Origin of the sequence: Oryzibacillus soli, assembly GCF_051594765.1 — a bacterium.
Taxonomy (GTDB): Bacteria; Bacillota; Bacilli; order Paenibacillales; family NBRC-103111; genus Paenibacillus_AR.
Genome location: NZ_JBPPGJ010000003.1, coordinates 1 through 55,727, shown reverse-complemented (window position 1 = coordinate 55,727; position 55,727 = coordinate 1). Strand labels below are relative to the sequence as shown.

Annotated in this window: 58 protein-coding genes, 1 rRNA gene, 1 other RNA gene and 1 riboswitch (1 of these 61 running past the window's edge); of the genes, 36 read left to right on the top strand and 24 right to left on the bottom strand. The window is 59.2% G+C overall.

Annotated features, from left to right (window positions below):
• Positions 1-405, bottom strand: partial view of a GNAT family N-acetyltransferase gene (locus ACSEXW_RS04450; protein ID WP_438444899.1) — the 5' portion only. Its footprint begins 105 nt before the window's first position; the window shows 405 of its 510 coding nt (coding positions 1-405); it begins with the start codon at positions 403-405; the stop codon falls past the left edge of the window.
• Between the two features lie 175 nt (positions 406-580).
• Between ACSEXW_RS04450 and ACSEXW_RS04445 the strand changes: the two genes are divergently transcribed.
• Together ACSEXW_RS04445 and ACSEXW_RS04440 are read left to right on the top strand one after the other, a co-directional pair.
• Complete coding sequence (locus ACSEXW_RS04445; RefSeq protein WP_438444898.1) at positions 581-1,033, top strand: GNAT family N-acetyltransferase; 453 nt, start codon at positions 581-583, stop codon at positions 1,031-1,033.
• 41 nt (positions 1,034-1,074) lie between these two features.
• A complete protein-coding gene (locus ACSEXW_RS04440; protein ID WP_438444897.1) occupies positions 1,075-1,938 on the top strand; it encodes a sulfurtransferase in 864 nt (287 codons plus the stop codon).
• A 124-nt stretch (positions 1,939-2,062) separates the two neighbouring features.
• Here the strand turns inward: ACSEXW_RS04440 and ACSEXW_RS04435 are convergent, their stop codons facing one another.
• Positions 2,063-2,644 carry a TetR/AcrR family transcriptional regulator gene (locus tag ACSEXW_RS04435; protein ID WP_438444896.1) on the bottom strand — a complete coding sequence of 194 codons (582 nt, stop codon included), beginning with the start codon at positions 2,642-2,644 and terminating at the stop codon, positions 2,063-2,065.
• Positions 2,645-2,862: 218 nt separating this feature from the next.
• Between ACSEXW_RS04435 and ACSEXW_RS04430 the strand changes: the two genes are divergently transcribed.
• The 6 genes from ACSEXW_RS04430 to ACSEXW_RS04405 all read left to right on the top strand — a co-directional run bounded on the left by ACSEXW_RS04430 (position 2,863) and on the right by ACSEXW_RS04405 (position 6,590).
• Positions 2,863-3,645, top strand: a complete 783-nt coding sequence (locus ACSEXW_RS04430; protein WP_438444895.1) for an SDR family NAD(P)-dependent oxidoreductase — start codon at positions 2,863-2,865, stop codon at positions 3,643-3,645.
• A 118-nt stretch (positions 3,646-3,763) separates the two neighbouring features.
• A complete protein-coding gene (locus ACSEXW_RS04425; RefSeq protein WP_438444894.1) occupies positions 3,764-4,891 on the top strand; it encodes an amidohydrolase family protein in 1,128 nt (375 codons plus the stop codon).
• Positions 4,892-4,894: 3 nt separating this feature from the next.
• On the top strand, positions 4,895-5,206 hold the full coding sequence (locus tag ACSEXW_RS04420) for a LacI family DNA-binding transcriptional regulator (protein ID WP_438445200.1): 312 nt from the start codon (positions 4,895-4,897) through the stop codon (positions 5,204-5,206).
• Positions 5,191-5,721, top strand: coding sequence for a GyrI-like domain-containing protein (locus tag ACSEXW_RS04415; protein ID WP_438444893.1), 531 nt, complete (start codon positions 5,191-5,193; stop codon positions 5,719-5,721). The genes ACSEXW_RS04420 and ACSEXW_RS04415 overlap by 16 nt, the downstream gene beginning before the upstream one ends.
• A 210-nt stretch (positions 5,722-5,931) precedes the next feature.
• Positions 5,932-6,225 carry a hypothetical protein gene (locus tag ACSEXW_RS04410; RefSeq protein WP_438444892.1) on the top strand — a complete coding sequence of 98 codons (294 nt, stop codon included), beginning with the start codon at positions 5,932-5,934 and terminating at the stop codon, positions 6,223-6,225.
• A 35-nt stretch (positions 6,226-6,260) separates the two neighbouring features.
• Positions 6,261-6,590 (top strand): hypothetical protein, encoded by a 330-nt coding sequence (locus ACSEXW_RS04405; protein ID WP_438444891.1) that lies wholly within the window; start codon positions 6,261-6,263, stop codon positions 6,588-6,590.
• 84 nt (positions 6,591-6,674) lie between these two features.
• Here ACSEXW_RS04405 and ACSEXW_RS04400 read toward each other — a convergent pair whose 3' ends face one another.
• Positions 6,675-7,319, bottom strand: a complete 645-nt coding sequence (locus tag ACSEXW_RS04400; RefSeq protein ID WP_438444890.1) for an HAD family hydrolase — start codon at positions 7,317-7,319, stop codon at positions 6,675-6,677.
• Between the two features lie 140 nt (positions 7,320-7,459).
• On the opposite strand from ACSEXW_RS04400, the gene ACSEXW_RS04395 reads away from it, so the two are divergent.
• The gene (locus ACSEXW_RS04395) at positions 7,460-8,305 is read left to right on the top strand and encodes a hypothetical protein (RefSeq protein WP_438444889.1); all 846 of its coding nucleotides are present in this window, start codon (positions 7,460-7,462) and stop codon (positions 8,303-8,305) included.
• Between the two features lie 84 nt (positions 8,306-8,389).
• Here ACSEXW_RS04395 and ACSEXW_RS04390 read toward each other — a convergent pair whose 3' ends face one another.
• The 4 genes from ACSEXW_RS04390 to ACSEXW_RS04375 all read right to left on the bottom strand — a co-directional run bounded on the left by ACSEXW_RS04390 (position 8,390) and on the right by ACSEXW_RS04375 (position 11,013).
• Positions 8,390-8,677: a DUF4183 domain-containing protein gene (locus tag ACSEXW_RS04390; RefSeq protein WP_438444888.1), complete on the bottom strand. Its 288-nt coding sequence runs from the start codon at positions 8,675-8,677 to the stop codon at positions 8,390-8,392.
• Between the two features lie 77 nt (positions 8,678-8,754).
• Complete coding sequence (locus tag ACSEXW_RS04385) at positions 8,755-9,057, bottom strand: DUF4183 domain-containing protein (RefSeq protein WP_438444887.1); 303 nt, start codon at positions 9,055-9,057, stop codon at positions 8,755-8,757.
• Positions 9,058-9,737: 680 nt separating this feature from the next.
• Positions 9,738-10,145, bottom strand: coding sequence for a VOC family protein (locus ACSEXW_RS04380; protein WP_438444886.1), 408 nt, complete (start codon positions 10,143-10,145; stop codon positions 9,738-9,740).
• Positions 10,146-10,257: 112 nt separating this feature from the next.
• Positions 10,258-11,013, bottom strand: coding sequence for an exodeoxyribonuclease III (locus ACSEXW_RS04375; RefSeq protein WP_438444885.1), 756 nt, complete (start codon positions 11,011-11,013; stop codon positions 10,258-10,260).
• A gap of 377 nt (positions 11,014-11,390) precedes the next feature.
• Between ACSEXW_RS04375 and serC the strand changes: the two genes are divergently transcribed.
• From serC to ACSEXW_RS04360, 3 genes are all read left to right on the top strand, one after another.
• Positions 11,391-12,479, top strand: coding sequence for a 3-phosphoserine/phosphohydroxythreonine transaminase (serC, locus tag ACSEXW_RS04370; protein WP_438444884.1), 1,089 nt, complete (start codon positions 11,391-11,393; stop codon positions 12,477-12,479).
• An 89-nt stretch (positions 12,480-12,568) separates the two neighbouring features.
• Complete coding sequence (locus ACSEXW_RS04365; RefSeq protein ID WP_438444883.1) at positions 12,569-13,336, top strand: MerR family transcriptional regulator; 768 nt, start codon at positions 12,569-12,571, stop codon at positions 13,334-13,336.
• A 114-nt stretch (positions 13,337-13,450) separates the two neighbouring features.
• Entirely contained in the window at positions 13,451-13,993 is a 543-nt protein-coding gene (locus ACSEXW_RS04360) for a DUF1697 domain-containing protein (protein WP_438444882.1), read from the top strand.
• Here ACSEXW_RS04360 and ACSEXW_RS04355 read toward each other — a convergent pair.
• The 5 genes from ACSEXW_RS04355 to ACSEXW_RS04335 all read right to left on the bottom strand — a co-directional run bounded on the left by ACSEXW_RS04355 (position 13,956) and on the right by ACSEXW_RS04335 (position 18,131).
• Positions 13,956-14,867, bottom strand: coding sequence for an AraC family transcriptional regulator (locus ACSEXW_RS04355; protein WP_438444881.1), 912 nt, complete (start codon positions 14,865-14,867; stop codon positions 13,956-13,958). The two genes, ACSEXW_RS04360 and ACSEXW_RS04355, sit on opposite strands and share 38 nt — an antisense overlap.
• Positions 14,868-14,968: 101 nt before the next feature.
• Positions 14,969-15,355 carry a hypothetical protein gene (locus ACSEXW_RS04350; protein ID WP_438444880.1) on the bottom strand — a complete coding sequence of 129 codons (387 nt, stop codon included), beginning with the start codon at positions 15,353-15,355 and terminating at the stop codon, positions 14,969-14,971.
• A gap of 288 nt (positions 15,356-15,643) precedes the next feature.
• Positions 15,644-16,069, bottom strand: a complete 426-nt coding sequence (locus tag ACSEXW_RS04345) for an EamA family transporter (protein ID WP_438444879.1) — start codon at positions 16,067-16,069, stop codon at positions 15,644-15,646.
• A 126-nt stretch (positions 16,070-16,195) separates the two neighbouring features.
• Complete coding sequence (locus ACSEXW_RS04340) at positions 16,196-17,074, bottom strand: stalk domain-containing protein (RefSeq protein ID WP_438444878.1); 879 nt, start codon at positions 17,072-17,074, stop codon at positions 16,196-16,198.
• 157 nt (positions 17,075-17,231) lie between these two features.
• Positions 17,232-18,131, bottom strand: coding sequence for a protease complex subunit PrcB family protein (locus tag ACSEXW_RS04335; protein ID WP_438444877.1), 900 nt, complete (start codon positions 18,129-18,131; stop codon positions 17,232-17,234).
• Positions 18,132-18,302: 171 nt separating this feature from the next.
• Between ACSEXW_RS04335 and ACSEXW_RS04330 the strand changes: the two genes are divergently transcribed.
• Together ACSEXW_RS04330 and ACSEXW_RS04325 are read left to right on the top strand one after the other, a co-directional pair.
• A complete protein-coding gene (locus ACSEXW_RS04330) occupies positions 18,303-19,157 on the top strand; it encodes a patatin-like phospholipase family protein (protein ID WP_438444876.1) in 855 nt (284 codons plus the stop codon).
• 107 nt (positions 19,158-19,264) lie between these two features.
• On the top strand, positions 19,265-19,741 hold the full coding sequence (locus tag ACSEXW_RS04325) for a hypothetical protein (protein WP_438444875.1): 477 nt from the start codon (positions 19,265-19,267) through the stop codon (positions 19,739-19,741).
• A gap of 98 nt (positions 19,742-19,839) precedes the next feature.
• On the opposite strand, the gene ACSEXW_RS04320 is transcribed toward ACSEXW_RS04325, so the two are convergent.
• The 8 genes from ACSEXW_RS04320 to ACSEXW_RS04285 form a co-directional block, all read right to left on the bottom strand.
• Complete coding sequence (locus ACSEXW_RS04320; RefSeq protein ID WP_438444874.1) at positions 19,840-21,270, bottom strand: sensor histidine kinase; 1,431 nt, start codon at positions 21,268-21,270, stop codon at positions 19,840-19,842.
• A 2-nt stretch (positions 21,271-21,272) separates the two neighbouring features.
• Entirely contained in the window at positions 21,273-21,989 is a 717-nt protein-coding gene (locus ACSEXW_RS04315; RefSeq protein ID WP_438444873.1) for a response regulator transcription factor, read from the bottom strand.
• 108 nt (positions 21,990-22,097) lie between these two features.
• A complete protein-coding gene (gene fabV / locus ACSEXW_RS04310; protein WP_438444872.1) occupies positions 22,098-23,276 on the bottom strand; it encodes an enoyl-ACP reductase FabV in 1,179 nt (392 codons plus the stop codon).
• 61 nt (positions 23,277-23,337) lie between these two features.
• A complete protein-coding gene (locus ACSEXW_RS04305) occupies positions 23,338-24,708 on the bottom strand; it encodes a cryptochrome/photolyase family protein (protein ID WP_438444871.1) in 1,371 nt (456 codons plus the stop codon).
• Positions 24,709-24,918: 210 nt separating this feature from the next.
• Complete coding sequence (locus tag ACSEXW_RS04300) at positions 24,919-25,389, bottom strand: C40 family peptidase (protein WP_438445199.1); 471 nt, start codon at positions 25,387-25,389, stop codon at positions 24,919-24,921.
• An 11-nt stretch (positions 25,390-25,400) separates the two neighbouring features.
• A riboswitch (cyclic di-AMP (ydaO/yuaA leader) is annotated at positions 25,401-25,537 on the bottom strand.
• A 199-nt stretch (positions 25,538-25,736) separates the two neighbouring features.
• The gene (locus tag ACSEXW_RS04295) at positions 25,737-26,558 is read right to left on the bottom strand and encodes a hypothetical protein (protein ID WP_438444870.1); all 822 of its coding nucleotides are present in this window, start codon (positions 26,556-26,558) and stop codon (positions 25,737-25,739) included.
• A gap of 64 nt (positions 26,559-26,622) precedes the next feature.
• A complete protein-coding gene (locus ACSEXW_RS04290; RefSeq protein WP_438444869.1) occupies positions 26,623-28,614 on the bottom strand; it encodes a M1 family metallopeptidase in 1,992 nt (663 codons plus the stop codon).
• Between the two features lie 170 nt (positions 28,615-28,784).
• A complete protein-coding gene (locus ACSEXW_RS04285; protein ID WP_438444868.1) occupies positions 28,785-30,527 on the bottom strand; it encodes a hypothetical protein in 1,743 nt (580 codons plus the stop codon).
• Between the two features lie 183 nt (positions 30,528-30,710).
• Here ACSEXW_RS04285 and ACSEXW_RS04280 point away from each other — a divergent pair, with 183 nt between their 5' ends.
• Positions 30,711-31,208: a YwhD family protein gene (locus ACSEXW_RS04280; RefSeq protein WP_438444867.1), complete on the top strand. Its 498-nt coding sequence runs from the start codon at positions 30,711-30,713 to the stop codon at positions 31,206-31,208.
• Between the two features lie 32 nt (positions 31,209-31,240).
• Here the strand turns inward: ACSEXW_RS04280 and ACSEXW_RS04275 are convergent, their stop codons facing one another.
• On the bottom strand, positions 31,241-31,732 hold the full coding sequence (locus tag ACSEXW_RS04275; protein WP_438444866.1) for a hypothetical protein: 492 nt from the start codon (positions 31,730-31,732) through the stop codon (positions 31,241-31,243).
• Between the two features lie 157 nt (positions 31,733-31,889).
• On the opposite strand from ACSEXW_RS04275, the gene ACSEXW_RS04270 reads away from it, so the two are divergent.
• Positions 31,890-32,819, top strand: a complete 930-nt coding sequence (locus tag ACSEXW_RS04270; RefSeq protein ID WP_438444865.1) for a MerR family transcriptional regulator — start codon at positions 31,890-31,892, stop codon at positions 32,817-32,819.
• Between the two features lie 46 nt (positions 32,820-32,865).
• Positions 32,866-34,443 carry a phytoene desaturase family protein gene (locus ACSEXW_RS04265; RefSeq protein WP_438444864.1) on the top strand — a complete coding sequence of 526 codons (1,578 nt, stop codon included), beginning with the start codon at positions 32,866-32,868 and terminating at the stop codon, positions 34,441-34,443.
• Positions 34,444-34,659: 216 nt separating this feature from the next.
• On the opposite strand, the gene ACSEXW_RS04260 is transcribed toward ACSEXW_RS04265, so the two are convergent.
• Positions 34,660-36,741, bottom strand: coding sequence for a transglycosylase domain-containing protein (locus tag ACSEXW_RS04260; RefSeq protein ID WP_438444863.1), 2,082 nt, complete (start codon positions 36,739-36,741; stop codon positions 34,660-34,662).
• Positions 36,742-36,931: 190 nt separating this feature from the next.
• Between ACSEXW_RS04260 and speE the strand changes: the two genes are divergently transcribed.
• The gene (speE, locus tag ACSEXW_RS04255; RefSeq protein ID WP_438444862.1) at positions 36,932-37,765 is read left to right on the top strand and encodes a polyamine aminopropyltransferase; all 834 of its coding nucleotides are present in this window, start codon (positions 36,932-36,934) and stop codon (positions 37,763-37,765) included.
• A 48-nt stretch (positions 37,766-37,813) separates the two neighbouring features.
• On the opposite strand, the gene ACSEXW_RS04250 is transcribed toward speE, so the two are convergent.
• Positions 37,814-38,647 carry an AraC family transcriptional regulator gene (locus ACSEXW_RS04250; protein WP_438444861.1) on the bottom strand — a complete coding sequence of 278 codons (834 nt, stop codon included), beginning with the start codon at positions 38,645-38,647 and terminating at the stop codon, positions 37,814-37,816.
• Between the two features lie 159 nt (positions 38,648-38,806).
• On the opposite strand from ACSEXW_RS04250, the gene ACSEXW_RS04245 reads away from it, so the two are divergent.
• Positions 38,807-39,223, top strand: a complete 417-nt coding sequence (locus ACSEXW_RS04245; protein WP_438444860.1) for a YwiB family protein — start codon at positions 38,807-38,809, stop codon at positions 39,221-39,223.
• Here ACSEXW_RS04245 and ACSEXW_RS04240 read toward each other — a convergent pair.
• A complete protein-coding gene (locus tag ACSEXW_RS04240) occupies positions 39,220-40,401 on the bottom strand; it encodes a S8 family peptidase (protein WP_438444859.1) in 1,182 nt (393 codons plus the stop codon). The genes ACSEXW_RS04245 and ACSEXW_RS04240 overlap by 4 nt on opposite strands.
• Positions 40,402-40,886: 485 nt before the next feature.
• Between ACSEXW_RS04240 and rpoE the strand changes: the two genes are divergently transcribed.
• The 17 genes from rpoE to ACSEXW_RS04155 form a co-directional block, all read left to right on the top strand.
• Positions 40,887-41,474: a DNA-directed RNA polymerase subunit delta gene (rpoE, locus tag ACSEXW_RS04235; protein ID WP_438444858.1), complete on the top strand. Its 588-nt coding sequence runs from the start codon at positions 40,887-40,889 to the stop codon at positions 41,472-41,474.
• A gap of 174 nt (positions 41,475-41,648) precedes the next feature.
• Entirely contained in the window at positions 41,649-43,250 is a 1,602-nt protein-coding gene (gene pyrG / locus ACSEXW_RS04230; protein ID WP_438444857.1) for a CTP synthase, read from the top strand.
• Positions 43,251-43,396: 146 nt separating this feature from the next.
• Positions 43,397-43,789 (top strand): response regulator, encoded by a 393-nt coding sequence (locus ACSEXW_RS04225; protein WP_438444856.1) that lies wholly within the window; start codon positions 43,397-43,399, stop codon positions 43,787-43,789.
• Between the two features lie 252 nt (positions 43,790-44,041).
• Entirely contained in the window at positions 44,042-44,896 is an 855-nt protein-coding gene (gene fba / locus ACSEXW_RS04220) for a class II fructose-1,6-bisphosphate aldolase (RefSeq protein ID WP_438444855.1), read from the top strand.
• A gap of 203 nt (positions 44,897-45,099) precedes the next feature.
• Positions 45,100-46,350 carry a UDP-N-acetylglucosamine 1-carboxyvinyltransferase gene (gene murA, locus ACSEXW_RS04215; protein ID WP_438444854.1) on the top strand — a complete coding sequence of 417 codons (1,251 nt, stop codon included), beginning with the start codon at positions 45,100-45,102 and terminating at the stop codon, positions 46,348-46,350.
• 90 nt (positions 46,351-46,440) lie between these two features.
• A complete protein-coding gene (rho, locus tag ACSEXW_RS04210; protein ID WP_438444853.1) occupies positions 46,441-47,718 on the top strand; it encodes a transcription termination factor Rho in 1,278 nt (425 codons plus the stop codon).
• 30 nt (positions 47,719-47,748) lie between these two features.
• Positions 47,749-49,017, top strand: a complete 1,269-nt coding sequence (locus ACSEXW_RS04205) for a radical SAM family protein (protein WP_438444852.1) — start codon at positions 47,749-47,751, stop codon at positions 49,015-49,017.
• Positions 49,018-49,104: 87 nt separating this feature from the next.
• Complete coding sequence (gene rpmE / locus ACSEXW_RS04200; protein ID WP_438444851.1) at positions 49,105-49,302, top strand: 50S ribosomal protein L31; 198 nt, start codon at positions 49,105-49,107, stop codon at positions 49,300-49,302.
• An 82-nt stretch (positions 49,303-49,384) separates the two neighbouring features.
• The gene (locus tag ACSEXW_RS04195; RefSeq protein WP_438444850.1) at positions 49,385-49,807 is read left to right on the top strand and encodes a hypothetical protein; all 423 of its coding nucleotides are present in this window, start codon (positions 49,385-49,387) and stop codon (positions 49,805-49,807) included.
• Positions 49,808-49,911: 104 nt separating this feature from the next.
• Positions 49,912-50,177, top strand: an RNA gene (gene ffs, locus ACSEXW_RS04190) — signal recognition particle sRNA large type.
• Positions 50,178-50,361: 184 nt separating this feature from the next.
• Entirely contained in the window at positions 50,362-51,798 is a 1,437-nt protein-coding gene (locus ACSEXW_RS04185; RefSeq protein ID WP_438444849.1) for an ATP-binding protein, read from the top strand.
• A 143-nt stretch (positions 51,799-51,941) separates the two neighbouring features.
• Positions 51,942-53,681: a DNA polymerase III subunit gamma/tau gene (gene dnaX, locus ACSEXW_RS04180; protein WP_438444848.1), complete on the top strand. Its 1,740-nt coding sequence runs from the start codon at positions 51,942-51,944 to the stop codon at positions 53,679-53,681.
• A gap of 28 nt (positions 53,682-53,709) precedes the next feature.
• A complete protein-coding gene (locus ACSEXW_RS04175; protein WP_438444847.1) occupies positions 53,710-54,021 on the top strand; it encodes a YbaB/EbfC family nucleoid-associated protein in 312 nt (103 codons plus the stop codon).
• A 45-nt stretch (positions 54,022-54,066) separates the two neighbouring features.
• A complete protein-coding gene (gene recR / locus ACSEXW_RS04170; RefSeq protein WP_438444846.1) occupies positions 54,067-54,666 on the top strand; it encodes a recombination mediator RecR in 600 nt (199 codons plus the stop codon).
• A 148-nt stretch (positions 54,667-54,814) separates the two neighbouring features.
• Positions 54,815-55,147: a DUF2508 family protein gene (locus ACSEXW_RS04165; RefSeq protein ID WP_438444845.1), complete on the top strand. Its 333-nt coding sequence runs from the start codon at positions 54,815-54,817 to the stop codon at positions 55,145-55,147.
• A gap of 69 nt (positions 55,148-55,216) precedes the next feature.
• On the top strand, positions 55,217-55,471 hold the full coding sequence (locus tag ACSEXW_RS04160; RefSeq protein ID WP_438445198.1) for a pro-sigmaK processing inhibitor BofA family protein: 255 nt from the start codon (positions 55,217-55,219) through the stop codon (positions 55,469-55,471).
• A gap of 196 nt (positions 55,472-55,667) precedes the next feature.
• A 16S ribosomal RNA gene (locus ACSEXW_RS04155) occupies positions 55,668-55,727 on the top strand; the annotation flags it as partial.

Sequence of the window (55,727 nt, the reverse complement as noted above, 5' to 3'; positions counted from 1 at the left end):
GTAAGCCCTGCGGGCGCGCTCGTTCCACTCGAGGACCTCCAGGTCGATCTCGTCCTCGGGACGGCGCCTCCGGGCCTCCTCCACGATGGTTCGGATGAACGCCGCGCCCAAGCCTTGTCCGCACAGCTCGGGCCTCATGCCGAGGCCCAGACGGGTAACGCCGACCAGTGGGAACAGCTGGGCGTAGCCAATGAGGAAGTCGTCCTCATTCATGATGCAGATGTATTGGGTTTCCCGGATTTGGCTGTCGGCGAACTCCTCGGCGTCCTCTTCCATTTGGGCCCAGGAATTCCATTGGTAGATGTCATAGGGCGGCTCATAGACCCAGGTGCAGATGTCCTGGCAGTGGCGGATATTCATAGGAACGACGTGCAATTTGACGGTGGGGGAATCCGGTCTATCCATGGCGACACTCCCGTTCTTCAATTCGGTATCCTTCCATTGTACCCCTTCGGGGGAACGATGTCGATGCCGGTGCAGCCGCCTTTTGATGCAAAAAAACAGGGTTCCGGTCCATGTCCCCATCCCCCCAGGCCCTTATACAATTCTCGGTATAGCCAACCGGAAGGGGAACAAGAAGATGAAGTGGAGTATCAGAGCGGCGGAGGGGAAGGACCGGGAGGGGCTGGTCCGGTTGATGGAGGCGTATATCGTCGATTTTTACGGCCGTCCCCATCCGGGGGAGGAGCGTCTGGCGGACCTGTTGGACCGATTGTCGGAGGGAGCCGTAGGCACGCAATTCGTAGCGGAGCAGGAGGGGCGCCTGGTGGGATTCGCCACGCTGTATTTTGGTTGGAGCACGCTCCGGGCCCGTCCCGTCCTGGTCTTGAACGATCTGTATGTGGAGGAGGCATGCCGGGGCACGGGTGCCGCACGGGCGCTGTTCGAGGTGTGCCGGGGGTACGGTGCGGAGCATGGCTATGCGGCCATGAGCTGGGAGACGGCGGAGGACAACGAGCGGGCCCAGGCATTCTACGCGAAGATGGGCGGCGTCCGGGGAACGTGGGTGAGTTATTCGGCGGACATGGTATAATAAGGGCATCATGCAGCCCTCTGGGCAAGGGAGATGAATACATGACCGGCGGGAAGTCTTTCATCATCGGCATGGAGCAGGTACGGGACAAGCTGATTCAAGGGGAAAAGCTCGCACTGGCCGATTGCCGCTTTCAGCTGGGCCAGCCAAAGTCGGGGCGGACGGAGTACGAGCAGGGGCACCTGCCCGGTGCGGTCTACTGGGATCTGGAGGAGGACCTGTCTGGACCGGCGGCCGTCCACGGCGGACGGCATCCGATGCCGGATCTGGGCAAGCTGCTCTTGAAGCTGGGAGAGCGGGGCATCGACCATGAGACCACGGTGATCGCGTATGACGATCAAGGCGGGGCCATGGCTTCCCGGTTCTGGTGGCTGCTCCGTTTCTTGGGCGCCTCCAACGTCTATGTGATGGACGGCGGGTATGGAGCCTGGGTGAAGGCGGGCTATCCCGTAACGGACGAACCGCCGGCGGATCCGGTGCCGACGGTGTTCGGCAGCCGGGTGAAGAACAGCCAGCTGATGGTCATGGAGGACGTGCGCGAGCGGTTGAACCGGCCGGACGTGGTGCTGATCGATTCCCGGGAGGAGCGCCGGTACCTGGGGCTGGAGGAGCCCATCGACAAGATGGCCGGACATATACCGGGGGCGGTTAACCGGTTCTGGAAGGACGTTATGGGGCCGGACGGCCGGTGGAAGTCTGCGGAGGCGCTGGCGGAGCGCTTTGCCGGAATCCCGGCGGAGAGCGAGATTATCGTGTACTGCGGGTCCGGCGTGACGGCCTGTCCCAATGTGCTGGCGCTGGCGGAAGCCGGACGCCCCGACGCCAAGCTGTATCTGGGCAGCTGGAGCGATTGGATCTCCCACGGGGACAACCCGATTGCGGTGGGCGACGAGGAAAAAGAATAAACCCGCGCGGGACGCCGGTTGGAGGGCTGTGACAGGTTGCCGGGAGGCGGGCTGTTGCGGCCTTCATTTTGTTTCGCTTAACACAACAACCCGCTGAAAGCTGTCGCGGCGGGGGCGATGAATCTTACAGATCAAGCGTACGCAAGTTCGACATCAGGAAGGGCAGCACTTGCTCGATGAATGGTTCCGCTGGAACCTCCTGCCTTTGACTCCACTTCACAACCACTCCATAAATCGACCAACTGATCATGGTTGCGACCCATTCAAGCCTCTGCCGTTCTTCCGGCTGGAGCTCCTTGACATGCGCCATACATGAGAGGATGACATTGTACAACTGCAACTTGGCATTGTCCTCTATCGCCTGCGACAGGGTCCGCCGCGCATTCAACTGCTTCGTCATTTCAATCTGCCATTCACAGACGGCGAGCATGAGATTGCGCAACAGCTCCGGACCCTGCATTCTCGTACCGGTTGGAATCCTCGCAGATAGAATCTCCGTAAATGCCCCGCTCATCGTCAACTCTAGCAATTCATATTTATCCTGAAAATGGTTATAAAAGGTTGCCCGGTTCAGCTCGGCCCGATCCATAATATCTTGAATCGTGAGGTCTTCAAAGTCCATTTCTGCCAGTAAAGCCGTAAAGGCTTGCTGGATATATTTCCTCGTTCGTTTCACACGAGGGTCATTCGGGTTCACGAAACCCATCCGAACCATCTCCTAGTCCCGCGAGCCCGCGGCCGATAAGTACAATATCGACCGTCTGTCGTCTAAACAACAGATCGGCGCTTCTGATTATTGATCGGCATTGAGGTTGTTATTACTATGTTAATTGACAACTGTTGTCTAATCAACATGAATAGCTTCATTTACGCGGGGGAGTGGGAACAATGAAGGACCTGTTTATAGCAGGAGGTACTTCCGGAATGGGACGAGGGCTGGCCATTCATTATTTACGCCAGGGCAGCAGGGTGACGGTAGCCGGCAGCAACCGCCTCCGGGGCATGGAATTTCTTGACGAGGCAGCACGTCTCGGAGCCGCAGACCGGGCAGCTTTTATTCAAGCAGATCTACTATCCTTGTCTGAGAATCGCCGTGTTATGGAAGAAGTCCAACAGCGGCACGCATCGCTTGACGGACTGGTACTCACAGCGATGCAGCAATTTCCTAAGCGTAAATTGACTCAGGATGGTTACGAAAGCACATTAGCGCTCTATTATGTCAGCCGGTTTATTCTTAGCTATGGTTTGACGGAATTGTTGGAGAAGGGGACCAATCCGGTCATCGTAAGCATCGGTGGCACCGGAATGACGAAGGGTGCCGTTCATTACGATGACCTTACCCTCCAACAGGGGTATAGTCTGATGAAGGCGACCCTACAGGGAGGACGTGCGAATGACCTGCTGGGGGTTGCATATGCCGAGAACCACAAGACCGGGAAGACGCGGTTCATACTTATCCATCCGGGATATACCCATAGCGGCACGAACCATGTGGCCCAGCCCTTCAAAGGCATCCTGCGCGTCTTGGGCAAGCTCTTCGCGCAGCCAGTGGAGAAGAGTATTCAACCGATCATTCAACTGATGGACAGCCCGCCGCTGCAGCCTCTAATCGCTTGGGACCGTACGAAGGCGGTGGATCTCAATCTTCCCACGCTCAGTCAGAAGGAAGCGCAAAAATTGTATCAGCTGACCAAGCATATTCTTTAACATTGCAGAGGATGATCTTGGGAATATTCCCAAAAAGGATGTACAAAAATCTGGAATAGGTATAAGATTTTGGGTGAACAGGAACGTCCCCGAAACGGTAATGAAGGGAAGGTGGGGCATGGCTTCTCGATGGATGTGGGCAAGCCAAACGATTATCCTTCTAGGAGCGGTATTCGTACTGGCAGGATGCGAGGAACAGACGAATTCCGCCCAGGAGACGGAATCGGCGGCAGTGGTGTCGACACCGTCAGTCCTGGCTTCAGCGGGTCCGGTGAAGACCGCCGAGCCCCAGACTCCGTCGATGGAGCAATTGGTGGAACGGTACAAGGGATTGGAGCTCATCGACGCTCATAACCATGATGCCAGCGATTCTCGGTATCAATCCCAGCTGGGGTTGTGGAAGCAGACCGGTCTTGGCAGGACCGTATTGTTCGGGGATGTATCGGAGCCCAGTGCGGTCGGTACGGATGCCGTAGCATGGGAGGCCTACCTCAAGTACCCGGACCGGGTCATTCCTTATTTCTCCGGCTTCGACCTGCATGATCCGGGATGCCTTCAGGTGATCCGCGGCAATCTGGAGAAGGGCTATTTCGGCTTGGGAGAGATTGCGGTAGCTTCTACGAATTCGCCGGTCGTCTCGAAGGTGGCCTGGAAGGCCAATGACCCGATGGACGGCTACCTGCCCCAAATATATGACCTTATTGCCGAATACAACGCTCCGATCTTAATCCATCTGGATCCGGTCGGCGGGGAGCCGTTGGCCAAGCTGGAGCAAGCACTGGAGGAGCATCCGGACACCATCTTCATCTTCGGACACATCAATGCGTACAATTCCCCGCAGGAGACTGAGCGGCTGATGGCGAAGCATCCGAATTTGTATGGGGATTTTTTTGCCGGGTTCACCTTGTATAATCCCGACGGGGGCGGCAAGGCGGAGCCGTTCCTCCCGGTGCTGAAGAAATATGCGGACCGGTTTATGCTAAGTACGGATTCAGGCTATGGCATAACGGAAGTACGGGCGATCGAGGCCATGTACCGGGTGCTGGACCAGTTGGGCGACCCCGTGGTGCAGAAGAACATTGCTCATGACAACCTGATGAAGCTGCTGCAGGCCCAGCCGGCGACCCAGACACAGCTGAAGGAGCTTAGGAAGCAGGGCGCAGGCGGTGCGGGTACGGAAGCGGCGCCGCAGAAGCTATCCAAGCTGGAAGCGGGCCGGTTGTTGGCGCAGGCCCCCAAGGGATGAACCATACAAGATATAGCGGAACGAACCGGGCTCTCCACCAGCACGGTATCCAGGGCGCTGAACGATAGCTACGGGGTATCCCCTCGGACGATTGATATGGCGAAGCAGGCTGCTGCCGAGCTGGGATACGTGCCCAATACGGGGGCTAAGCAGCTGGTCACGCGTAAGAGCAACCTGATCGGGGTGTTCATGCCGGAGTTCGAATTCGAATCACCACAGCTTATGGTCCGGGAATCCGTTACCCGGGTGATCCATAATTACAAGAGCATCAATAATCTAAGAGACAGGGGATGGCGGCTATGCCTGAGGTCTTGAAGGCGTATACACAAGCGGTACCGGAGCTTCGGTTCGTCGGGAAGAAATACGGGGAAGAGGACCGTGTGAACGGCGGCTTCGGTCAGCAGTGGGGCGAATGGCTTCAGAACGGATGGTTTCAGGTGATCGAGCGGCAGGCGGGCGGACCGGAGCGTCTTCGCAGCTTATATGAGGATGGGGACGCCTACATCGGATTAATGCGGTGGAAGGACGGGGAACCCTTCCAATACTGGATCGGAATGTTCGTCTCCCCGGATTGTGAAGCTCCCGCCGGCTACGAATCGGTCGATTTTCCGGCATCGATACTGGGTGTGTGTTGGCTGCACGGGATGGAGCCCGATATATACGGCAAGGAGGAGCTCTGCGCATGGGAGCTGACGGAGCTGGGCTATACGATCGCGAAGGACGGCGATCAAGCGTACTGGTTCTTCGAGCGGTATGCATGCCCTCGGTTCACGGATAAGGATGAAGAGGGCAAGGTCATATTGGATATCTGCCATTATGTGAAGTCCTGATTGGCCTGACGGCGTTAAGGCGCTTTAGACGCAAGTGAAGGAATTGGACCAGAGCGGAAGCAGGCTCTAGTCCAGTTCCATTTTTTTTGTGTCCGAAGGAGGCGTGTATGGTGGGCGGCTGCCCAACTTCTCCAAATGTTCACCTCTTGTAGTCCAATCTTCCCACTTTAATTTTCCATTTCCATGATACATTTAGGCGGTTCGAGCGCTATGCCGGCGGTCATCCCGGTCATTCAATTCGAGAGCGCGGGCGTTCTCGATTATGTCTTGATCTGGCTGGGCGTGTCGGTGGCCATGCATGCTTTTCCGAGCACGGGGGATGCAGGCAACATCTGGTCTCTCCTGAAGCGCCGGGAAACCCCGGTCCTGGTCAAGCTGGCCGGAGCTCCGATCGTCGGTCTGATCTATCTCGGTGCGGTGGGATCCTTCTTCTGGCTGGATGCCGTGTACGGCGTTGCCGTCGCCGGGTTGATGCCCTATCTGCTGGTGCATGTGATCGTGTGATAGAGTGTTAAAATTCCATAGGGAGGGTTTATCGGATGAAAATTGAAGGCGTTGAAGGGATGACCGTCGAACAGGTCCAGGAGGAAATTCAGCAAGGCGGAAGGTTCGTTCTCTATCAATACTGCATCTCCGTCCTGGTGCTTACCTTCCGGCGAAGCTCTTCCATTCACTTCGTCAAATACGGGGAGAGCGCGGTAGGGAAGGGAATGAAGTATACCGCTGTCAGCGTGCTGCTCGGCTGGTGGGGGATTCCTTGGGGACCGATCTATACCATCGGCTCGCTGGTCCGGAATTTGGGGGGCGGCAAGGATGTTACGCAGGAGGTCATGAGCTCTATCTGCGGGGAGCAGCAGGGTGCTGCTTAGAGCAAGCCGAAGAACCGGGTGGTCCGTAACCGCCCGGTTCTTCTTATTGGCGAGATTCCGGCTGCAGCGGATCTTCGAGAAGCGTCAGAGCAGCTCCTGCAGAATCTCCCAGAAATCCTGGACGTGGCTGAAGACGGTCCACGTCTGAAGGTCGGGGCTCTGGGACACCGACATCCAGCTTACTCCGAACGTGCGGATGCCGGCAGCTTGGCCCGCTGCGATATCGGCGTGGCTGTCGCCCAGGAAGAGGGCTTCGTCCTCTGTTGCCCCTAGGGCGCTCAAGGCCTTACGGATCCCCTCCGGATGGGGCTTGGGCCGTTCGGTATCCTCGCCGGTGACCGCCACATCCCAGAGGCCGGTCAGCTGAAGCGCTTCGGAGGAGATGTCCAAGGCCCGCCTGCTCTTGCCCGTCACGATGCCGACCCGGATGTCCCGTTCCTTCAGGAACCGGAGCAGGAAGAGAATATCCCGGTCCGGGGTCATGCCCTCCGCATGCTTCCGGCTGTAGATCTCGTAAAAGTCCTCGATCGCCTGCGGTAGAGCCGCTTTGTTGGCCAGATGCGTCTCCAGGATCTGGTCCTCCGTCGGCCCGAACATGGCCACCAGCTCCTCTACGGTGACGGTCCGTTGATCATATCGGGCGAACACTTCCTGGAACGCATGGAACGCTGCGGGCAGCGTGTCGGCCAAGGTTCCGTCGAAATCGAATAAAACCGCTTTCAGAAGCATGTCTCCACATCCCTTCATTGTCCGTTCTTCTTCCAGCATAACATGGACAAGGGCGCCCCTCTATATGGAAGATGGCATAATTCATGGATATTTTGGGGAAAATAACGGCGCCAAGCGGCTGGAGACGGCGGGGGATGAGGATGAGCGGGAGTGCGTACTGGTATCTGAGCCTTATATTTGTCAGCATGGCGCTGCTGGCTGTCGTGCTTATCCGAACCAAAGCTATACGAGCGCTGCTCCTGTTTCTCATGATGACGCAGATCGCCTTCTTGATCGAGACGGTCATCTATATATTCGGGAGCAGCTATTTTTATCGCCCGGGGTTTATCCAGCACAGCGAATACTATGACAGCAACTTAGGGGCGTTGACCTCCAATATGGCGGTCATACCCGCCGTGGCGGTGTTCATCGCCTCCTTCCGGCTGGGCTGGCCCATGCGGCTTGTCTTCATAGGGGTTATAGCCGTAGTAGAATGGGTGTTCGTAAAGCTGGGGCTGTATTCGCTGACATGGTGGAGGATCGAGTACACCGCATTGGGACTGCTGGTGTACCTGCCTGCTGCCGAATGGGTCAACCGCAGGATCAGCCGTCCAGCTGTGGGCGGAATCCATACGCTTCTTCTCTTCCTGGCAACGGCCCCCATCTTGGGGACACTGCATATCCTGCCGATCATACTGTTCGGCAACCGTGCTTATCATCCCGGATGGTTCAGCAACCCGGATCATGATACGACGGCGTTCGCTTCGCTCTATTATTTAGGAAACAGCTTGCTTCTAATCTTGGCCGTGAAGCTGGGGATACGTATGTCTATGGGACTGCGGTTTATCCTGTTGATCGCCGTATTCCTGCTCATTACCGTCTTCCTGCAGGCATGGGGACTTCTTGAAATCCGGGACTGGTGGGATCCGTGGTTCTATTGCTTATTTCCAGCGGCCGTATTTTTCCTTGCGTCTGCGATGGATCGGAGATTAGCTCAGGGAACGTAGGGGCTTCTATGATGAAAGATAAAACGGCACCCGTTTTCGCGTATGCGATGGGGGTGCCGTTTTTCTGGTGCTGCCGGCTAACGATTAGGTAACGAGGAATTCCAGGATGATGGGAGCGCCAGGATCCAAGACATCTCCGCCCGGGATGGTAATGGTCGTTGTGGTGACGGTGGAAGTGTCGGCTGTTTGAAGAATCCCGTTAATGAACAGATTGTAGAACGCGAAGGCTGCCGGGAATGCGGTTGCGGCCGCTCCAGTATCCGCCGTAAAGGCAGTGGCTGCGATGGCAAAGGTAGCACCGGTACCGGTGCCGGCGCCGGCAGTCGAGATGAATCTCCGGTTGTTCAGATAAGGTCCAACAACAATGGGCATGTTCTGCACCTCCCTTCCACCCTAGTAGATGCAGAGGAGGTTCGGAGTGTAAGGGGACGTACCCAACATTTACAAAATTAGGTTATTACTTGAGCGGAAATTTGCACGCCTTCCAGGCTGACCGGTGTACCCGCATAGAGTGTGCCGCCATCCGAATGAAGAAGCAGTTCGTTCGGAGTCACGGTGAATGTGCCTCCCAGTTGAATCTGGCCGTTCAGGAACAGGTTGTAATACCCGCTGTCTCCCGGTTCGACGAATAAGGTAACCGGTTGATCCAGGTCGCCGATGAATGAGGCTGCCGGAATGGCGACGGGCCCCGACAAATCCAAGTCGGTGCCGGGAATGAAGAGATAGCGGAAGACATTCGCTGTTATGGCCACGGCGGGGACGGTGACCTCTCCGGGCGGACCCTGGGGTCCGGGAGGGCCTGCGGGCCCTTGCAGGCCGGGGGCGCCGGGAGGGCCTGCTGCGCCTGCCGGACCAGGAGGACCGGAGGGCCCGGGGGGACCGGCGATGCCTGCAGGACCGGGCAGCCCGGCAGGCCCAGGAGAACCGGGCGGTCCATAGGGCCCCATCGGTCCCGGCGGACCTGCCGGCCCGGGTACGCCGAACCGGCAAGGGCCGGATGGTCTCCCTGGACCGGTGCCGCGGCCCTTGCATCCCGGCGGACGCCCGGGACCGGGCGGCTTGTGGGGCTTCGGGAGCCCGAGCCTCCTTCCGCAACGCTGCAAGCAGGGCGCCAGGAAGAGTGGTGGGAGGCAAGGGTGCGGCGGCCTGTGTTTTTTACGGGACGAGGCCGGCGTCTTGAGCGCAGGCCGTTTCATTTTCGCACAGCGCAGGGGCTGGGATTTCTTCGCATTCAGGATGTTTTTCACGAGGCTCCCTCATTTTTGAAAATGGGTTATTGCTTATAGGTACGCGGCTCGGGCTCGGATGGAGTGGACGGTTGCCCGGCCCGGGATAAAGTTCATACCCCAACGTTGGGAAGCCGCCGGCGTGAAGCATGAACGCCAAAGAACCCCGCCGTTCCCGGCGGGGCCATCTAAGGGCGATGGGGCTCTTATCCTGCGTTCATCTCGGTTACGATCATCCATTGGATGCCGAATTGATCCTCGAACTGGCCGTAATAGGGACCCCAGAAAGCAGGCTCCAGCGGCTGGCTCACCTTCCCGCCCTTGGACAGGTTGTCGAAGGCTTGGCGGGCTTCGGGCTCCGTCTTGAATTCCAGCAGCAGGTTCACGTTGTTCCCGCGCTGGAGCGGCTCCATCATGGAGTCGGCCATGAAGAGGTTGACTCCCGCGACATTCAGGCACAGGTGCAGCACCTTGTCCTTCAGCTCCTCCGGCATACCCGGCGCTTCGGCTCCGGTGGTGATGCTGACAATCTCTCCGCCCAGCGCCTCGATGTAGAAGGCGGCTTGCGCTCTTGAATCCTCGCAGATCAGGTAAGAAATGTGCTTGGCCATCATGGACAACATCCTCTCATGGATTAAGTTGGAATCCTTCTCGAACTTATTGTACCAAGAAGAGCCCGTCTCCATTTCTTACGGATGATCATCTTCATCCACCGGGAGCGTGAATCTACAGATTCGCCAGAAGCACCACCGGGCAGTGGTCGCTGCCCAGAACGTGGGCGTCGATCTGCGCGTCCGTCAGCCTGTCCGCCAGCCGGGCGGAGGCCAGGAAGTAGTCGATGCGCCAGCCCACGTTCCGCTCCCGCACCTTGGGCATGTTGGACCACCAGCTGTAGGCGTCCGCCCGGTCCGGGTAGAAGTGGCGGAAGGTGTCGAGGAAGCCGGCCTCGAGGAGCCGCGTCATCTTCTCCCGCTCTTCATCGGTAAAGCCGGAGTTGCCCCGGTTTCCCTTGAAGTTCTTCAGGTCGATCTCCTGGTGAGCCACGTTCAGGTCGCCGCAGACGATGACGGGCTTCTTGGCGTCCAGCACCTGCAGATAGCGCAGGAACCGGTCCTCCCACTCCAGCCGGAATTCCAGGCGGGACAGGTCCCGGCGCGCATTGGGCGTGTAGACGTTCACCAGGTGGAAGGCGTCGAATTCCAGCGTGATCGTCCGGCCCTCCGGCTCCGAATCTTCCTCCAGCCCATAGCGGACTGAAAGCGGCGTGTGCTTGGTGAAGACGGCTGTGCCGGAGTAGCCTTTTTGCTCGGCGTAGTTCCAGTAGGCGGTATATTCCTCTCCGAGCGGCAGGTCCAGCTGCCCGGCTTGGAGCTTGGTCTCCTGCACGCAGAAGATATCCGCCTCCGCCTCGCGGAAGTAATCCAGGAATCCCTTGTTGACGCAAGCGCGCAGTCCGTTGACATTCCATGATACCAGCTTCATCGGTGGTCCTCTCCCTCTTGTATCGTGCTCTATGATTTTCTCCAGTCTATCACAAAACGTCCTCCGGATCCTGCTAGAGCCCCTCCGGCCGCCTCTTGACGGGCATCCAAATATGGGATAACATGGGGAACAAGTTCATAACTCGTTATCGTGCCGATGAAGAGAATCCAACTCGGAGGCGCTCCCGCCAAGTCGGCCCCGCACTTCGGGGCAAGGCTAAGGGAGACGGAATTCGCCCGTTACCGCGGAACCAAAGGGGAGATCCTGCCTGACCGCAGGATTCTCAAATTGGGTGGCACCGCGAGCAGACGCTCCTCGTCCCAATCGGATGAAGGGCGTCTTTGTGTTTTTATTCTACGGTCGAGGAGGAGTTAAGCATGGCGGAACGGCGGTATAATTTCAATCCGGGTCCGGCGGCATTGCCGCTTGAAGTGCTGGAGCAGGCGAAGGAAGAGTTGGTGGAATACGGGGAATCCGGGCTGTCCCTGTTGGAGATGTCCCACCGGAGCAAGATCGTGGAGCGGCTCAATGCGGAGACGCAGAGCCTTCTCTTGGAGCTGCTGGGACTTAAGGAAGGGTACCATGCCCTGTTCATGGGAGGCGGTGCCAGCACGCAGTTCGCGCTGGTGGCCCAGAATTTTCTCGTGCCGGGCAAGGTAGGGAACTATATGCTCACGGGCAGCTTCTCGGAGAAGGCGTACAGTGAGGCAGGCTACGTCGGCCCGGTTCACGCTGCGGCCAGCTCCAAGGATGCAGGCTGGAGGAGCATTCCTCGGCTGGAGGAGGTCCGCCTGGAGGATCCGGCGGCGTATCTGCACATCACCTCCAACAACACCATCGAGGGCTCGCGGTACAACGTGCTGCCGGAGACGGGGGATGTGCCGCTGGTGGCGGACATGACGAGCGATATCCTGGGCCGCGTTATCGACTGCGGCAAGCTCTCCCTCTTCTATGCCGGCGCACAGAAGAATCTGGGTCCGGCAGGGGTGACGGCGGTAGTCATCCGGGACAGCTTCCTGGAGAAGGCCTCTAAGAATATCCCGGTGATCCAGCGGTATGCTACCTTCGTGAAGGAGAAGTCGCTGTACAACACACCGCCGGTTCACACCATCTATATCATGAACCTGGTCTTGAAGTGGACGGCGGCGCTGGGGGGCGTCCCGGAGATGGAGCGGCGGAATGCGGAGAAGTCGGGCCTGCTCTACCGGGTCATAGACGGCAGCGGCGGCTTCTACCGGGGAATCGTGGAGCCGGAGTGCCGGTCCCAGATGAACGTGACCTGGCGGATGGCGGATCCGGAGCTGGAGCGCCGGTTCTTGGCGGAATCGGAGCGTGCGGGCTTCGAGGGGCTTGGGGGCCACCGGAGCGTCGGCGGTCTCCGGGCGTCGGCCTACAACGCCGTACCTTTGGAGGCCTGCCAGGCGCTGGCGGACTTTATGGTGGAGTTCCAGCGGGTGAACGGATAAGATGGAGGGCCCCGTTTTTTTGTGAAAAATGGTTATTGACCTTCTCGTTACGTTAAGGTGTACATTGGTCTTGTCGGGAGGGAAGCAGCATGGAATATACGATACAGAAGCTTGGGGCTCTGGCGGGGGTCAGCACCCGGACGCTCCGGTTCTACGATGAGATCGGGATTCTGAAGCCGGCCAGAATCAACTCGTCGGGATACCGGATCTATGGAGGAGCGGAGGTGGACCGGCTGCAGCAGATTCTCTTCTACCGGGAATTGGGCTTCAGTCTGGAGCGGATCAAGGAGATCGTCACCGACCCGCACTTCGACGGGCCCCGGGCGCTCAAGGAACACCGGGAGCAGCTCCTCGACAGGCGCAGACAGCTGGATGCGCTGATTGCCAATGTGAACCAAACCATAGCGATGCATGAAGGGAGAATGACCATGAGTGACACGCAGAAATTCGAGGGCTTCAAACAGAAGCTGGTGGACGACAACGAGAAGAAGTATGGTCAGGAGATCCGGGAGAAATACGGGGATGACACCGTGAATCAGTCCAACCGGAAGCTGTTGAACATGACCCAGGAGCAGTACGACGAGGTGACCCGCCTAGCTGCCGAGGTTACGGAGACGCTGGCAGCGGCCTTCCAGACCGGCGACCCGGCCGGCGAGCTGGCCCAGAAGACCGCGGAGCTGCACAAGCGGTGGATCTCGTACTACTGGCCGGAATATACGAAGGAGGCTCACGCAGGCGTCGCCCAGATGTATGTGGACGATGAACGCTTCAAGGCGTACTACGACGAATTGCAGCCGGGGACGGCGGAATTCCTGCGGGACGCCATTCATATATATACCGGATTCAAGCAGGAATAAGGAGAGAAGGGTTGCTTCCGCGGCGGAATGGCTGCGGGGGCGGCCCTTTTTGGCTTGTCTGGGGGATGGTGGTAGAATGAGGGCAGAAGAGAATGAGCTAGGAGGGGAAGCGGAATGGCCGTATATATCGCCCTGCTGCGGGGGATCAACGTCGGGGGCAAGAACAAGATTCCGATGGCCGAGCTGAAGAGCCGGCTGGAGGGCATGGGGCTGGAGCGGGTCCAGACGTACATTGCCAGCGGGAATGTGCTGTTCGAGACGGGAGAGACGGAGGAGCTTGAGCTGAGGCGGCGGCTGGAGGCGGAGATTCTGGCGGGCTTCGGCATCTCCCTGACCGTGGTGCTGCGGACATCGGAGGAGTGGGAGCGGATCGTCCGCACGTGTCCTTACCGGGAGGAGGATCTGCCGGAGGGAGGCAGCATCCAGTTGTCTCTTATGATCGAGCCCCCCACGGACAAGCAGATCGAACGGCTCTTGGAGGGCAAAAGCGAGCTGGACCAGCTTCACGTCCAGGGGCGGGAGATCTACTTCCGGCTTGGCCAGAGCATGCTGGATTCCAAGCTGATGGACAACCTGGCCAAGCTGAAGGACGTAGTGACCACGCGGAATTGGAACACCATCAAGAAGCTGGCGGGCTTGGCTGTGGCAAGGAAGTAGGAGCAGGTCCAGCTTCTGCTTCTGCTGTGGCTTCGGCTGGAGTTCCAGTTCCAGTTCCAGTTCCAGGGAGAGTGCTCATCCGGATGTATTCCTCGGGGGTATGACCGACCATACTCTTGAAGTCGCGGATAAAGTGGCTTTGGTCGTAGTAGCCCAGGTCTGCCGCCAGATCCGGCCAGCTGGGCGGGGCGCCCTGGACGAGACGGTCGGCCACTTCGAGCAGACGGTAGCGGCGGATGACCCATTTGGGGCTGACGCCGACATATTTCAGGAAGAGCCGCTGCAGGACCCGCGGGGAGAGATGAAAGCGCTCCGCCAGGGGTTCTACCTGGGTGAGCGTGCGGTCTGTCCGGGTCTCCTCGATGATAGCGCGGATCAGCGGCAGATGCTCGTCCCGGACGGGAGGGAGCTGCGCCAGCAGATAAGCCTCGGCCTGCCGCAGCATGCCGTCGTCGCTGTCCGCCGTCAGAATGGCGGCTTCGGCCTCGGCGATATCCGGGCCGAACACTTGGCGGACGGGGGTATAGAGGCCGGTAAGCCGCTGAACGGGCTGGCGGACGAACGGGTAGAAGGCGCCCGGCCGGAATTTGATGCCGCAGACGAAGCTCCGGTCCCGCAGCACCCGGCTGAACTTCTCCTGGAGAACGCCCACCACGGAGGATTGCTCCGGCTCGAACACCAGATGGACGGAGGGGTGGGGCAGATTCTCCGATACGTACGGCTCCCGGCCGCGGAGATCCCAGCGGACGATCCAATAATGCTCGATGTAGGGCTCGAGCCGCTCCTCCGTCGTATGGTAGAGATGCAAGGTCATCTTATCCTGCCGTGACGCGTGATGCAGCAGGCCGCTCGGCCTCTTGGCTGCCGGTTCCATGTTCAACACCACCCAGGGCGACATTTCCAGCCCATTCTACCACACTGCAAGCCGCGTGTACCAATGAGCTGGGCCGATGGATCCGAGGGAAGGGGCTGTTATTATCTCTTATTTATTCCGCCACAGTGTATGCACGGATCATCGACATACTTGAATAAGCCACATTTCCAACAAACTTCTGAAGTTCTATTTTGGGGTTTTGGTATCTTCATTGTATTCGCCAGTGCATGGTCTGCTTCGTAAAATATAGAAAGGGTTTCATAATAGATCGAAGGATCAACCCCCTGTTTATAGTCCCGGTGTATTCTGCTCGCTACATGAAGTGGTTCTATGAAGTGGTCATTTGTTACAGCCATCTCCATGATACGGCCATACTTTGAAGCTATTTCTTCTGCTTCTTGCTTGTTGTAACCGTAATGATCTACAAGCAGGTCCCTGACATCCCTCTGAAAAAAGTACGCCTTCTTAAGCCAATTTTCTTCTCTCATGTGTCTACCATCTCCCAGAAGTGATGGTTTTTATTATAGCATCATCGAATGAAAAAGTGCCCCCAAGGGTCAACTGTGATTACCGGTGTGTGCACAAAACATCCAGTTGGTCCAAGCCAACTAGAAGAATGAGAAGAGGGATGGGTATACCCGCAAAACAAAAGGCAGCCTCCGGAATGGAAGCTGCTGTTCGAGGCGGCCGTCGTGGTGTTGCTCGGCCCGTACTGCCTCTTGACGATTATTCATGTGCTGCAGCTGCTTCATGTTTCTCCGCCATACGCCACAGACTCACCCCGCAAACGCCACCAGCACCACTCCTACGGCAATCAGACCGATGCCGGCTCCGCCCAGGAGGCTCAGCTTTTCGCCGAGGAACGCAACGGCAATAATGGTAGCCAGCACCACGCTCAGCTTGTCTACCGGAGCGACCTGCGAGACCTTCCCGTGCTTCAGAGCCAGGAAGTAGAAGAGCCAGGAGGCCGCTCCGGCACCGCCGCTCAAGACGATGAACAGCAGGGTCTTGCGGTCGGCGAAGAGCGTCTGGATCTTGCCGAGATTGCCCTGGGCCCATACGACTCCCACCAGCAGTAGGGACATGATGATGGCCCGGACGGCCGTAGCGGTGTTGGAGTCAACGGATTTTAACCCAATCTTGCCGAAAATGCTGACCAATGCCGCCGTCAAGGCGGACAGCAGAGCGTAAACCAGCCACATGCGGGATCACTCCTCCGATCGTTGGGATAGATGCGGGATTGTTCAGTGTGCCCAGACCAAGGGACATACATCCGCCCGCCAGGCCAAATAAAAACCGGCGGAAAGGGGTCTCCGCCGGTCATCGTGTCAGGATTTGAGATCTTTGAAGAACGGTTTGTAATATTCCAATTTGGTGGTTTGGGTGTTTTTGTGAACCCATTTGCCGTCCGCGTTCTTCTCAACCTGGAAGACATAGAGCAGCACCCCGCCCAGCGCATCGTTGCAGTAGGCCGCATAGTACCCTTCCTTGATGCTGACCGCTTCGACGAGGAACACGTCGACCACCTTCGGAAGCTGAGGCAGGTCAGGGATTGGAAGGCCTCCGTACATCAGCGGGATCTGAGTCTTCACGAGATCGTTCAGCTTGCTGATCAGCTCCGGGTCCCGGGTTCCGGCCACCGGGGGGGTGGCGGACATATTCATGGCCGGCGTTTCCTTGAACAAGCGCTCCGCTTCCTCGCTCAGCACATAGAGATTGCCCGTGTAGGTATCCTCGGACTTCGTCAGCGCCCGGACATCCACGCCCATCAGGGCCAGGTCCGCCGCCCGGTAGTATTTGACCCCATTGAGATAGGTCCCGACCAACGTATAAGTGCCTCCGAGGTAGGTCACCTGGTAGGCGAACGGATGCTCAACGGTAATGGCATTATAAGGGCCGCGATTCGGCTCCTCCAGCACGGGCTGCCCGTTATAGCGGGAGTTGATGTACACCGTGCGGGTTTCTTCCTTCCAGCCGACGGTGGCGTTCAGGAGCTCGCCGATCTTCCGGAGAGGCAGGTAGCTGGAGTCGTTGTACAGAAGAACCGGCTTGTCCAAGGCGACGGGCTTGCCGTCGAGAACGATATTGAAGTCGGGGCGCAAGTAAGCCTCCACCTTCTGGATGCCATCCGATGCCCACACCCCCGCAGAGAAGCAAGTCCCCATTAATCCTGCCAGCAGCAGCGCCTTTTTCCATGTGCCGTTCATTGTAGTCCTCCTCTAATACCCATCTGCTGCCTATTTTACCACGAAAACCTGTCGAACGGACGACAATTTTCCGTCTATATGTCGAACCATAAGCCAAGAGCCCCCGGCCCGTACGTCATACGGATCGGAGGCTCTGTCTCATGCCAAGAAAAGGGCGTTACTTCTCCTCTACCGGGACCGCCTTGTAGCCTGCGGCAAGGTAGGCCTCCGCCTTCGGATGGGTGATGACCTGAGCGTACATATGCCCTGGTATCGGGGTGCCGAGCTTGTAGCGGATCTCGGCGGTTTGATCGTCCTTGAAGACGATGCCGGTGATGGCCAGCGTGTAGCCGGCGTTGGGTTTTTCGCCCCAGGAGAGGGTAATCCGATTGACGTCGCCGTTCACCGGCGACACCGCCAGCTCCACCTGACTGTCCGCATTCACCCCATCTTGGGCCTTCGCGAATTCCAGGGTGTTATAGAGCATGACGGCGGCATCCCGGCGGGTGATGGCCTTCGTGGGGTGGAACTTGCCGTCCCGGTCAAGCTCTACGATCTTGGCGTTCAGCAGCAGCTGCAGGCTGTGGCGGTAATCGGGATGGACCTCCGACTCGTCGGCAACATGGTACAGCATCTTGGTGAAGCTGTAATCGCCCTTCAGCAGGAGGGTGGACAGCAGATCATGGGCGAATTCCTCGCGGGTCATATGGGCGGAGGGATCGATGGAGCGCGGCAGGGGAAGCTTGTTGGCGCCTGCAATGACGAAGGACGGTGCATACCATGCATCGTTGGGCACCCGGTCGAAATAGTCGCTGGCTAGAGGCTCCTTCATGAACAGGAAAGCGGCGAGACTCAGATCGAAGCCCTTGACGAGCAGGTGGACGCCCTCCGCATTAGTCAGCGCTTTCTGGCCCATAAAAGAGCCGTTGATGCCGCTGATGATGCCTCTTTCCTGCAAGGAGGCGATCTTGGCCCGGTCGGGGCCTTCCGGCAGATCGTCGAAGGCGAAGGCGGCGGTGCTGAAGAGCATTGTGAACGCCAGCGCCAAAGAAAGGATGAAGCTCCATTTTTTCATCATCCATCACTTCCTTTTCAATAGTTTCGTACTTTAAACGGGTTCCATGTCCAAAAGGTTGCAGGAAAGCGGCCATCGGGCGTAGACTTTTATTAGCATGGGCGATTGTGGTACGATTTATTTGGAAGAATTAGGACGGCACCGATATTGTGAGAGAAAAGAAGGGAACTGAACATGAACGAGATCGGATTGGTGTTGGAAGGCGGAGGGATGAGGGGCGTATATACGGCGGGCGTGCTGGAATGCTTCCTGGAGAACGGCGTTGACATTCCCTATGTAACGGGCGTATCGGCGGGGGCGTGCAATGCGGCCTCCTACATCTCCCGGCAGACGGGGCGCAATAAGAAGGTCACCATCGATTATGTCACCCACCCGCGGTACCTGAGCGTCCGCAACCTGTTCCGGGAGAAGAGCCTGTTCGGCTGGAGCCTGATCTTCGACGAGATTCCGAACAAGCTGGTCCCCTTCGATTACGAGGCGTTCTACGGGAATCCGGGCCGGTTCTGGGTTGGCATGACGGATGCGCTGACCGGCGAGACGGTCTATGCGGAGAAGAGCGACACGTTGGGGCAGCGGGACATTCTGACCGTCATCCAAGCCTCCAGCAGCCTGCCGTTCGTCTCCCCTCCGGTGGAGGCCGGGGGAAGAGTGCTGTTCGACGGGGGAATCTCGGATCCGATTCCGATCCACAAGTCCGCCGCCGACGGCAATAAGCGTCATGTGGTGGTGCTGACGAAGCCCGAGGGCTACCGGAAGAAGCCCTTCAAGCACCGCTGGCTGGCGGATCGGTTCTATCCCAAGTACCCGGGACTGGCGGAGGCCATGGAGCGGCGTTATCGGATCTATAACGAGACCCTGGACGAGACGGAGGCGATGGAGCGGGAGGGGCAGGTGCTCCTGATCCGGCCCAGCGCGGAGCTGCCGGTCGGACGGGTGACGAAGGATCCGGCCAAGCTGACCGCCCTGTACGAGCTTGGTTTCCGGGATGCAGAGCAGGCTCTTCCGAGGCTTAGGGAGTGGGGCTTGTAGAGTCTGAGAGGGGATCGCTGCAGACTTTTGGCATTTTGTCATTCTCCTGTCATCGAAGGGGCTTAGAATCGGTGAGGCAAGGATGAAGAATGTGAGGAGGATGCGACATGTTGTGGAAAAAAACATTGGCCGGCGGACTTGCCGGCCTCCTGCTGACCGTTGGAGCGGCCGGTGCCGTATTCGCAGCGGATGCGGAGGGGACGACGTCTGGGGGCACCTCGAAGGCGGGGCATTGGACGGAGCGACTGGCCAAGCTGGAACAGAAGGCTGCAGCGGAAGGAATGACCGTGGACCAGTGGATCCAAGCCAAAATTTCCGGCCGGGCCCAGAAGGACGAGAAGCTGCAGGCTGCTGCAGCGAAGAAGGGCGTCACCGTGGACGAGCTGAAGAGCCAACGGGCCGACGTGAAGGCCAAGGCCGAGGCTCAGGGCCTGACGGTGAAGGAATACCTGAAGCAGCAGAAGGAGGCCAAGCTGGCCGAGAAGAAGGCGCAGATGGAGGCCAAGCTGCAGAAGAAGCTTGCGGAGATCCAGCAGAAGTGGGCGGATCGCCAAGCTGCCAAGCAGACACCCAAGCAGCCTTAAGCGATGGTGACGAAGAAAAGCCGGGACGCGCGATAAGCGCATCCCGGCTTTTTTGGGTTATGGATGCTCCCTGCTGTGAGTCGGCCCGTCGGCCGACCCTACCCCGCCTTAGGCGGCATGGGGAGGGTGACGGTGAAGACCGTGCCGCTTCCCGGCTGGGAGGCGACGGTGATGGTGCCGTCCATCCGCTCGATCAGCTGCTTGGTGATGGTCAGGCCCAAGCCGCTCCGCTCCCGGCGGGACCCGCGGGAGGCATCCTCCGTATAGAAGCGCTCCCAGATGCGCTCCAGCTGCTCCGGAGGGATGCCGGACCCGGTATCGGCCACCTGGACGGTAAGGCGGTCTTCCTGGCGGCTCGACCGGACGGTGATGGTGCCGCCCCGCTCCGTGTGGCGGATGGCGTTGTCCAGCAGATTGAAGAGCACCTGCTTCAGCCGCTCTGGATCCCCGTATGCCTTCAGGATCTCGTCCTCGGGCTCCCCGATGCGGCAGGAGATCCCTTTCTCCTCCATCCTGGGAATAACCGTGTCCAGAACGGTCTCCACCAGGGAGGACCACCGGATGCTCTGGCGCTCCAGCGTGACGGTGCCGGTCTCGATGGCGGACAGATCCAGCATGGTGTTCAGCAGGACGGTCAGCCGCTCCAGCTCCGCGTGGGCGATCTTCAGGTAGCGTGGGCGCTGCTCCTCCGGGATGACCCCCTCTGCCAGCCCCTGTATGAAGCCCCGGACGGAGGTCAGCGGCGTACGCAGCTCGTGGGAGACGTTCTGGACCAGCTCCTTGCGCATTCGGTCCAGCTGCTCCAGTTGGGAGGCCATGGTGTTGAAGGTGGCGGCCAGCTGGCTGACCTCATCCCTGCCGTCGGCGGGAATCCGGACGGAGAAGTCACCCTGGCCCAGCTGCCGGGCGCCTTCATTCATCCGGCGCAGGGGACCGGTCATCCGTCGGGACATGACGTAGATCAGGGCGGCCGCTGGAAGGGCCAGGAGGAGAGCCGTCAGGAAGATGAGCCGGGTTACCCGGGTGGTCTGGAGCTCCTCCACCGGCGTGCTCAGGAAGAGCGCTCCGATGACCTTGCCGTTCTCGCGCAGGGGCAGGCCGACGGATAGGAGGATCTGCTCATCCGACAAGGTGAAGCGCCCCTTATGCACGACCCGTTCGCCTCGAAGAACCCGCTGCAGCACGGAGATGTCTTGGATCTCGGACTGCCGGAGCAGCTTCAGCACCTCTCGCCTCCATTGGAGCTTGGGGGTCCCTTCATCGGCGGCCAGGAGATCGACCCGGATGTTCTGGGTTTTCTTCAGCCGGGCTTCGGCCTTCAGGAAGGCGCCCTTCGCCGCTCCGTTGGCTCCGGGATCCTCCTTCAGAAGCTCGACCAATTGCTCACCCTCCCGGAAGAGAAGCTCTTCCTTGCGGTCCACGAGGAAATCCTTCAACAGCGAATTCAACACCAGCGTCAGCAGGGCGAAGCTGATCAGCAGTACGCCCAGTAGGGCCGCCAGCTGCTTGCGGAAGACGGTGGAGAGCATGGCTACACCTCCGGCCGGTACATGTAGCCGGCTCCCCGCAGCGTCTCGATGGTGCAGGCGGCCGTGCCGCCGGTATCGAGCTTATGGCGCAGCCGCTTCAGGGTGGCGTCCACGACGCGGTCCTCCCCGTCATAATCGTCGCCCCATACCAGATCCAGCAGCTGCTCCCGGCTCAGCACCTGGTTCGGATGCTGGATGAAGGCGAGTAGCAGCTTGTACTCCCTCGGCGTGAGCTCCACCAGATCCTCCTCCACGTACACCCGGCGGGACGCCGTTTCGATCCGGAGGCAGCCCGCCGTGATGGAGGCCGGGGGCTTCACCTGGCGGAGGCTGGAATAGGTGCGCCGCAGGAGGGAGATGATCCGGGCGACCAGCTCCTTCGGATCGAAGGGCTTGACCACGTAGTCATCGGCCCCCAGGCCGAAGCCCTTGAGTCGGTCCTCGCTCTCTCCCTTGGCCGTCACCATCAGGATCGGAACGTCGCTGGACGACCGGAGCTCCCGGCAGACCTCCCAGCCGTCCTGGTCCGGCATCATGATGTCGAGCACCACCAGGTGCACCGTCTGCGTCCGGAACAGACGGACCGCTTCCCGGCCGGTGCTGGCCACCAGCACACGGAAGCCTTTGTCAGCCAGATACATTCGGATCAAGTCGTTAATGGGCGCGTCGTCGTCCGCCACCAGCACGGTGTAGCTGCTGCAGGAGAAGGAAGGATCCATCGGGGATGCCCCTTTCGCATACTTGGATAGGAAAAAGCCTCCGGACCTTCCCGGAAGGAACGGTCCGTGTGGGAAGAAGCCCGGAGGCTTGGGCGTTCAGGTATTCGGTTAGAGCTGGACGTTCGGGTTGACGTCCGCTTCGTAGTCCACTTGGTCGAAGCCGAAGCCGAACAGGTGCAGGAACTCCTGGCGGTAGCTCTCCAGGTCGCCCAGCTCCGGCAGCGTCTCGGTGGAGATTTGGGCCCAGGCCTCGTCCACCAGCTGCTGCACGTCCTCGCGCATCTCCCAGTCGTCCATGCGGATGCGGCCCCGCTCATCGGTCAGTACCTCGCCGCCGGCATACAGGCGCTCGTACATGCGCTGCATCTGCTCGATGCAGCCCTCGTGAAGGCCTTTTTCCTGCATGATCTTGTAGAGGATGGAGATATAGAGCGGAACCACGGGAATAGCGGAGCTGGCTTGGGTAACCAGCGCCTTGTTGACCGACACGTAAGCCCGGCCGTTGTACGGCTTCAGGCGTGTGGTCAGGTCATGAGCGGTCTGCTCCAGATGGTCCTTGGCCCGGCCGATAGTCCCTTCGCGGTAGATGGCGTGGGTCACCTTCGGTCCGATATAGGAATAGGCCAGGGTGGTGAAGCCGTCGGCCAGCAGGTCGGCATCCGCAAGGGCCTCCACCCACATGGACCAGTCCTCGCCGCCCATGACCTTCACGGTCTGGCGCTGTTCTTCCTCGCTGGCCGGCTCCAGGGTCACGTCGGTCACGACGCCGGTTTGGACGTTGACGGTCTTGTTGGAGTAGGCTTGGCCCACCGGCTTCAGCACGGACGCATACGTCTCGCCGGTGACCGGGTCGGTGCGGCGGGGAGCGGCGACGCTGTAGACGAGATGGTCGATTTTGCCCAGCTTCTCCTTCATCAGCTTCAGGGTCGCTTCCTTGATTTCTTGGGAGAAGGCGTCGCCGTTGATGCTCTCGGCCACATACCCGGCTTCGCGGGCAGCCTGCTCGAAGGCGGCGGTATTGTACCAGCCGGCGGTGGCGGTGCGGTCATCGGAGGCCGGGCGCTCGAAGAAGAGGCCCACGGTGTCCGCGCCCATGCCGAAGGTGGCGGCGATGCGGGAGGCGAGGCCGTAGCCGGTGGAGGCGCCGATGACCAGCACTTTCTTGGCGCCGTCCAGCTTCCGGCCGGTACCTTTGACATATGCGATCTGGCGGTTCACATGTTCGGCGCAGCCGGTCGGATGGGCGGTCGTACAGATGAAGCCGCGGATTTTCGGTTTGATGATCATTGGCAGGAGTCCCTCCCTGATTCGATAAAAGCGTATTTTCTTCCATAATATATATGTTCCGTTACGGTTTTTCAACACTTGGCTTGTCCGGACGAGACGTTCCCGACGCCAAAAGCCCCTTGTACACCTCGATGGCCCTGGCCCGCGAGGCCTTGAGATCCACGATGGCAGCCGGCTGGGGCAGGTGAATCTCCCGGTCCCCCAGATGCTTCAGATGGGGAAGCCACCTCCGGATATATTCCCCTGTGGGATCATGGGTCTGGGATTGGGAGACCGGGTTCATGATGCGGAAGTACGGGGCCGGATCGAAGCCCATGGAGGCCGACCAGAGCCAGCCGCCCCGGTTCAGCACATTGTCGTAATCGGCCAGCCTGCGGCGGAAGACCTGCTCTCCCAGCGGAAAAGGACACAGCAGGTTCTTGGTCAGGAACATGGCCGTGATCATCCGCAGCCGGTTATGCAGGGCTCCCGTCTCGCGAAGCTCCGTCATGGCGGCGTCGATCAGCGGGATGCCGGTGGCGCCTTTGGCCCATGCCTCCAAGTGGCGGTCGGACAGTTCCGAGAGATCGAAGCGTTCCTCATACGAGAAGAACTCCGGATCATACAGAGCCTGATACAGGTAAAAATCCCTCCAGGCCAGCTGCCGGACCCAGCTCTCCCCCACGGGGGAGGAGGAGGCCGCTTCGTAGGCCTGGCGGACGGACAGCGCCCCCGTATTGACGGCGGCGCTGAGCCCGCTGGTGCCGGGGACCGCGAACCGGTCCCGCATGCCGCCGTAAGCGGCCAACCGTTCGTCCAGGAAGCGGTCCAGCTCCCAGTCGGGCTCCCGGGCCGGCTCACCGAAAGCGGCCGGCTCCCAGGGGAGCGGGAAGCTCTCCGCTAGAGCAGGATCGGCGGGGAGGGCGTTCAGCTCCTCCAGGCGGGCCTGCCACGAGGGGCGATAGAATTGTCCCAAATATTCGTGCCACTTCCGGTAGAAGGGGGTGAACACGCGGTAAGGGCCGCTCCGGCCGGCGTACCGCTGGAAGTCCCCGGGGTCGATCAGCATGGAATCGGCCAGCTCGGTGACGGATACGCCGCGCAGAGCGGCGGTCTGCCGGAGCTTCCGGTCCCGGTGCCGGGCGTACGGCGTCCACTCCCGGTGCCACAGCACCTCCCGGATGTCCGGGTGAAGCTCCAGCGTCCGGGCCAGCACCTGCTCCGGCTCGCCGAAGAGCACGTGGAGCGGACGGCCCGCCTCCCGGTACAGCCGGACCATCCGGTTCAGATACCGGAGGAAGGTCCTGCCGCTGTACTCATTCTGCCGTCCGCCCCGGAGGAGGAACGGGTCCAGCACGAAGAGATGCAGGGACGGTGCGCCGGCAGTGGCGATATGATCGTAAGCGGCCAGGTCATGGGTCCGCAGGTCTTTGCGGTGAATGAACAGGATCATGGATGATGCGCTCCCTTCCTGGGACCAGTATAGCATGGAACTCGGACGGTCCTGTAATGAGCGGGCGGGCTTGCCGGCCGGGAACGGGGGGCTATCCATGAAACAAGCCCCGCCCGGACTTGCTCCGGACAGGGCTCATTGGGAATAAATCGACGTGCTGGAGTTCTTCAACGGTGCGGTGCAGGGGAGCTTGTCCCAGCCGGCCGAGGCTTAATTGGCGTCGGTGGTCATCTGGGTGTAGATCTCGTCCCACAGAACGCGGCGTGCGGACACGTAACGCTTCTTGTAGTAAGCATCGTTCAGGTTGGTGATGGTGACGCCCGAGCCGTTGGCGGAGTGGGCGAATTGACCGTCGCCGACGTAGATGCCTACGTGGGAAATGCCTTTGCCATCCGTATTGAAGAATACAAGGTCGCCCGCGCGAAGGTCGGATTTGTCCACCCAAAACCCTTCGTCGTTCTGAGCCTTCGAGCTGTGAGGCAGATCGATGCCGAACTGGGCAAAAACATAGCTGGTGAAGCCCGAGCAATCGAAGCCCTTGGTGGTGGTTCCCGTATACTTGTAAGGGGTTCCAATCAAGGAATCGATGGTCTCGTTCAGCGGGGTTGCCGCAGAGGCAGTCCCCATGGAGAACGTGAGCAGCATGACAACGGTGCACAGCATGACGACGGACTTCTTCAACAACAAATCAAGATGCCCCTTCCTGGTGCCTACGAGGTTAGCTTGAGGGTTCGGTTGAAGGTTGTCCCTATGGCCACTGCAATACGAGGCCAATTCACCCAAGATGGTTCCCCCGTTTCCCGATAAGGGAATTCGGCATGTTATTTTTTCCAAGTCTAAAGATTCTGCATAGGGGGACAAATTCCTTCCGAAATCTTATAAATTTCATAAGAAAATCTTCAGATTTCACACTTTGTACAACAATCTCTCCAATTTAATAGCGTTTTCACTGTCGGATGATGAAAAAACTCCCCTTCCTGCGGAGGCAGAAAGGGGAGCCGTGACGAGCAATCGCCGTCGGATTAGATCTAGTGAAGGCCGCTCTTGGCGGTGAAGAGACGATGCTGGGCGGCGATGCCCCAGACGCTGAAGAGCGTCTGCAGGAGCCGGTAGGCCTGGTAGACGGCCAGGGCCCAGAAGCCCGCCCAGACGATGGAGCCGCCCAGCATGGCCAGAGAGGCCAGAGTGCCGAGCAGGACCAGGAGGCCGCCGATGCCGAGCACCAGAGGGAGGGAACGCAGAGCGGTGGTGACGGATCGGGAGAGGGGCTCCGCATGCACCCGCCCGAATTGGATGTGCAGGAACAGCAGATGGAGCAGGAACCCGTAGCCCAGCATCAGGGACGTATACGGGAGGGCGCTCCGGGCCAGCTCCTGATAGGTGCCGGAGGACAGGAGAGCGGACTTCAGCTCGGGCAGCACCCACCACAGAGGAACCAGAGTCAGGAGCATCTGGATGGCGTAGAGGAGCAGGTAGGGCCTGCTCAGCTCGGCCACCCCCCGGACGAAGCGGTAGCCCGCGTTGTATTGGGTGTGGGCCAGGGAGTAGAAGAGCCCTGCGTTCAGGAGGGGGGTCAGCACCATCCGCAGGCCGAGAAGTCCGGCCAGAAGCCACAGGTAGGAATGGCTGACGTCCGTCTTGAAGAGGACGAACTGGCCCTCCGCCAGGAACAGCCGGGTCTGGGCTGTGAAGCCGTCCGCATCGGGATACCGGTGGAGGAGCGGGAGAATGACGGACTGGGACAGCTTATAGAGCGTCACGCCCCAGACGAACCGGTACAAGAACAGTACCAGCACGGGAAAAGGCTGGCGCACGCTGGCGCGGAAGCCTTCCTTGATATAGGTGAACATGAGGGGCACCTCCTGAATATGCGGCGGGCACATATGGCCTGGAACGGATACGCATCGTCTCCGTCTACCAGGTCAGCCAGCCGAAGAGAATCTCCACCACCCGGCTTACGCCCAGGTTCAGGCGGACGTTGGTCTTCGTATCGACCTGCCGCTTCATGAAGTTGTTGATGTGCTTGTTCTCCAGGAGCAGGGTGTAGTCCGGGTCAATCTGCGCCCACTCCAGGGGAGCCCCGTGAGAGAGGGTGTAGACGATCTCGCTGCCTTGGCCGTCCCAGGTCTTGTCAAGGACGGTGCCGTCCGTGAAGCGGAAGCGGATGGGCACCTGGGAGGAGGTGGCTCCGCGCTTCTTGATCAGCACCTTGCTCTCGTAGCCGGTCTTGCCGTCCGCCTGGGCCCGGTTCACCTCGATGCCGGCGATCTCGTAATCGACCATCAGGCCGTTGTAGACGTATTGGTCGAAGAAGTCCTTCCAGCTCTTCTTGGTGGTCTCCTCGAGGACCGCCTGGAAGTCGGCGCTGGCCGGATGCTTGAACTTCCAGCGCTGGAAGTAGGTCTTCATCACGCGGCTCATGGCGTCGGGGCCAATTTCTTTTTCGATGGCGAAGAGGACGAGCTTGGCGCGGGTATAGACGTTCTCCGCATATTCGTCGTGGCTGCCGTATTCCCAGGCGTTGCGCTTCAGCGCCTCCGGCGACGTGATGTAGCTGGCCTCCAGCGGCAGGTTCGGGGCGATGCCGAACTCCTTCTCCATCACCTTATCCTCGGCGTAGGAGGTGAAGCCCTCGTCCAGCCAAGCCTCCTCGAACTCATTGGACGCGATCATGCCGTAAAAATACTGGTGCCCGATCTCATGCACGACCACGCGCTCCAGATCCAGCCCCGGCTTCGGCTCGCCGGCGCCCCAGGCCGTGATCAGGGTCGGGTATTCCATGCCGCCCGCTCCGTTGCCCTCCGCCGGAGGCACGACCACCGACAGCGTAGAGTAAGGATACGGCCCGTACCATTCGCTGTAGCGGGAGAGGGCTTTTTTGGCGGCGGTCAGGTAGCGGGCCTTCAGGTGCTCGTGGGCCGGGTCCAGATACAGCTTGATCTTCACCCCGGGAACGTTGGGGGCGGAGAAGGGCTCCTCCACGTAGACGAACTTGGGGGAAGCGGCCCAGGCGAAGTCATGGACGTCGTCGGCGTAGAAGCGGTAGGTCTTCATCTCGTTCTCTACGGCCGCCGGCTTGGTGGGGAAGCCGGTGGCGGCCACCGTATAATCGGAGGGCACCTTGATCTTCACGTCGTAGATGCCGAAGTCGGAGTAGAACTCCGAGTTGCCGTGGTACTGGTGAAGATTCCAGCCCTCCTCAGCCCGGCCCCGGGTTCCGGCGGTCTCGTACTTCGCCAGCTTGGGGAACCATTGGCCGGCCATGTAGAAGTCTCCCGAATACCCCATGCGGGCGAACACCTGAGGCAGCTTCACCCGGAAATCCATGGTGAGCGTCACCTTCTCCCCGGGCAGAACGGGAGCGGGCAGCGTCACCTTGGCCAAGGTCTCGTCACTGCCGTTGTTATCATCCGGCCGGACGAAGGCCACCCGGTCCATGAGGCTGACGCCCTTCTCGGTGGTCAGCGTCTGCAGCTCCATCCACCCCCTGCTGTCCCCCTGCTGCTTGTCATTGCGCAGCTTGCCGCCGGACTCCTTCATGAAGGTGGATTTTTTGGAGGCGAAGGCGTTGGGATACAGGTGGAGGTAGAGCTCCTCCACCGGTTTTTTGCCCGGATTCTGCCAGGTGAAGGTCTGGGCGCCCTGGAGCTGCTTCTCCTCCGGCTTGAGCGACACGGCCATATGGTACTCCACCGTGCGGCTGCTTAAGGCGGGGGCGGCCTTCGGTTCGGCCGGCTTCGGGATTTCGAGGGAGAGCGACTCCCCGGCGGGAGGCTCCTCGGAGAGGACGGAGAGAGCGGGCTCCCCGGTCCGGCCGAAATAGGACGACACGGTGGTCGTAACGGCCAAGCCGAATACAAGGACCAGCGTCCATTGAAACGTGCGGTTGGACAGGTTCGGTTTCATCCAATTTTTCACCCCGTTGACAAGCGTCTAAAGGATGTATATGAGGGGGGGGGGACAAATATATCCGAACCCTGTCCAGAATTTGGGACAAAACAAAAAAGCCCCCGGGCAGGGGGCTTAGTACTGGCTTCGTAGGCCCAAAGGGCAGGATGCGGCTGAGGCGGGGGCCGCTACTCGGCGTCGGGGAAGATCAGCGAGCCGTCCTTGCCGAAGGCGTAGGCCTTCTCCAGCTCCTTGTCGCCGACGGTGTAGACGATCCGGCTGCGTCCGGTATCCACCCGGAGCAGATGGCGCTGGAAGGGATGGTCCGGATCCTGGTCGACGGGAATCACCGCTTTCCGCTCGGTGTCATAGGCGAGGATGCCGTCCGTGCCTACCTCATATACGAAATACCGGTTGTTCAGCCACGTGAAGCCGGAGGTGAAATACCCGGTCCGCAGCTCCAGATTGGGCCGGTCTCCGTCCGGATGAACCAGGAAGAAGCCGGCAGCCTCGAACACGTAGCCCTCGTTCTCCAGCACCACTTGCTTCCCGTCGGGGGAGGGCACTCCCTGGGTCCGGACCTTGTCCCGGATGGTGCGGCTCTGCCGCAGACGATGCTTCTCGGCCTCGAAGGCCAGGTCCTCATGCAGCCGGAATCGGATCAGGGGGCTGTCGTCCAACGCGTGAAGCGGCCCCTTGCCGCTATCCCCCACAGGCAGGAAAATCCCCTCCGCCAAGGGGCCTTCGAAGCCGCCGTAGATCTCGATATACGGCCGTTCGAAGGGCGTGTCGACGTACGGTATCCGGAGGCCCCGGGTGTAATAATCCACCTCATGGCTGCCCCGCCCATAGTAGGAGTAGTCGTAGTCCGGCCACTTGAGCTGAAGCTCCTGAATCAGCGCATCCGGGTTCAAGATCTGCTTCTCCTGCAAATTCCGGAGGATGCCGGCCAAGGTCTCGCCCTCTGCGGCCTGGCGCTTGGCGTCCCTCGGGTACAGGCAGATCTCGTACGCGCCGTCCTCTCCGCCGAAGAAGAGGTAATAGGGCTCCAGCTTGTAGCCGAAGAGCTGCTCGTCCCGGCTCTCGAAGGGCGGCTGGCCCAAGCGCTCCGTAATCTGCGCCCGGGTCGAGGTCGTCCGCAGGCCGCCTGCCACCGGCTCCGGGTAATCCGGGCGGAACACCAGGCGGCTGAGCTGCCGGTTCTGCACCCGGATCCCTGCGTACACCCGGGACTTGTCATACACATACGCATCGTTGAAGAAGGTATCGTGCGGACCCGCCAGCCGCTCCAGGGCGTCCCAGGACCAAGCCGACTCGGACAAGCCGGCCACGAGGGGCCCGGGCTCCGGTGCGGGAAGGGGAGGCAGGTAGGCATACCGCTCTAAGCTCATCTTGTGAAAAGCGTTCACCGTCCCGTTCACTTTCGCCGCATCCGGCAGCAGCTCCGCGCTGCCCGAGGCCTCGATGACGGTGCCGAGGGAGTCATCCTCCAGTCGGAAGGCGCGGCCGGTCAAGGTCATGGAGGTCAGCTTCAGGAGCTCCGAGTAGAAGCTCTCGGACTCCAAGGACGGCGCGCGGCCCAGCTTGGCATGGAGGACGACGGGTTCCTTGGGGGCCGCGGGCGCGGGCCAATCCACGCGGGACAAATCGGCCGAGAGCCGGGCGTAGTCCTGCCGCAGCCGGCTCTCCTGGACCCGCTCCTCGGACGTGGCCGAAGGAGCGGGGGCGGCGGTTCCGGCCATGGGGGCGGGGGCCAGCGCGGCTCCCGTTAAGGCCGGGGGTGTTCCGATGGCAGCGGGGGACGGGGTGGTGTAGGCCTCTTGGGTATGCCCCGGCGCTTCAGCCGGGCTGTTGTCGCAGGAGGCCAGCAGCAGGGCGGCGGCTGCCCCTGCCGCCAGCAGGACGGGACGGGTGCGGCGGATTAGGATCATGGGAGACGACCTCCGGGCTCAATGTCTGACGATATCTTTTTAGACGCGTGAAAGGTTCGGCGGGTTGCCTGTGCACCGTAATGTCCGCCAAATTGGAGGAAATGTGGAGATTGTGTTACGATAGACGTAAACGGCTGGAAGGCCGCATCTTTCATTCTAACGGTAATGGTGGTGCATCTATAGATGGAAATCGAAAGCAAAGGCAAGAAACCGAATGCGCTGAACATCGTCAGCAGCAGCGTGAACCATAAGGGCTTCGGGGCAGGCTCCATCGACCTCTCCAACGTGTCGGGCGTCATCATCGACGAAGGCGTGGCGTATGTGGATAACGGGACCCTTCATGCCAAGAGCAAGGTGGAGAAGGGCATCAAGTTCTCCCCGGATCCGAGCGAGACGCCGGACGGACGCAAGGTATGGGTGGTGTGGGTTGCCGTGGACCGGAATGCCGAGGGGCAGTTCTACGGCGGCCTGGCAGCCTGCGAGATGCGGGTGAACCCGGAGGCCCGGAGGGGCTGGAAGGTTCTGGCGGACCACGTCAACCGGATGGATAAGGCCATGAAGCGGCATATTCTGGTGGAGGGGCTGGACGATTCGGAAAAAGCCGCGCTCAAGAAGCTTCTGATGGAGCACAATCCGGAATGGTGGGCCCATTCGCCGGAGGAATTGAAGCAGGCATTGTAAGTTTGCCCGGTATGCAAGCAGAGGCTGTCCCTTTAGGGGGCAGCCTCTTTTTGCGCTGCCGCGGGGCCGGAGCTGCGGGGAAAGAGCAGCACGGCGGTGAGCCGGCCATACCCGGCATGAGCGGCCAGCCACCACAGGAGGGCCTCCGGATCGAGAAGGGCCGGAGTGCCTGCCGACAGCATGGTGGTGGGGTACAGGAGCAGGCCGACGGCAAGCCCTGCGACGGTAATGAACCGGCGGGCGGAGCCCGGATGCATGCGCCGGAGCAGGCAGAAGCCGCCGGCACCGGCTGCGAAGCTTACCGATATGAGCAGGTGCAGCAGGAACTGGGACAGCTCCGACACCAACACCTCCCGGAGGAGCGGAATGTAGTCCACACCGAGAAGAAGCCGGTAGACGGCAATGCCCCGCAGTTCTTCGACTCCCTTCAGAAACCACCCCATGGCCGCCCCTGCGGCAAGACCCGCGAATACTGTCCGAACGGCCCGCTGCCGTCCGAACCGAGCGGCTGGTCCGATTCGCATGGCTTCATCCCCCTCTACAGCTGATGATATGAAATAGCAGAAAACGTTTGACAGATGGTATAGATATTGTATGATGTTTGTATAGATTATAACAAGTCTTTGTATAGAATTTGTATAACTAACATAATTGGGATGACGGAGGGAGAGGAGGAACGGTATGTACACGATGAAGGCGGTATCTGAACGGACCGGGATCCCCGCAGTGACGATCCGGGCCTGGGAGCAGCGGTACGGGGCCGTGGAGCCGGAGCGTACGGCGAAGGGACAGCGGCTGTACCGCGAAAGGGACATCGAAGCTCTCCTGTGGCTGAAGGAGCAGACGGAGAAGGGGATGACCATCAGCCAGGCGGTGCGTCAGCTGAAGCAAGAGCCGGCTGCTCCCCAAGGGCCGGCGGAGCCGGCCGATTTCCTTCTCTCTTCCGGCGCCGGGACGAAGGAGGAGGCTTACCGGGAATGGCAGGACGGCATTTACGCCGAGCTGTCCGATTATAGGGAGGCCGAAGCGCAGCGGCTGCTGGACACGGCCTTCGCCTTGTTCTCCTTCCAGGATGTGTTCCATCGTATCCTGGCGCCGATGATGTATCGGGCGGGTGATGATTGGGGAGCCGGTCTTCTCTCCGTCGCCCAGGAGCATTACATCAGCCATTTTGTGACCATGCGGTTCTCTCATTTCTTCCGCCTGTTTCCGGTTCGGCCGGAGCTTCCGCGGTTCGTAGCCTTCTGTCCCTCCGGGGAGCATCACCAGTTGGGACTTCTGTTATTTACCCTGTTTTTGCGTCAACAAGGGGCGGACGTCCTCTACTTGGGTGCGGACACTCCCTTGGACGGCTTGGCTTCGCTCATTCGGAAGAAGGGCATCGGCTTCGCCTGCGTTTCCTTAACCCTGCCGGAGCGGGCGGAGCTGACCTGCCGGATGCTGAAGGAGCTTCAGCGTGAAGCTCAGGGGCTTCAGCTTGTTGCAGGAGGAAGCGGATTTCGGGGAGTGGCTCCCCAACCGGGATGGTCGGTTCTGGACGGCGGTCCCGAGGCATGGAAGCATTGGTTCGATAGGTGTACGGCTGGCACGGGGGCATCCGAAGGGGCTTGACGGATACAAGCATAAGAAGTGCAGGAACTAGGGGAGGGATCCGGAAATGTTGGAGAATGGAACACGCAGCAGTCAGTCAGATTATTCCGGCGGAAGAGTAGCTATCGTAGGTGCGGGTCCCGGTGGGCTGGCTGCGGGGATGCTGCTGGCGTCCCAAGGGCTATCGGTGGATATTTATGAGAAGCAGGCCTTCATAGGCGGACGTTCCTCCCGGCTGGAGCTGGGAGACTACCGCTTCGACCGTGGCGCGACCTTTGTGCTCATGCCTCATGTGTGGGAAGAGCTGTTTGCTGCGGCAGGACGCTCCTTGACCGATTATGTGGAGTGGCACCGTCTCGATCCGATGTACCGTCTGCAGTTCGGGGAGCTTCAGCTCCATCCCACCACGGATCAGGATGCTATGGCGGAGCAGATCGAACGGTACTTCCCGGGGGAAGGGGACAACTACCGCAGATTCATGCGGGACGAGGAGGAGAAGTTCAATCGGCTCATGCCGCTGCTCCAGCGGCCTTTCCGCGGACTCCGGGATTATGTATCCCTTGACGTTCTCCGGGCTCTGCCCAAGCTGCATGCTACGGAAACCGTGTACAGCCGGCTGTCCCGCTACTTCAAGGATGAGCGGCTGAAGGCCGCCTTTTCGTTCCAGGCCAAGTATCTGGGGATGTCTCCGTGGGAGTGCCCCGGCACATTCACGATCCTGTCCTTCCTGGAGCACCGCTTCGGGCTGGTCCATCCAGTGGGCGGAGTGAACCGGCTTTTCGATGCGATGGCCGCGGTCATCCGGGAACACGGGGGACGGATTCATACCCAGACCCCGGTAGAGCGGGTCCTGGTCGAACAGGGCCGGGCCAAGGGACTTCGGCTGCAAGGAGGAGAACGGATCCAGGCGGACGATGTGGTCATCGGTGCGGACTTCGCCCATGCAGCAGCTCGTCTGTTTGCTCCGGGCACCCTCCGGAAGTATACGAAGGAGAAGCTGGATCAGAAGAAGTATTCCTGCTCCACCTTTATGCTCTACCTGGGGGTCAACCGCAAGGTACAGCTGCCGCACCATACGGTGCTGTTCGCAGAGGATTACCGGAGGAATGTGGAGGATATTACCCAGCGGGGCGTATTGTCCGAGGAACCCTCGCTGTACGTCCATAACCCCGGACTGTTGGACCCCACGCTGGCTCCGCCGGGGAAGAGCGCGCTCTATGTGCTGGTGCCGGTGCCTAATCTGTCGGCGGATGTCTCCTGGCCGGAACAGCGGGAGCGATTCCGCAGCCTGGTACTGGACCGCTTGGAGAGAGAGCCGGAGCTGGCCGGACTCAGGGACGATATCGAGGAGGAGCGGATCATCACGCCGCAGGATTGGCAGGACGATCTCGATGTGTACCGGGGGGCGGTCTTCAATCTGGCCCATTCCTTGGATCAGATGCTGGCATTCCGTCCCCGCAACCGGTTCGAGGAGGTGCAGCGCTGCTGGCTGGTCGGCGGGGGAACCCATCCCGGTAGCGGGCTGCCCACCATCATCGAGTCCGCGAAGATCAGCTGCGCGATGCTGCTGGAATCCCGCAAGGCGGCCGGACGCCGATGGACCGGCGTCCCGGTCGGCCCGCTGACGAAGAGGGCGGAGCTGTGAGCAAGCTGAGGGAGAGAGGGCCCTGTGGCCCGTGCAACGGGAGCCTCGCCTCCTCTAGGGCGCGGCTGCACGCTCGTCCGAAAAAGGGTTGAATCCACTGAACCCTAACGTTATACTAGGGGAAGTATATGTACACCGTATACTAGGACAGCAAAAAGGCAGACCACCCGGTCTGCCTTTTTGTGCTGTTGCCCGGCACACCCGCCTGGGCCTGCGCTACTCGTTCCACCAGCGCTTCAGGTCCTTCCACCAGGAGCTGTCCGCCTTCTTGTCCCCTGCTTTCCCGCCGCCTGCCGCCTTGGTTCCGGCGCAGTATTCCGTCGGCTCGGTCCCGGCCACGAAGGCCTCCATGCGGGTGCTGGGGCAGGCGTCGTTGGCCAGCTTGCCGGTGGCCGGGTCGATGTAGGCGCTGACGACGCCTTCCGGCACGGGGAACAGCTTCGGCGGCACGGTCTCCAGCGCTCCCTCTGTATATTCGGCGAAGATGGGCGCCGCCTTGCGCTGGTCCAGCTTGCCGATGGTCTTGTCCTTGTCGTAGCCGACCCATACAGCCGTGGAGAGCTCGGGGGTATACCCGACCATCCACGCATCGTAGTTGGTGGTGCCGGTTTTGCCGGCTACAGGCCGCTTCATCAGGTCGGATACCCGGTAGCCCGTGCCGCCCTCCTCGAAGACGGACTGCATGAGGCTGGTCAGCACGTAGGTATAGGCCGGGTTGATGACCTGGGTCTCCGACGGCTCGGCCTCATAGAGCACCTTGCCCGAGTGGTCCTCCACCCGGAGCACGGCCAGCGGCTCCGTCCGGATGCCCCCCGAAGCCAGCACCCCATAGGCGTACGCCATCTCGAAGGGGCTGACCGGAGAGGTGCCGAGGGCTAGCGACGGCAGCGCCTTGAGAGGGGCGGTGATGCCGAGGAGCCGTGCCATCGCCACCGCTTTTTCGGGACCGACGTCCATGATGGTGTGTACCGCGTAGATGTTGTCCGACTTCATGATGGCCCGGCGCAGGTCGATCTCCGTGTTGTCGTACAGGTTGTCATAATTGTTCGGCGCGTACGTCTGGCGGCCCTGGTCGTAGGTGAACACCGTGGGCTCGCTCTTGTACTTGGTCAGCGGGGAGACGTTCTCCGCCAGCGCGGACAGGTAGACGATGGGCTTGAACGCAGAGCCCGGCTGACGGGTATCGGCGAAGACCCGGTTGAACTGGTTCGTCTTATAGTCCCGCCCCCCCACCATCGCCTTGATGTAGCCGTTGCGCGGATCGATGGAGATCAAGGCCGCCTGCAGCTCCGAATCCTCCCCGATCTCCTTGGCGATGGCCTCCTCCGCCAGCTTCTGCGCACGCAGATCCAGCGTGGTATAGATCTTGAACCCGCCGGCCTCGAATTCGTTCTCGGTAATCCCCAGCTTCTCAATGACCACATTCTTCACATAATCCTGAAAATAGGGGGCCTCCGACGGCTCCGCCGTATTCCGGGGCTGAATGGCCAGCTCCTCCCGGTACGCCTCATCGGCGGCCTGCTGCGTAATCCGGCCCTCGTTGACCAGGGCCTGGAGGATCACCTTCTGGCGGTCCTTGGCGTTCTGCATGTTCAGGTACGGCGAGTAATACTTGGGCCCCTTCGGCACGCCGGCCATAAGGGCGCTCTCCGCCAGGGTCAAGTCCTTGGCGTCCTTGCCGAAGAACATGCGGGCCGCCGCCTGGACGCCGTAGGTGGAATGGCCGAAGTAGATCTGATTCAGATACGTCTCCAGAATCTCGTCCTTGGTCATGCGCATCTCCAGATGGACGGCGTAGAACGCCTCCTGAATCTTCCTCGACCAGTTCCGGTCATGGTTCAGGTACAGATTGCGGGCCAGCTGCTGGGTGATGGTGCTCGCGCCCTGCTCCATGGACAAGGTCTTGATGTCTTGAATGGCGGCGCGGGCCAATCCCTTGGGATCCACACCCAGGTGGTGATAGAAGTTTCGGTCCTCCACTGCCAGCACGGATTCCACCAGATAGGGCGACATATCGTCCAGCTTGATGACTTCCCGGTTCTGGCCGGAATGGAACGTGTCGATTACCTGTCCGTGCAGATCGTAGATCTGGGAGTTCTGGGTGACGGTGACGACGGGAAGGGCTTGGGAGCGCAAATACAAGAGCACCACGATGGCGGAGCCCGCAGCGAATAAGGTCAGGTTGAACATCAGCTTCGTGAATCGTTTCAAGAATCGGAACATGGATCGGTCGGGAGCTCCGGGCGAATGCCGCCGGTCGCGGCTTTGGCGCCTGGCAGGGGTATTCTCGTCCGGCATTCCGGTTCACCTCGCATTCCGTACAGTCGTAGTCTTACCAGTATGGAAAAATCGGGAAACCGGTATTCAATCCAGCCGGACTATTTTTTTGGGGGGGGACCCGGATAATCCTGCCAGGCCCATGGGACACTAAGGCGGATGCAGGCGGCCCTCGGCCGCCGGGAGAACACGAGGAAATGAGGGATGCGGCATGGAGCTGTGGTATACGGAGAAGCAGACGGAGGCTTTCGGTATTACCGCCAAGGTTAAGAGCACGCTGGTTGCAGAGCGGACGGCGTTCCAGGACCTGGCGGTCCTCGAGACGGAGGAGTTCGGCCGGATGCTGGTGCTGGACGGCATGGTCATGACAACGGTCAGGGATGAGTTCGTCTACCATGAGATGGTGGCCCACCCGGTGCTCTTCACGCATCCCGATCCGAAGCTGGTGCTGGTGGTCGGAGGAGGGGACGGCGGTGTAATCCGGGAGGTGCTGAAGCATCCCAGGGTGGAGAAGGCCGTGCTGGTGGAGATCGACGGCAAGGTCATCGAATACTCCAAGCGATTCCTTCCCGAGATAGCCGGCCGGCTGGACGATCCGAGAGTGGAGGTCCTCGTGAACGACGGCTATATGCACATCCACGAGCATAAGAACACCTATGACGTCATCATGGTTGATTCCACCGAGCCCGTAGGACCGGCGGTAAACCTGTTCACCCGGGGCTTCTACCAAGGCATCTATGAATCGCTGAAGGAGGACGGAATCTTCGTGGCCCAGACCGACAACCCGTGGTTCAAGGCGGACCTGATCCGCACCGTTCACAAGGACGTGAAGGAGGTTTTCCCCATCGTCCGGGTTTATGGCGCCAATATTCCGACCTATCCGAGCGGGCTGTGGACCTTCACCATGGGCAGCAAGAAGCATGATCCGCTGGCTGTCGACGAATCGGCGCTGCCGGAGCTCGACACCCGGTATTACACCCCGAGACTCCACAAGGCGGCGTTCGCGCTGCCCCGGTTCGTGGAGGAGCTCTTGAAGGAGCGGTGAAGAGGTCTCGGAGTTCGGCTCCAGGGCGTCAACGGCACCTCGTGACGGTCACGGGCCGTAACGGTGGATTTTGCGGAAGGCGTTGGGGGTTAAGCCCTCCTGCTGCTTGAACAGCTTGATGAAATAGCTGGTGTGCTCGTAGCCCACCGTCCGGGCCACTTCCTTCACGTCCATGTCCGGCTCCTGGAGAAGCAGCTCCTTCGCCCGGCGCAGCCGGAAGCGGTTGATGTATTCGAAGGGGCGGAGGCCGAAGCTTTTTTGGAACAGGTGGCAGGTGTATTGGGGGGAGAGGCCCAGTTGGGCTGACAGGACGTTCAGCGTCAGGGGCTCGGCATAGTGGTCGTCGATGTAGGTCAGGACAGGAACCAGCTGCTCGTAGTGCTCGGTCTTGGAGCGGGTATCGGGCGCGCTGGAGGAGATGAACAGGTCCAGCACGGTCTCGTAGGTCAGAGCGGAACACTTGACGTAGCGGAACGGATCCTTCGACTGCAGCAGCTCACAGGCCTGGGACATCTTGCGCAGGACTGTATCGGGGTGGGAGAGCTGAAGCACGCAGGAGCCGGTCAGACGGAGGGAAGCCAGCATGCTTCCCGCCTGGGCGCCGTTGAAGGTGAACCACTGGACCCCCCAAGGCTCGCGGACCGCATAATAGGTATGCTTCCGGTTCGGATACAGCAGCATGCCCTGGCCGGGACCTACGGTGTAGCGCTCCCCCTCGGTCTCCAGGACCCCTTCGCCGGATACGCATTGGATCCATTGGAAATCGGGGAAGCCCTCCTCCCGGTGCATCGGATCCTGATGGCCCCAGCCCCCGGCACTGGTCATATAGTACGGCAGCTGCAGCTCCGTCTCCGTCAGCACGACAAAGATATTCAGGTTCACGGCGGTTCCTCCCCGGCGGATTATGCTCTTACTATAATCGTAATATAGAGGCTCCGCAATGAAGAGGAGTTGCGCTTCGCCGGCTTCCTCCGTACACTAAGGGCATAAGGAAGCCCGCAGCCGGAGGCAGCGGGCGCATATGGAGAAGGGGATGTCAGGGTGACGGTCCAGAAGGATGTGGAGCTGACCATCCGCAGCCGGAGCGGCGGCGGTCAGATCGAGCAGAAGGTCCGGGGCAGGCTGTACGAGCGGGACGGGCGGTGGATGTACCATTACCGGGAGCCGGATTCGGAGATGGGTCGGGTGACAGCGGTCCTGAAGGTAGAGTCCGGCCTCATCCGGCTGCTCCGGCAGGGGGATATCCGGTCCGAGCAGCAGTTCGCGCCGGGGCAGCGTCTGCCGGGCTATTACGATACCCCACACGGCAGGCTGGAGCTGGAGGCCATGACTTACAGCCTGCGCACCGAGCTTGCCGAAGGCATCGGGAGGGTAATCTGGGGCTATGAGCTGTACGTGTCCGGAGAGCCGTCCGGACGGATGGAGCTTGAGATCGAGATTCAGGAGCTGCCGGTTTAACCGGAGCTCCTTTTCTTGCGTTGCACGGCAGCCCGGATGGGGCGCACGGCGTTGACCTCGCCCAGGAATCCGGATCGGCGGTTCATCGAAGCTACCGGAGTGGAATGCTTCTGCAGCTGGTCCAGGATCGTGCGTGTCGTGTACTGGGGCTTCAGGGACAACAGCAGCGCGATAACTCCGCTTACGTGGGAGGTCGCCATGGAGGTTCCGGACAGCGCGTTGTATTTGCCGTTCAGCCACGTGGAGATGATCTTCTCCCCGGGGGCATACAGGTTAATTTCCGGTCCCCGGTTGCTGAAGGAGGCGATCCGCTTGGACCGGGTTGTGGCGCCGACGGCGATGGTCTGAGGGAACCGGGCGGGATAGTCGACGAAGCTCTTCTTCCCTTCGTTGCCGGCGGAGGCGACGACGATGATCCCCGCCTTGTGGGCGGATTGGATGGCCGCCTCCAGAGCAGGGCTCCTCGTTTTCATCCCGAAGCTCATATTGATGATGTGCATCCGGTTGCGGATGCACCATTCGATGCCGTGGACGATGTCGGTCACATAGGAGCTGCCGTTGTGATCGAAGGCTTTGACGGCATACAAGGTGGCATAGGGTGCGGTTCCCGTCATGCCGTGGGAGGAGGATGCCGCGATGGTGCCGCTGATGTGGGTGCCGTGTCCGTTGTCATCCACGGGCGGCAAGTGGCGTTCGATCAGATTGATGCCTCCTCCGATGGAGGCTTGAAGATCCGGGTGGGTGTAGTCGATGCCGGTGTCGATGACCCCGATTTTAATCTTGTCGCCGGTGGACTTCTTCCAGGCCAAAGGCGCCTGGATCCGCTGGACCCCCCAGGGAATGAACGGTCTGGTGGCCGCATACGGCACGGAGGCGGCGCCGAAGGAGGGAAGCCGAGCGGTGACGCCGTGCACCAGAGCGGTCCGGTCCATCTCCACGCCGGCCACCTGCGGGAATCCAAGAGCCGCCTCTCCGGAATGGATCGGACAGGAGATGCTGTTGATGATGGGGAGGGCTTGGATGGATGCGGAGACAGGGTGCTCCCCGAAGGTCATGTGCATGTTCCGGACAATCTCACGGCAGTCCGTGGATGCATGCAGCCGGATGATGGTTCGTGGGGAGGCCCCGGACGACTCGATTTCCGTTTGGAGCCAGTGCAGGAACGGATGCTCGTTCAATGTAAGTCCTCCTATCGTTGAAGGTACGCACAAACGGCTTGCGCCGGCTTGTCGACGGATGGCCGGGGTGGCCGTTTTGTGTATCATATGAACGGCTCGTTCGGCGCTCCTAAGCGTCAGCCTTATTTGAAATAAATCCGCGCGTAGCCGTGTCATCGCCGCAATCCTTACATAGGATGGATAGAGGGTTCCATGGCGGACTCTTGTCTTCTGGGCTCTTGCGGAAACAATGGGGCCGGCTTGGCGGATACAGTCGTAGACGGAGGCGCTGTCGGGGCGCCTTCGTTTATTTCTGGGGGGAGAATGAACCTCCCGCCCGCTGTCCCCTCCTTCTATAGAAGAGCGCTTCCTCCTGCGCTCTGCGTCTCGGCGGCCGGGCGGGCGCAAACCCGCACCGCCGCTTGCTTTTTTAGGAAAAATAGGGTTTACTATATGGAGACAATCCCGAAGTGCGATAGAATGTGGGAAGGACGTGTATCAAGCGAATGAGCAGTGAATACCTTTCGAAGTTGACACCGGAGCAGGCAAAGGAAGTGCCTATGGTGGACTTGGCCTTTGAAGTCCTGAAGGCAGCCAACACGCCTTTTTACTACCGGGATCTGATGGCGGAGATCGCCAAAGCCAAAGGCTTCACCGACGACGAGGTTATGCAGGTGATTGCCCAGCTATATACCGAAATTAACGTAGACGGCCGGTTTGCATGCGTTGGCAACAACCTCTGGGGGTTGAAGCGCTGGTACCCGGTTGACAATAAAGAAGGCGAGATGGGCTCCTCCAAGCGCCCGCGGATCATCAACGACGACGACGACGATCTGGACGAAGAGGAGTACCTGGAGGAAGAGGAAGAAGCCTACGTGGAGGACAACGACGAATTCGACGCCTTCGATGAGGACCGCGAGGACATCATCGGCGAGGAAGAAGAGGACCTGTTCGCTCCGGAGGAGATCGAAGAGGAAATCGACGAAGCCGAAGAGAGCGAAGAGATGGACGAAGAGCTTGCCGAAGGCGACGAGGAAGCCGAATTTGACGACGAGTTGTCGGAGGAAGATTCCGACGACGAGGACGACAAGTAACCTGCCAATAGCAGCTTGACACGTGCATGTGTAAGAGAGTAAGATATTTCGTGGGCTTTGGATTTACAATCCATTCACGAATCATTTGGCCAATTAAAGTGCCCCGTCTTAGGCGGGGTCACTTTTTGTTTTTTGGGGCATAGTATCCGCAATATAATGCAGGGGGTAAAACCAGTGACGAAGTACATTTTTGTGACGGGCGGTGTCGTGTCCTCGTTGGGCAAAGGCATTACCGCTGCGTCTCTCGGCCGGCTCTTGAAGAACCGGGGCTTGAAGGTGACCATCCAAAAGTTCGACCCGTACATCAATGTGGACCCGGGCACCATGAGTCCTTACCAGCACGGCGAGGTTTTCGTAACCGATGACGGAGCGGAGACTGACCTGGATCTGGGTCACTACGAGAGATTCATCGACATCAACCTGTCCAAAAACAGCAACGTAACGACGGGCAAGATCTACTCTTCCGTCATTACCAAGGAGCGCCGCGGCGAATATCTGGGCGGTACGGTACAGGTAATCCCCCATATTACGAACGAGATCAAGGACCGTGTCTTCCGCGCAGGACGCGAGGCCCAATCCGATGTGGTCATCACGGAGATCGGCGGCACTGTCGGCGACATCGAGAGCCTGCCGTTCCTGGAGGCCATCCGCCAGATCAAGAGCGACATCGGCCGCGACAATGTCATGTACATCCACGTCACACTCATTCCTTACCTGAAGGCTGCCGGCGAAGTGAAGACGAAGCCGACGCAGCATAGCGTCAAAGAGCTGCGCAGCATCGGCATCCAGCCGAACGTCATCGTCTGCCGGACCGAGCATCCGCTGTCCCAGGACCTGAAGCGCAAGATCGGCCAGTTCTGCGACGTAGACGCCAACGCCGTCATCGAGTGTATCGATGCCGATACTCTGTATGACGTTCCGCTCATGATGCGCGACCAAGGCTTGGACGAGATCGTCGTCAACCACCTGAAGCTTACGACCAATGCGCCGGACATGACCGAGTGGGAAGCCATGGTGCAGAAGGTGAAGCAGCTGAAGCACAAGACCGAGATCGCCATCGTCGGCAAGTACGTCGCGCTTCATGACGCGTACCTGTCCATCGTGGAGGCTCTGTCCCATGCAGGCTTCGCTTGTGATTCCGAAGTGAATATCCGTTGGGTCAACGCGGAGGACGTGTATGACCATAACGTAGACGAGCTTCTGGGCGGCGTCCAAGGAGTCCTGGTTCCAGGCGGGTTCGGCGACCGCGGGATCGAAGGCAAGATCATCGCCATCAAGTACGCCCGCGAGCAGCGCATTCCGTTCTTCGGCATCTGCCTGGGGATGCAGGTGGCCGTGGTGGAGTTCGCCCGCAACGTCCTGGGTCTGGCCGGAGCCAACAGCTCCGAGATCAACCCGACCACCAACTATCCGGTCATCGACCTGCTGCCGGAGCAGAAGGACATCGAGGATCTGGGCGGCACCATGCGTCTCGGCCTGTACCCCTGCAAGATTGCAGCCGGCTCTCTCGCCGAGAAATGCTATGGGGACGAGCTGGTCTACGAGCGCCACCGTCACCGGTACGAGTTCAACAACGCTTACCGCGACGCCATCGAGCATGCCGGCATGAAGATTTCCGGCACCTCCCCGGACGGACGGCTGGCGGAAATGATCGAGATTCCGGACCATCCGTGGTTCCTGGCGGTCCAATTCCACCCGGAATTTACGTCCCGTCCGAACCGTCCGCAGGCCCTGTTCCGGGAATTCGTACAAGCCGCGTTCCAGCTTTCCCACTAAGAGTTACTGGAAAATTTCTCTTGACTTTCGGCAGATTGATGCGCATTTTAAGCAGGAGTTTGCAATATGGCGGCGAAATGTATACCCATAGATTGGAATCGATGGCATATATTTAGAGCAGCTGTCTTTTTGAGGAGGGTATACGGTTGGAGAAGAAGAAGATTCTCATCGTGGACGACCAGAACGGGATCCGTGTGTTACTGGTGGAAGTATTCAGCGTAGAGGGCTACCAGACATTCCAGGCTTCCAACGGCAAATTAGCCTTGGAGATCGTGCGCAAGGAGTCTCCGGATCTGGTGCTTCTGGACATGAAGATTCCCGGTATGGACGGGTTGGACATTCTGAAGCATATCAAGCAGATCGACACTTCGATCAAGGTCATCATGATGACCGCTTACGGCGAGCTGGATATGATCAAGGAAGCGACGGATCTGGGTGCGTTGACCCACTTCACCAAGCCCTTCGACATCGACGAGCTGCGCATCGCGGTGAACAATGAGCTGGGCCATCCGGGCTCCAGCAGCAGCTTCGCCGTCTGATCCGCATATATCGCTTTTCCGAGGACCCTGGAGACAGGGTCTTTTCTTTTTTTTTGGGCTCCCGCCTGTAGTTTTAAGCAGGGCTTGAGGATTATTTTCGATCATGGGGAAACTAGGATGAGAGCCGGGGAGAACTTGTTGCACATTGATGAAATTTCCGGGCTTGGTTACAGATGGTTCTGTTGTATGTTATAATGTTGCAGACGAATAAACGAAGCGAAAGCTTACGAACACATTTAGGAGGAAACCTACATGCCGTTAGTTTCAATGAATGCGTTCCTTCCGCAGGCGAAAGCCGGTAAGTACGCGGTAGGCCAATTCAACATGAACAACCTGGAGTTCGCCCAAGCTATCACTGAGGCTGCTATGGAACTCAAGTCCCCCCTCATCTTCGGCGTATCCGAAGGCGCATTGAAGTACATGGGCATTGAGTACACCGTGGCTCTGGCCAAAGCATCCGCCGAGAAGTCCGGCCTGCCGATCGCTCTGCACCTGGACCATGGCAGCAGCTTCGACGTAGCGATGAAGTGTATCCGTGCGGGCTTCAGCTCCGTCATGTTCGACGGTTCCCATCATTCCTTCGAAGACAACATCCGCTTGACCAAGGAAATCGTGAAGGCTGCCCGCGCTATGGGCGTTTCCGTTGAAGGCGAGCTGGGCACTATCGGCGGCACCGAGGACGACGTGAGCCTGGACGAGGCTCATGCAGCTCTGGCCAAGCCGGAAGAAGCCATCCGCTTCTATGAAGAAACCGGAGTGGACGCTTTGGCCATCGCAGTTGGTACTGCACATGGCGTATATGCAGGCGAGCCGAAGATCCATTATGATATCATCGAGAAGGTCGCTGCTGCGATTCCGGTATCCATCGTACTGCACGGCGGCTCCGGCGTTCCGGACGAAATGATCCAGAAGTCCATCGCTGCAGGCGTAACCAAGATCAACGTCAACACCGAGAACCAAGTTGCAGCAACCGCGGCGATCCGCGAAGTGCTGAACAAGGATGCCAAAGTGTATGACCCGCGCAAATACCTCGTACCGGCCCGCAAGGCTATGGTCGATGTAGTGAAGTCCAAGATTGAGCTCTTCGGCAGCGCAGGCAAAGCTTAATCTATTCCGGAGTGTCATAAATCGGAAAGGGAAAGCATCCACTTTATAGAGATGCCTTCCCTTTCTATTGTTTTTGTGCCGTTCTCCTGATAGAGCCGGCAATGCTAGATTTGGCTTCGATAGGGTTTGCCCGCATCGAGGCTTACATAATGCTGTCTGAAGTTTCGGACATCGTTATTTCAAGATGGGAGGACTAGGAACCGATGGAGAAACTGATGATCGCGGGCGGTCGGCCTTTGCGTGGAACCGTAACCATCAGCGGCGCCAAGAACAGCGCTCTCGCTTTAATCCCTGCGGCTCTGTTGGCCGAGACCGCCGTAACGCTGGATAACCTGCCGGTGCTGAGCGATGTGGCCATATACAGAGAGCTCTTGGAGGAGCTGGGAGCTACCGTGGATTGGCAAGGGGATCAGATGACGATTGATCCCGTCAGGCTGAAGTCCGTTCCGATGCCGAACGGCAATGTCAAGAAGCTTCGCGCTTCCTATTATTTGATGGGAGCTCTGCTTGGAAGATTCGGAGAAGCCGTGATCGGCCTTCCGGGTGGCTGCAACTTTGAGCCGCGTCCCATTGACCAGCATGTCAAAGGTTTTGAAGCTTTGGGAGCAAGAGTCAGCAATGAATTCGGAGCGATCCATATCCGTGCCGAGGAGCTTCGCGGCGCGAAGATTTATCTCGATGTAGTAAGCGTTGGAGCAACCATTAACATTATGCTGGCCGCTTCCAGGGCCAAGGGCGTCACTTTGATCGAAAATGCGGCGAAAGAGCCTGAAATCATAGATGTAGCAACACTGCTTAACAATATGGGAGCCAAGATTAAAGGAGCCGGCACCGAGACCATCCGGATCGAGGGTGTTCAAGAGCTGCACGGGTGCAAGCATTCCATCATCCCGGACCGGATTCAAGCGGGTACCTATATGATCGCGGCCGCCGCCACACGCGGCGACGTGGTGGTGGACAACGTCATCCCGAAGCATATGGAAGCGGTCACCGCCAAGCTGCAGGAGATGGGTGTCCATATCTACGAGATGGATGAGTCTATCCGTGTGGTCGGACAGCCGATCTATCAGGCGGTGGACGTTAAGGCATTGGTCTATCCGGGCTTCGCTACCGACATGCAGTCTCCGATGGCCAGCCTCTTGACTCAAGCCAGAGGCAACAGCCTGATTACGGATTATGTCTACAATAACCGGTTCAAGCACGTTCCTGAGCTGGTCCGCATGGGAGCACGCATCAAGGTGGAGGGACGGACCGCCATCATCGAGGGCTGCCCGCTTTCGGGCGCGAAGGTGAAGGCCATGGATCTCCGGGCCGGCGCGGCTCTTGTCGTTGCGGGATTGACGGTGCCGAACGGCGGAATCACCGAAGTGACCGGAGTGGAATACATCGACCGGGGATACGACAACTTGGTGGAGAACTTGACCATGCTGGGAGCGGAGATCTGGCGGGAATAGACTCCCGCCTGTATGGAAACAATAGGCAATGAAAACGGTTTGAATTAATATATCGGCAACCTACAAAATCATAGTGTGGTGGTTAATGAAATGGATATGCAGCTATCGGAGCTTCAGACGCTGAAGCTGACCGAGTTGTACAAGCTGGCCAAATTGCACCAGATTCCGTATTACGGCCAGATGAAGAAGAAAGAGCTGATCTTTGCCATTCTCCGGGCACAAGCCGAGAAGGGCGGGCTCATGTTCATGGAGGGTGTGCTGGACATCCTGCAGGAGGGCTTCGGCTTCCTCCGCCCGATCAATTACCTGCCCAGCACGGAGGATATCTACATCTCCGCCTCCCAGATCCGAAAGTTCGACCTGCGCTCCGGTGACGTGGTCTCCGGCAAGTGCAGGCCTCCCAAAGAGAATGAACGGTACTTCGGACTGCTCCAGGTCGAAGCCGTTAACGGAGAGAAGCCCGAAACGGCCGCCGAACGTCTCCATTTTCCCGCGTTAACCCCTCTGTACCCGCAGAAGAAGATCGTTCTGGAAACCTCCCCCACCCATCTTTCGACCCGTGTTATGGATTTGCTGGCCCCGGTAGGCATGGGGCAGCGCGGCTTGATCGTAGCGCCGCCGAAAGCGGGCAAGACCCTGCTTTTGAAGGAAATAGCCAACAGCATCTCCACCAATTATCCCGATGTGGAATTGTTTGTTCTGTTGATCGATGAACGGCCCGAGGAAGTGACCGACATGCAGCGCTCCGTCAAGGGCGAGGTCGTGGCGTCCACCTTCGACGAGCTGCCGGAGAACCATATCAAGGTGGCCGAGCTTGTACTGGAACGGGCTATGCGCTTGGTGGAGCACAAGAAGGATGTGGTCATCCTGCTCGACAGCATTACCCGTCTGGCCCGCGCTTACAACCTGGTCGTTCCGCCTACCGGACGGACGCTGTCCGGCGGTATCGACCCGGGAGCCTTCCATCGTCCGAAGCGCTTCTTCGGAGCGGCGCGGAATATCGAGGAGGGCGGCAGCCTGACCATTCTGGCTACGGCGCTCATCGAGACGGGCTCGCGGATGGATGACGTCATCTACGAGGAATTCAAGGGCACCGGCAACCTGGAGCTTCATCTGGACCGGAAGCTGGCCGAGAAGCGGATCTTCCCGGCCATCGACATCCGCCGTTCCGGCACGCGCCGGGAAGAGATGCTCCTGACGAAGGAGGAGCTGGACAAGCTCTGGGCGATCCGGAAGAACATGCAGGATACGCATGATTTTGCCGAAGCGTTCCTGAAGAAGCTGGGCGAATCCAAGACCAATGCCGAATTCCTCGAGAATCTGGATCCGAGCGGCAACGTCAAGAAAACGAAAACCACCGCCTCCTAGGGCGGTGTCAGAAGGGATGCATGAAGCGCCATGAGACTGGTCTACGCCGATGCGAACGGCAACGTGTACGATCATCCCGACTGTGAGGCGCTGGGGCGGAGCGGCGATATGATCGTCGATCTCCTGGAGGAGGAGCTGATCCCGCTGCCGGAGGGGGCCACCTTGGTGAGCCTTCCCGGTACCCGCGCCATCTATGCGGACCCGAACACTGGAGATATGAAAGCCCTGCAAGGCGAGTACACCGCGGTCGGTGCGCTGCTGCCCCAGGGCTATACCCGGCTGCTTCTGCCGGCTTATGCGAAGAAGGACAAGAACGCCGTACTGCCGCTCTTCGGTTATACGGCTGTGGTCTGGAAGGATGACGGCTTCCATGTGGCCGCCCGCCAGAGCGACGATCCCTACAAGTGGAACCCCCGAACCTGCGATCCGGACGAGCTGGAGGCCAAGGTAGGCAAGCTTCTGGCCCAATATCCGGAGAACCGGGTTTACCGTCATCTGTCCCACTGTGCGCTGGAATACGAATGCCTGACGGCATCCAACACGTTCCTGGGCCGCTGGGAGGGCGGAGTTCCGGTTTCCTACTCCTGCAACGCCGGATGCTTCGGGTGCATCTCGGAGCAGCCGGACGACAGCTCCTTCGTCGCACCTCAGACCCGGATGAACTTCAAGCCCAACGTGGACGAGCTGGTGGAATTGATGCTGGAGCATCTCACCACGCCGGAGTCCATCATCAGCTTCGGACAAGGCTGCGAGGGAGAACCCTCCACACAAGCGCCGCTCATTATCGAGGCCATCAAGCGGGTACGGCAGAAGACGGATATGGGCTACATCAACATGAACACCAACGCCGGTCTGACCGACCATGTCCGCGGAATCGTGGACGCCGGACTGAACCTGATCCGAGTCAGCACCATCAGCGCGCTGGACGATCACTATAATGCCTACTACAAGCCCCGGGGCTATACCCTGGCTAATGTGGAGAAGTCGCTGAAATATGCGGCGGACAAAGGGGTCGTGACTTCCATCAACTACTTGGTGTTCCCGGGCGTGAGCGACCGGGAGGAGGAGATCGAAGCGATGGTGGGCTTGGCCCAGCGAACGGGGCTGAAGCTGATCCAGCTGCGGAACCTGAACATCGATCCCGAGAGCTATCTGGGTATCATTCCGAAGCCGCGTGGCGAGATTCTCGGCATGGGCCAGATGATCGACATCTTCCGGCAGGAGCTTCCGGACACCGCCATCGGCTCCTACACCCATACGCCCGACAGTCTTCGCAAAAAGCACTTGCAAATGAAATGACGAACATGCTATAATCCGGTCATGTGTCAATTTAACTCTGGTTCGACATGAAGTCCAAATGGACCAGGGCGGAAAGAGGTGAAAGAAATGAAAGAAGCGATTCATCCGAAGTATTACGTGACCAACGTAACCTGCGCTTGCGGCAACACCTTCGAATCCGGCTCCATCAAGCAAAACCTTCGTGTGGAAATCTGCTCCAACTGCCATCCATTCTTCACCGGCAAGCAGAAGTTCCTGGATGCAGGCGGCCGCGTGGACAAGTTCAAGAAAAAATACGGCATTTAATCGTTTCCGGTCTTTTCCAGACGGTAAACGGAATAACCGCACCTCCCAAGGCTACCCTAATAGCCAAGGGGGGTGTTTTTATATGTGGAAGCGGCAAGGAATGGCCCTTCTCCTGGGCTTTGCGCTCGCGGTGTCCGCTACGGCCTGCGGCAATTGGGGCGGCAGCGGCGGGGATGACAAGAGAGGGCTGAAGAGCCAAGCTTACGGACGGGACGGGCTTCTTGGAACCACCAGCTCCAACCCGAACTTACCGGGAAGTCCCACCTATCATACGTATGCAGCGGACGTGCGTCTGCTGAAGGATACCGTCAACGGAATTCAGGGGGTTAAGGATTCCACCGTCGTGCTGAACGGGGCCACTGCGTATGTGACGCTGGAGCTTGACGATGCGGTCGATATCGAGCAATCCATGAGAATTCGCAACTCGGCCCAGGCCAGCCTGCAGAGGCTGATGCCCCGGTATGACGTGAAGGTTTCGGTGGGCAAGGCCCGCCTTCTTGAATAAAGCATGCTCCGGATTTCTCTGCTCCTCCGGCCGTCTGACTGGCAGACCTGCCAATTGCTGCGGCCGGTTGCGCTTTGTCCCCGAATGGGCTATACTAAGTCTTGCCGTGCTAGACGGGGAGGTAGCGGTGCCCTGTAACCCGCAGTCCGCTACAGCGGGGTTGAATTCCTGTTTTGAGGTCATATGATGTGGGGTCTGACGGTTGCACGTAGTGTTGACGGTCGGGTCCTCCGCAATGGACGCCTGTGAACCCGGTCAGGTCCGGAAGGAAGCAGCCGTAAGCAGGATAGTCCATGTGCCGGAGGGTAGCCCGACCCGAGCCAACGACAGCTGTTCCGCCCGGATCGTATGATCGATGGCAGGTGCACGGTACTTCAAGAGTAGACGAGAACACTCCTTATCGGAGTGTTTTTTTGTTTTTTCGATAGGTTTGTCCATTTCTTGGGAGGAAATTGTAAACGCGAGGAGAATTGTATAAAAAGTTCAATTTAGGGACAGAAAATCAAACAAACCATTCCGTGCTGCTGTCTATATAAAGGGGGGGTGTACGGTGCATGCAACAAGGCCTGTTCCGATTTTCTTTACCAATCCAAGATATCCACAATCACTTTGAACAATTCTTCTTGCATTCCGTCATCATCCTGGACGGCGATCATCGGTTGATCTTATGCAACAGCACTTTTTTGGAAGCGACGGGGTATGCCCACGATCAATTCGAGGGGCGTCCCGTATATGACATACTAGGGCCGGACTTTGCCGAATTGCTGCTTCAACCAGATGCGGAGGAGGGCCGTCCCGGGAAGGGGCTGTCCGAAACGGTAACCGTGTACAATCAGGAGGGGAAACCGCTCCGAAGCCGGTTTTTTCTTGCGAAGTTTGATTCGAATGATATCGGAGGCCACCTGATGGTCCATCTGTACGATATTCGTCCCAGCCGGGAGCTTTCGTTGCTCCAGCAGTTCGCCGGAACCTTGATGCGGGACATTCATCTGGGCGTGATTTTGTTCGATACGGCCTTCCAGCTGGTGGATATCAGCGACATGGCCTGCCGCTTGCTCGGCTTCACCCGGAGCCAGGTTCTGAACCGGAGCATGGACGAGGTGTTCCAGGATGTGCCCGAAGAACACCGGCTGGTTCAGCGAAGCATCTTCGACGGTCTGATCGTCCGTAATCACGCGGTCTCCTGGACCAACAATACGGAGCGGTACGAGCTGCTGCTGGATTCGAGCCTCCTTCGGGACCATATCGGCAACGTGGTAGGCGGTTACATCACCTTCAAAGACGTGACGAACCTGCGCTCCCTGGAGGAGCAGGTCCAACGGAGCGACAGGCTGGCGATGATCGGGCAGATCGCGGCGGGGGCGGCGCACGAGATCCGCAATCCGCTGACCTCCATTAAGGGCTTTATGCAGATGTTCCGCAATACGTTCACCGAGAATGGCATGGAGAAGGAAAAAAGCTATGCCGATATCATGCTGACCGAGATCGACCGCATAAACGAACTGGTCAGCGAGTTCTTGCTCCTGAGCAAGCGCAAGAACGTGAGCTATGATCAAGTGGACCTGACCCAGGTTCTGAAGGAGATTCTTCCGATCATCCACAGTGAGGCGATGCTTCACGGGGTTAGCGTTCAGGAGAGCCTGGAGACGGGGCTGCCGAAGATCGTAGCGGACCGGGAGCTGTTGAAGCAGGTGTTCCTGAATATATGCAAGAACGGGATTGAGGCCATGACCGAAGGCGGAACCTTGACCATCAGCGTAAGAGGGGATGCGGAGGACCGTAAGCTGTCGGTGGACATCCATGATACGGGACCGGGCATTCCGAACTTCGTGATCGACAAGATCTTCGACCCCTTCTTCACCACCAAGCCGAACGGCACGGGGCTCGGCCTATCGGTTTGCCAGCGGATCATCCACGATATGGGCGGTGCGATCCGGGTCTCCTCCAAAGGCTTCGGCACGACCTTCACGGTAAGCGTCCCCATTCATTAGTACATACGGCCGGCATCCGCGCGATGCCGGTTTTTTGGCATTTGGGCGCAGTGAGATTGTCTGGAAGGGGAGAGGGGGGTTATAGTATAATAAAGGGACGGCCGGATTCGCGTGCCGTGACAAGCCGGAAGGAAGAGAATGTTATGGCACACAAAGCCTTATACCGCACATACAGATCCCAGCTTTTCCGCGACGTGGTGGGCCAGCAGCATATTACGCGAACCCTGCAGAATGCGCTCAAGGAAGGCCGGCTTTCCCATGCTTATTTGTTCAACGGTCCCCGGGGCACCGGCAAGACCAGCGCGGCCAAGATCCTTGCGAAGGCCGTCAACTGCGAGCACGGACCGGCGGTGGAGCCCTGCAACGAGTGCCCGGCCTGTATCCGCATTACAGAGGGTTCGGAGATCGGGGTGCTGGAGATCGACGCGGCCTCCAACCGGGGGATTGACGAGATCCGGAACCTGCGGGACAAGATGCTCTTCGCATACACGGAGGTTCGGCATAAGGTCTACATCATCGATGAAGTGCACATGCTGACGACCGAAGCGTTCAACGCCCTCTTGAAGACCTTGGAGGAGCCGCCTCCTAACGTCATGTTCATCCTGGCGACAACGGAGCCCCACAAGCTGCCCGCCACCATCATCTCCCGGTGCCAGCGCTTCGACTTCAAGCGGGTATCCCTGGAAGAGCAGGTGGGCAGACTGGAGTTTGTATGCGGGGAGGAAGGCGTCGAGATCGAGCGGGAAGCGTCGCAGTATATCGCCCGGCTGTCCGACGGGGGCATGCGGGATGCGCTGAGCCTTCTCGATCAGATCATTTCCTATACGGGCAAGCAGATCACTTATAAGGATGCCGTCGATGTGACGGGCGGAATCGCAGCGGAGACCTTCGAGCAGATGGCGGTGTGTATCCGGGACGGGGACGCCGGACGGGCGCTCCAGTGGATCGAGCAGCTGATGCAGGAAGGGAAGAGTGCCGACCGGTGTATGGAGAACTTGCTTCTCTACTTCCGGGATGTGCTGATGATCAAGATGGTGCCGGGCTCCCAAGCTGTGACGGACCGGATCCTGGATACTTCGGCCTTCGCCGCCATGGCGGAATCATTCCATGCGGAGCAGCTGTTCCGGATGATCGAAGTGTTGAACCATTACCAGAATGAGATGAAATACTCCACCCAGCCCCAGACGCTCTTCGAGGTGGCGGTGCTGAAGCTGTGTACGCTCCGGGAGGAAGGGGCGCAGCGGGGCGGCGGAGCCGCGACGGCCGGACCGGCCGCTTCTTCTGAGGAGATGACCGCGCTCAAGCAGCGGATCGTCCAGCTGGAGCAGCAGCTGACCAAGCTGCTGGCTGGCGGCATGGTTCCGGCTGCTGGAGATGCTGCTGCCGGCGGCCGTGGAGGTTCGAGTGCTCCATCGCCGCGGGCGTCTGCTCCTATCGTGAAGCGCTCGGCCGTGAAGCTGGATCCGTATCTGAAGGAAACGGAATCCTCTCATTTCAAGCAGGTGCTCATGAAGTGGAGCCAGATTCTGGCCGGAGTGAAGGAGATGAAGATCACGGTCCATGCTTGGCTGGTGGACGGTGAACCGGTCAGCTTCCACGACGATCAGGTGCTGGTGGCGTTCAAGAGCGGCATGCACCGGGAAACCTCGGAGAAGCCGGCCAACAAGCAGGTCATCGAGCAGGTCATGTCCGATACGCTTGGCCACCCGGTTCGTCTGGTGACGGTCATGCTGAAGGAATGGAAGGAAGCGCAGGAAGGATTTGCGGCCCCTCCTGCCGAAGAGATGAAGCTGGAGCAAGAGGACCCCGGCGCGGTCAAGGAAGAGTGGATCAACGAAGCCGTGAAGCTGTTCGGGGAAGATTTGGTGAAAATTCGGGAATGAGGACCCACAACGCGAAGGAGCGATTACGATGAATAACATGAACCAGATGATGAAGCAAGTGAAGAAGATGCAGGAGCAGATGCTGAAGGCTCAGGAAGAGCTGGGCTCGAAGACCGTAGAAGGTACGGCAGGCGGCGGAGTCGTGACCGTTACGGCCAACGGCCACAAGAAGATTCTGAACATTGCTATCAAGCCGGAGGCCGTAGATCCGGAGGACGTCGAAATGCTGCAGGATCTGGTGCTGACCGCCGTCAACGACGCGTTGAACCAAGCGGACGAGATGGCCAACAAGGACATGGGCAAATATACCGGCGGCATGAAGATCCCAGGCTTGTTCTAATTCACCTAAGCGCGACCACGAATTTATTCCGAAGGGGCTGCTCGTTTGTTTTACCCGGAACCTTTAGCGAAACTGATCGACTCGTTTACCCGTCTCCCCGGGATCGGTCCCAAAACAGCGGGGCGCCTCGCATTCCATGTGCTTAACATGAAGGAAGAGGATGTGCTGGATTTTGCCAAATCCCTGGTCAATGTGAAGCGCAATCTCCATTACTGCTCTTCCTGCTGCAACATTACCGATGTGGATCCCTGCCGGATCTGTCAGGACAAGACCCGCGACGGCTCTGTCATCTGCGTGGTGCAGGAGCCCAAGGATCTGGTGGCCATGGAGCGGACCAAGGAATTCCACGGCTATTACCATGTGCTGCATGGGGCGATATCCCCGATGGAGGGGATCGGTCCGGACGATATCTATATTGCGGAGCTCTTGAAACGACTGAGCGACGAAACCGTGCAGGAGATGATCCTGGCTACGAACCCCAACATTGAAGGGGAGGCGACTGCCATGTATTTATCCCGGCTGGTCAAGCCGTTCGGCATCAAAGTCACGCGGATCGCGCACGGCCTTCCGGTCGGCGGCGATCTGGAGTATGCGGACGAAGTGACCCTGACCAAGGCACTGGAAGGCCGCAGGGAACTATCATAGCCGGCTTAAGCCGATTGGAAGACTCTCGAAGGCTCGGGAGTCTTCTTTTTTTGTTGGGCGAATGCGAGATTCTGGTTCTAAACCTCCCCTTTTCCCGCTATATCTAGAAGCAGAGGACATGCACTGTGGAAGAAAGGGGAGATGGGACTTGAGATGGTTTCGCCATTTGATATCCAAGGAGCAGCGGCGGTTGGACGATCCTGTTTTCCGGGACAAGGTATCCATGCTGCAGGAGGTCCGCAGAGCCCATGCCGACTGGAGAGCCGCTTACGTGAAGCTGGATTGGGTTGTGGAGAAGGATCAGATCGACTATGCCATCTATGCGCTGGAAGCCGCGGAGAAACGCTACGAGATGCTCTTGCGGCAGGCTAAGCAGTTGGGATGGGAGGATGGGGATCTGGTTTCGTCCCATGCCCAGAAGCTCCATCATGCGGAGAAGCGGTGGGAAGCCAGGGAGAAGGCGAAGGCGGCGGGGTATTAAAAAGAATACGGGCTCATCGTTACCTTGCGCCGTTGGGCCGGAAAAGCGGAGGGAAGTCTATTGCATATCGTGTGGTGGGGGATATTCATCGTTTCGGTGTCCTCGCTGGTGCTGCTGGTGCTTCGGAGCCGAGCGGCCGGGGCGTGGCTCATGACCATGGCGCTGCACATGATTGTAGCGGCTGTTCTGCTCTATATCGTAAACGGGTTGGGAGTAACCTATGACTTTAGGATTCCGATCAATGCGGCAACCATTGCGACGATAGGGGTGTTGGGCATACCGGGACTGGCTATGCTGGTGGCCCTGAAGACCGTTCTGCTCTAAATGTCGAACTGTCATATATTTCAAGCATATTTAGGCGAAAAACGGGTTGACTTTCGTTTTTCGCCTATGCTATATTGTAAAAGTCGCTTTTGAGAGGCGGCGGTAAAGAAAGAAGCAACTTAGCTCCTTGAAAACTGAACAACGAGTAGTAACAAAACACAGCCAAGTGTAATGAATGAGCTATATCGAACGAACCTTTTTGGAGAGTTTGATCCTGGCTCAGGACGAACGCTGGCGGCGTGCCTAATACATGCAA

Excerpts from the sequence above, each read along its gene's own strand:
- ACSEXW_RS04205 (WP_438444852.1), top strand. The coding sequence starts at position 47,749 with ATGAGACTGGTCTACGCCGATGCGAACGGCAACGTGTACGATCATCCC.
- rpmE (WP_438444851.1), top strand. The coding sequence starts at position 49,105 with ATGAAAGAAGCGATTCATCCGAAGTATTACGTGACCAACGTAACCTGC.
- ACSEXW_RS04355 (WP_438444881.1), bottom strand. The coding sequence starts at position 14,867 with ATGGAACCGGCAGCCAAGAGGCCGAGCGGCCTGCTGCATCACGCGTCA.
- murA (WP_438444854.1), top strand. The coding sequence starts at position 45,100 with ATGGAGAAACTGATGATCGCGGGCGGTCGGCCTTTGCGTGGAACCGTA.
- ACSEXW_RS04435 (WP_438444896.1), bottom strand. The coding sequence starts at position 2,644 with ATGGGTTTCGTGAACCCGAATGACCCTCGTGTGAAACGAACGAGGAAA.
- ACSEXW_RS04410 (WP_438444892.1), top strand. The coding sequence starts at position 5,932 with ATGCCGGCGGTCATCCCGGTCATTCAATTCGAGAGCGCGGGCGTTCTC.
- ACSEXW_RS04330 (WP_438444876.1), top strand. The coding sequence starts at position 18,303 with ATGAACGAGATCGGATTGGTGTTGGAAGGCGGAGGGATGAGGGGCGTA.
- ACSEXW_RS04285 (WP_438444868.1), bottom strand. The coding sequence starts at position 30,527 with ATGATCCTAATCCGCCGCACCCGTCCCGTCCTGCTGGCGGCAGGGGCA.
- ACSEXW_RS04380 (WP_438444886.1), bottom strand. The coding sequence starts at position 10,145 with ATGATGGCCAAGCACATTTCTTACCTGATCTGCGAGGATTCAAGAGCG.
- ACSEXW_RS04275 (WP_438444866.1), bottom strand. The coding sequence starts at position 31,732 with ATGCGAATCGGACCAGCCGCTCGGTTCGGACGGCAGCGGGCCGTTCGG.
- ACSEXW_RS04295 (WP_438444870.1), bottom strand. The coding sequence starts at position 26,558 with ATGTTCACCTATATCAAGGAAGGCTTCCGCGCCAGCGTGCGCCAGCCT.
- fba (WP_438444855.1), top strand. The coding sequence starts at position 44,042 with ATGCCGTTAGTTTCAATGAATGCGTTCCTTCCGCAGGCGAAAGCCGGT.
- speE (WP_438444862.1), top strand. The coding sequence starts at position 36,932 with ATGGAGCTGTGGTATACGGAGAAGCAGACGGAGGCTTTCGGTATTACC.
- ACSEXW_RS04290 (WP_438444869.1), bottom strand. The coding sequence starts at position 28,614 with ATGAAACCGAACCTGTCCAACCGCACGTTTCAATGGACGCTGGTCCTT.
- rho (WP_438444853.1), top strand. The coding sequence starts at position 46,441 with ATGGATATGCAGCTATCGGAGCTTCAGACGCTGAAGCTGACCGAGTTG.
- ACSEXW_RS04340 (WP_438444878.1), bottom strand. The coding sequence starts at position 17,074 with ATGAACGGCACATGGAAAAAGGCGCTGCTGCTGGCAGGATTAATGGGG.
- ACSEXW_RS04280 (WP_438444867.1), top strand. The coding sequence starts at position 30,711 with ATGGAAATCGAAAGCAAAGGCAAGAAACCGAATGCGCTGAACATCGTC.
- ACSEXW_RS04265 (WP_438444864.1), top strand. The coding sequence starts at position 32,866 with ATGTTGGAGAATGGAACACGCAGCAGTCAGTCAGATTATTCCGGCGGA.
- ACSEXW_RS04260 (WP_438444863.1), bottom strand. The coding sequence starts at position 36,741 with ATGCCGGACGAGAATACCCCTGCCAGGCGCCAAAGCCGCGACCGGCGG.
- ACSEXW_RS04400 (WP_438444890.1), bottom strand. The coding sequence starts at position 7,319 with ATGCTTCTGAAAGCGGTTTTATTCGATTTCGACGGAACCTTGGCCGAC.
- ACSEXW_RS04395 (WP_438444889.1), top strand. The coding sequence starts at position 7,460 with ATGAGCGGGAGTGCGTACTGGTATCTGAGCCTTATATTTGTCAGCATG.
- ACSEXW_RS04365 (WP_438444883.1), top strand. The coding sequence starts at position 12,569 with ATGGAATATACGATACAGAAGCTTGGGGCTCTGGCGGGGGTCAGCACC.
- dnaX (WP_438444848.1), top strand. The coding sequence starts at position 51,942 with ATGGCACACAAAGCCTTATACCGCACATACAGATCCCAGCTTTTCCGC.
- ACSEXW_RS04425 (WP_438444894.1), top strand. The coding sequence starts at position 3,764 with ATGGCTTCTCGATGGATGTGGGCAAGCCAAACGATTATCCTTCTAGGA.
- ACSEXW_RS04375 (WP_438444885.1), bottom strand. The coding sequence starts at position 11,013 with ATGAAGCTGGTATCATGGAATGTCAACGGACTGCGCGCTTGCGTCAAC.
- ACSEXW_RS04185 (WP_438444849.1), top strand. The coding sequence starts at position 50,362 with ATGCAACAAGGCCTGTTCCGATTTTCTTTACCAATCCAAGATATCCAC.
- ACSEXW_RS04430 (WP_438444895.1), top strand. The coding sequence starts at position 2,863 with ATGGGACGAGGGCTGGCCATTCATTATTTACGCCAGGGCAGCAGGGTG.
- ACSEXW_RS04390 (WP_438444888.1), bottom strand. The coding sequence starts at position 8,677 with ATGCCCATTGTTGTTGGACCTTATCTGAACAACCGGAGATTCATCTCG.
- rpoE (WP_438444858.1), top strand. The coding sequence starts at position 40,887 with ATGAGCAGTGAATACCTTTCGAAGTTGACACCGGAGCAGGCAAAGGAA.
- ACSEXW_RS04445 (WP_438444898.1), top strand. The coding sequence starts at position 581 with ATGAAGTGGAGTATCAGAGCGGCGGAGGGGAAGGACCGGGAGGGGCTG.
- ACSEXW_RS04315 (WP_438444873.1), bottom strand. The coding sequence starts at position 21,989 with ATGGATCCTTCCTTCTCCTGCAGCAGCTACACCGTGCTGGTGGCGGAC.
- ACSEXW_RS04360 (WP_438444882.1), top strand. The coding sequence starts at position 13,451 with ATGGCCGTATATATCGCCCTGCTGCGGGGGATCAACGTCGGGGGCAAG.
- ACSEXW_RS04175 (WP_438444847.1), top strand. The coding sequence starts at position 53,710 with ATGAATAACATGAACCAGATGATGAAGCAAGTGAAGAAGATGCAGGAG.
- ACSEXW_RS04405 (WP_438444891.1), top strand. The coding sequence starts at position 6,261 with ATGAAAATTGAAGGCGTTGAAGGGATGACCGTCGAACAGGTCCAGGAG.
- ACSEXW_RS04325 (WP_438444875.1), top strand. The coding sequence starts at position 19,265 with ATGTTGTGGAAAAAAACATTGGCCGGCGGACTTGCCGGCCTCCTGCTG.
- ACSEXW_RS04305 (WP_438444871.1), bottom strand. The coding sequence starts at position 24,708 with ATGATCCTGTTCATTCACCGCAAAGACCTGCGGACCCATGACCTGGCC.
- ACSEXW_RS04345 (WP_438444879.1), bottom strand. The coding sequence starts at position 16,069 with ATGTGGCTGGTTTACGCTCTGCTGTCCGCCTTGACGGCGGCATTGGTC.
- ACSEXW_RS04335 (WP_438444877.1), bottom strand. The coding sequence starts at position 18,131 with ATGATGAAAAAATGGAGCTTCATCCTTTCTTTGGCGCTGGCGTTCACA.
- ACSEXW_RS04195 (WP_438444850.1), top strand. The coding sequence starts at position 49,385 with ATGTGGAAGCGGCAAGGAATGGCCCTTCTCCTGGGCTTTGCGCTCGCG.
- ACSEXW_RS04415 (WP_438444893.1), top strand. The coding sequence starts at position 5,191 with ATGCCTGAGGTCTTGAAGGCGTATACACAAGCGGTACCGGAGCTTCGG.
- ACSEXW_RS04320 (WP_438444874.1), bottom strand. The coding sequence starts at position 21,270 with ATGCTCTCCACCGTCTTCCGCAAGCAGCTGGCGGCCCTACTGGGCGTA.
- ACSEXW_RS04440 (WP_438444897.1), top strand. The coding sequence starts at position 1,075 with ATGACCGGCGGGAAGTCTTTCATCATCGGCATGGAGCAGGTACGGGAC.
- serC (WP_438444884.1), top strand. The coding sequence starts at position 11,391 with ATGGCGGAACGGCGGTATAATTTCAATCCGGGTCCGGCGGCATTGCCG.
- fabV (WP_438444872.1), bottom strand. The coding sequence starts at position 23,276 with ATGATCATCAAACCGAAAATCCGCGGCTTCATCTGTACGACCGCCCAT.
- ACSEXW_RS04270 (WP_438444865.1), top strand. The coding sequence starts at position 31,890 with ATGTACACGATGAAGGCGGTATCTGAACGGACCGGGATCCCCGCAGTG.
- ACSEXW_RS04350 (WP_438444880.1), bottom strand. The coding sequence starts at position 15,355 with ATGAGAGAAGAAAATTGGCTTAAGAAGGCGTACTTTTTTCAGAGGGAT.